Source organism: Knoellia sp. p5-6-4 (genome assembly GCF_029222705.1).
In the GTDB taxonomy this organism is placed as follows: domain Bacteria; phylum Actinomycetota; class Actinomycetes; order Actinomycetales; family Dermatophilaceae; genus Pedococcus_A.
Window position 1 is genome coordinate 2,087,397 of sequence record NZ_JARGZF010000001.1, and the last position, 55,643, is coordinate 2,143,039.

General features: G+C 72.6%; 53 protein-coding genes and 3 tRNA genes (2 of these 56 cut by a window edge). 19 read left to right on the top strand and 37 right to left on the bottom strand.

All coding sequences use genetic code 11. From position 1 onward, the window contains the following. The 3 genes from purM to P2F65_RS10130 all read left to right on the top strand — a co-directional run. Nucleotides 1–685, top strand: partial view of a phosphoribosylformylglycinamidine cyclo-ligase gene (gene purM / locus P2F65_RS10120; RefSeq protein ID WP_275806436.1) — the 3' portion only. Its footprint begins 431 nt before the window's first position; the window shows 685 of its 1,116 coding nt (coding positions 432–1,116); its start codon lies beyond the left edge, outside the window; it ends in the stop codon at nt 683–685. A 14-nt stretch (nt 686–699) separates the two neighbouring features. Further along, nucleotides 700–1,101 (top strand): hypothetical protein, encoded by a 402-nt coding sequence (locus P2F65_RS10125; protein WP_275806438.1) that lies wholly within the window; start codon nt 700–702, stop codon nt 1,099–1,101. Between the two features lie 104 nt (nt 1,102–1,205). Further along, complete coding sequence (locus tag P2F65_RS10130; RefSeq protein WP_275806440.1) at nt 1,206–1,571, top strand: hypothetical protein; 366 nt, start codon at nt 1,206–1,208, stop codon at nt 1,569–1,571. A gap of 179 nt (nt 1,572–1,750) precedes the next feature. Here P2F65_RS10130 and P2F65_RS10135 read toward each other — a convergent pair whose 3' ends face one another. Continuing rightward, nucleotides 1,751–1,948, bottom strand: coding sequence for a DUF3073 domain-containing protein (locus P2F65_RS10135; protein ID WP_275806442.1), 198 nt, complete (start codon nt 1,946–1,948; stop codon nt 1,751–1,753). A gap of 201 nt (nt 1,949–2,149) precedes the next feature. Continuing rightward, nucleotides 2,150–3,265 carry a Glu/Leu/Phe/Val dehydrogenase dimerization domain-containing protein gene (locus P2F65_RS10140; RefSeq protein ID WP_275806444.1) on the bottom strand — a complete coding sequence of 372 codons (1,116 nt, stop codon included), beginning with the start codon at nt 3,263–3,265 and terminating at the stop codon, nt 2,150–2,152. Nucleotides 3,266–3,458: 193 nt separating this feature from the next. Here P2F65_RS10140 and P2F65_RS10145 point away from each other — a divergent pair, with 193 nt between their 5' ends. After that, the gene (locus tag P2F65_RS10145; protein WP_091758593.1) at nt 3,459–3,647 is read left to right on the top strand and encodes a BldC family transcriptional regulator; all 189 of its coding nucleotides are present in this window, start codon (nt 3,459–3,461) and stop codon (nt 3,645–3,647) included. A gap of 113 nt (nt 3,648–3,760) precedes the next feature. Here the strand turns inward: P2F65_RS10145 and P2F65_RS10150 are convergent, their stop codons facing one another. The 3 genes from P2F65_RS10150 to P2F65_RS10160 form a co-directional block, all read right to left on the bottom strand. After that, entirely contained in the window at nt 3,761–4,435 is a 675-nt protein-coding gene (locus tag P2F65_RS10150; RefSeq protein WP_275806449.1) for a DUF6766 family protein, read from the bottom strand. Nucleotides 4,436–4,517: 82 nt separating this feature from the next. Beyond that, nucleotides 4,518–4,931: a hypothetical protein gene (locus P2F65_RS10155; RefSeq protein WP_275806451.1), complete on the bottom strand. Its 414-nt coding sequence runs from the start codon at nt 4,929–4,931 to the stop codon at nt 4,518–4,520. 48 nt (nt 4,932–4,979) lie between these two features. Next, nucleotides 4,980–6,662, bottom strand: a complete 1,683-nt coding sequence (locus tag P2F65_RS10160) for an AarF/UbiB family protein (protein WP_275806453.1) — start codon at nt 6,660–6,662, stop codon at nt 4,980–4,982. A gap of 483 nt (nt 6,663–7,145) precedes the next feature. Here P2F65_RS10160 and P2F65_RS10165 point away from each other — a divergent pair, with 483 nt between their 5' ends. Then, a complete protein-coding gene (locus P2F65_RS10165; protein ID WP_275806455.1) occupies nt 7,146–7,538 on the top strand; it encodes a hypothetical protein in 393 nt (130 codons plus the stop codon). A gap of 4 nt (nt 7,539–7,542) precedes the next feature. On the opposite strand, the gene P2F65_RS10170 is transcribed toward P2F65_RS10165, so the two are convergent. From P2F65_RS10170 to P2F65_RS10185, 4 genes are all read right to left on the bottom strand, one after another. Continuing rightward, nucleotides 7,543–8,112 (bottom strand): 1-acyl-sn-glycerol-3-phosphate acyltransferase, encoded by a 570-nt coding sequence (locus P2F65_RS10170; protein WP_275806457.1) that lies wholly within the window; start codon nt 8,110–8,112, stop codon nt 7,543–7,545. A gap of 90 nt (nt 8,113–8,202) precedes the next feature. Continuing rightward, nucleotides 8,203–8,631: an OsmC family protein gene (locus tag P2F65_RS10175; protein WP_275806458.1), complete on the bottom strand. Its 429-nt coding sequence runs from the start codon at nt 8,629–8,631 to the stop codon at nt 8,203–8,205. 156 nt (nt 8,632–8,787) lie between these two features. After that, on the bottom strand, nt 8,788–9,573 hold the full coding sequence (locus tag P2F65_RS10180) for a hypothetical protein (RefSeq protein ID WP_275806460.1): 786 nt from the start codon (nt 9,571–9,573) through the stop codon (nt 8,788–8,790). Next, on the bottom strand, nt 9,566–10,222 hold the full coding sequence (locus P2F65_RS10185; protein ID WP_275806462.1) for an RNA polymerase sigma factor: 657 nt from the start codon (nt 10,220–10,222) through the stop codon (nt 9,566–9,568). Before P2F65_RS10185 ends, P2F65_RS10180 begins: the two co-directional genes overlap by 8 nt. A 244-nt stretch (nt 10,223–10,466) precedes the next feature. Here P2F65_RS10185 and P2F65_RS10190 point away from each other — a divergent pair, with 244 nt between their 5' ends. Continuing rightward, nucleotides 10,467–11,432: a serine/threonine-protein kinase gene (locus tag P2F65_RS10190; protein WP_275806464.1), complete on the top strand. Its 966-nt coding sequence runs from the start codon at nt 10,467–10,469 to the stop codon at nt 11,430–11,432. Between the two features lie 36 nt (nt 11,433–11,468). Here P2F65_RS10190 and P2F65_RS10195 read toward each other — a convergent pair whose 3' ends face one another. Further along, nucleotides 11,469–11,807 carry a transcription initiation protein gene (locus P2F65_RS10195; RefSeq protein ID WP_275806466.1) on the bottom strand — a complete coding sequence of 113 codons (339 nt, stop codon included), beginning with the start codon at nt 11,805–11,807 and terminating at the stop codon, nt 11,469–11,471. Between the two features lie 123 nt (nt 11,808–11,930). Beyond that, nucleotides 11,931–12,007: transfer RNA gene (locus P2F65_RS10200), tRNA-Phe, on the bottom strand. A gap of 214 nt (nt 12,008–12,221) precedes the next feature. Here P2F65_RS10200 and P2F65_RS10205 point away from each other — a divergent pair. From P2F65_RS10205 to P2F65_RS10230, 6 genes are all read left to right on the top strand, one after another. Further along, on the top strand, nt 12,222–14,048 hold the full coding sequence (locus P2F65_RS10205) for a glycoside hydrolase family 15 protein (RefSeq protein WP_275806468.1): 1,827 nt from the start codon (nt 12,222–12,224) through the stop codon (nt 14,046–14,048). Next, a complete protein-coding gene (locus tag P2F65_RS10210) occupies nt 14,045–15,442 on the top strand; it encodes an FHA domain-containing protein (RefSeq protein WP_275806470.1) in 1,398 nt (465 codons plus the stop codon). The genes P2F65_RS10205 and P2F65_RS10210 overlap by 4 nt, the downstream gene beginning before the upstream one ends. Then, nucleotides 15,426–16,229, top strand: a complete 804-nt coding sequence (locus P2F65_RS10215; protein WP_275806472.1) for a protein kinase — start codon at nt 15,426–15,428, stop codon at nt 16,227–16,229. The genes P2F65_RS10210 and P2F65_RS10215 overlap by 17 nt, the downstream gene beginning before the upstream one ends. Then, nucleotides 16,226–19,843, top strand: coding sequence for an ABC transporter transmembrane domain-containing protein (locus P2F65_RS10220; RefSeq protein ID WP_275806474.1), 3,618 nt, complete (start codon nt 16,226–16,228; stop codon nt 19,841–19,843). Before P2F65_RS10215 ends, P2F65_RS10220 begins: the two co-directional genes overlap by 4 nt. Nucleotides 19,844–20,004: 161 nt before the next feature. After that, the gene (locus P2F65_RS10225) at nt 20,005–21,801 is read left to right on the top strand and encodes a trypsin-like peptidase domain-containing protein (RefSeq protein ID WP_275806476.1); all 1,797 of its coding nucleotides are present in this window, start codon (nt 20,005–20,007) and stop codon (nt 21,799–21,801) included. Between the two features lie 17 nt (nt 21,802–21,818). Then, the gene (locus tag P2F65_RS10230) at nt 21,819–23,822 is read left to right on the top strand and encodes a serine/threonine-protein kinase (RefSeq protein ID WP_275806478.1); all 2,004 of its coding nucleotides are present in this window, start codon (nt 21,819–21,821) and stop codon (nt 23,820–23,822) included. On the opposite strand, the gene P2F65_RS10235 is transcribed toward P2F65_RS10230, so the two are convergent. Genes P2F65_RS10235 through P2F65_RS10245 form a run of 3 tightly spaced genes read right to left on the bottom strand, consistent with a single transcriptional unit; the run spans nt 23,823 to nt 26,982 of the window. Further along, nucleotides 23,823–25,190: a phosphotransferase gene (locus P2F65_RS10235; RefSeq protein ID WP_275806480.1), complete on the bottom strand. Its 1,368-nt coding sequence runs from the start codon at nt 25,188–25,190 to the stop codon at nt 23,823–23,825. Then, a complete protein-coding gene (locus P2F65_RS10240; RefSeq protein ID WP_275806482.1) occupies nt 25,187–26,023 on the bottom strand; it encodes an ATP-grasp domain-containing protein in 837 nt (278 codons plus the stop codon). The genes P2F65_RS10235 and P2F65_RS10240 overlap by 4 nt, the downstream gene beginning before the upstream one ends. Beyond that, entirely contained in the window at nt 26,020–26,982 is a 963-nt protein-coding gene (locus tag P2F65_RS10245; protein WP_275806484.1) for a hypothetical protein, read from the bottom strand. Before P2F65_RS10245 ends, P2F65_RS10240 begins: the two co-directional genes overlap by 4 nt. 274 nt (nt 26,983–27,256) lie before the next feature. On the opposite strand from P2F65_RS10245, the gene P2F65_RS10250 reads away from it, so the two are divergent. After that, nucleotides 27,257–28,060, top strand: a complete 804-nt coding sequence (locus P2F65_RS10250; protein ID WP_275806486.1) for a glycerophosphodiester phosphodiesterase — start codon at nt 27,257–27,259, stop codon at nt 28,058–28,060. 50 nt (nt 28,061–28,110) lie between these two features. Continuing rightward, nucleotides 28,111–28,779, top strand: coding sequence for an FHA domain-containing protein (locus tag P2F65_RS10255; protein WP_275806488.1), 669 nt, complete (start codon nt 28,111–28,113; stop codon nt 28,777–28,779). A gap of 44 nt (nt 28,780–28,823) precedes the next feature. On the opposite strand, the gene P2F65_RS10260 is transcribed toward P2F65_RS10255, so the two are convergent. Genes P2F65_RS10260 through P2F65_RS10275 form a run of 4 tightly spaced genes read right to left on the bottom strand, consistent with a single transcriptional unit; the run spans nt 28,824 to nt 36,418 of the window. Continuing rightward, nucleotides 28,824–30,359 (bottom strand): methylmalonyl-CoA mutase family protein, encoded by a 1,536-nt coding sequence (locus tag P2F65_RS10260; RefSeq protein ID WP_275806490.1) that lies wholly within the window; start codon nt 30,357–30,359, stop codon nt 28,824–28,826. After that, on the bottom strand, nt 30,356–31,921 hold the full coding sequence (locus P2F65_RS10265; RefSeq protein WP_275806492.1) for an AMP-binding protein: 1,566 nt from the start codon (nt 31,919–31,921) through the stop codon (nt 30,356–30,358). The genes P2F65_RS10260 and P2F65_RS10265 overlap by 4 nt, the downstream gene beginning before the upstream one ends. A 5-nt stretch (nt 31,922–31,926) precedes the next feature. Next, a complete protein-coding gene (locus P2F65_RS10270) occupies nt 31,927–34,068 on the bottom strand; it encodes an acetate--CoA ligase family protein (protein ID WP_275806494.1) in 2,142 nt (713 codons plus the stop codon). After that, entirely contained in the window at nt 34,058–36,418 is a 2,361-nt protein-coding gene (locus tag P2F65_RS10275; protein ID WP_275806496.1) for a bifunctional salicylyl-CoA 5-hydroxylase/oxidoreductase, read from the bottom strand. Before P2F65_RS10275 ends, P2F65_RS10270 begins: the two co-directional genes overlap by 11 nt. A gap of 76 nt (nt 36,419–36,494) precedes the next feature. Here P2F65_RS10275 and P2F65_RS10280 point away from each other — a divergent pair, with 76 nt between their 5' ends. After that, nucleotides 36,495–37,298 (top strand): SDR family NAD(P)-dependent oxidoreductase, encoded by an 804-nt coding sequence (locus P2F65_RS10280; protein ID WP_275806498.1) that lies wholly within the window; start codon nt 36,495–36,497, stop codon nt 37,296–37,298. On the opposite strand, the gene P2F65_RS10285 is transcribed toward P2F65_RS10280, so the two are convergent. After that, nucleotides 37,285–37,710, bottom strand: a complete 426-nt coding sequence (locus P2F65_RS10285; RefSeq protein WP_275806500.1) for a thioesterase family protein — start codon at nt 37,708–37,710, stop codon at nt 37,285–37,287. The two genes, P2F65_RS10280 and P2F65_RS10285, sit on opposite strands and share 14 nt — an antisense overlap. Beyond that, a complete protein-coding gene (locus P2F65_RS10290; RefSeq protein ID WP_275806502.1) occupies nt 37,707–39,368 on the bottom strand; it encodes an AMP-binding protein in 1,662 nt (553 codons plus the stop codon). Before P2F65_RS10290 ends, P2F65_RS10285 begins: the two co-directional genes overlap by 4 nt. Before the next feature lie 147 nt (nt 39,369–39,515). On the opposite strand from P2F65_RS10290, the gene P2F65_RS10295 reads away from it, so the two are divergent. Next, complete coding sequence (locus tag P2F65_RS10295) at nt 39,516–40,370, top strand: PaaX family transcriptional regulator C-terminal domain-containing protein (RefSeq protein ID WP_275806504.1); 855 nt, start codon at nt 39,516–39,518, stop codon at nt 40,368–40,370. 233 nt (nt 40,371–40,603) lie between these two features. On the opposite strand, the gene P2F65_RS10300 is transcribed toward P2F65_RS10295, so the two are convergent. The 7 genes from P2F65_RS10300 to P2F65_RS10330 form a co-directional block, all read right to left on the bottom strand. Next, nucleotides 40,604–41,308: an ABC transporter ATP-binding protein gene (locus tag P2F65_RS10300; RefSeq protein ID WP_275806507.1), complete on the bottom strand. Its 705-nt coding sequence runs from the start codon at nt 41,306–41,308 to the stop codon at nt 40,604–40,606. Further along, complete coding sequence (locus P2F65_RS10305; protein WP_275806509.1) at nt 41,305–42,087, bottom strand: ABC transporter ATP-binding protein; 783 nt, start codon at nt 42,085–42,087, stop codon at nt 41,305–41,307. The genes P2F65_RS10300 and P2F65_RS10305 overlap by 4 nt, the downstream gene beginning before the upstream one ends. Continuing rightward, nucleotides 42,084–43,037, bottom strand: coding sequence for a branched-chain amino acid ABC transporter permease (locus tag P2F65_RS10310; protein ID WP_275806511.1), 954 nt, complete (start codon nt 43,035–43,037; stop codon nt 42,084–42,086). Before P2F65_RS10310 ends, P2F65_RS10305 begins: the two co-directional genes overlap by 4 nt. Next, nucleotides 43,034–43,912 (bottom strand): branched-chain amino acid ABC transporter permease, encoded by an 879-nt coding sequence (locus P2F65_RS10315; protein WP_275806513.1) that lies wholly within the window; start codon nt 43,910–43,912, stop codon nt 43,034–43,036. The genes P2F65_RS10310 and P2F65_RS10315 overlap by 4 nt, the downstream gene beginning before the upstream one ends. A gap of 68 nt (nt 43,913–43,980) precedes the next feature. Beyond that, nucleotides 43,981–45,162, bottom strand: a complete 1,182-nt coding sequence (locus P2F65_RS10320; protein ID WP_275806515.1) for an ABC transporter substrate-binding protein — start codon at nt 45,160–45,162, stop codon at nt 43,981–43,983. A 133-nt stretch (nt 45,163–45,295) separates the two neighbouring features. Further along, nucleotides 45,296–45,691, bottom strand: coding sequence for a RidA family protein (locus P2F65_RS10325; RefSeq protein WP_275806518.1), 396 nt, complete (start codon nt 45,689–45,691; stop codon nt 45,296–45,298). A gap of 112 nt (nt 45,692–45,803) precedes the next feature. Further along, nucleotides 45,804–46,571, bottom strand: a complete 768-nt coding sequence (locus P2F65_RS10330) for an SDR family NAD(P)-dependent oxidoreductase (protein ID WP_275806520.1) — start codon at nt 46,569–46,571, stop codon at nt 45,804–45,806. Nucleotides 46,572–46,619: 48 nt separating this feature from the next. Here P2F65_RS10330 and P2F65_RS10335 point away from each other — a divergent pair, with 48 nt between their 5' ends. From P2F65_RS10335 to P2F65_RS10345, 3 genes are all read left to right on the top strand, one after another. Beyond that, nucleotides 46,620–47,801, top strand: a complete 1,182-nt coding sequence (locus P2F65_RS10335) for a thiolase family protein (RefSeq protein WP_275806522.1) — start codon at nt 46,620–46,622, stop codon at nt 47,799–47,801. A gap of 51 nt (nt 47,802–47,852) precedes the next feature. Then, nucleotides 47,853–48,653 carry an enoyl-CoA hydratase-related protein gene (locus P2F65_RS10340; protein WP_275806524.1) on the top strand — a complete coding sequence of 267 codons (801 nt, stop codon included), beginning with the start codon at nt 47,853–47,855 and terminating at the stop codon, nt 48,651–48,653. Between the two features lie 194 nt (nt 48,654–48,847). Beyond that, nucleotides 48,848–49,771 carry an NADP-dependent oxidoreductase gene (locus tag P2F65_RS10345; protein ID WP_275806526.1) on the top strand — a complete coding sequence of 308 codons (924 nt, stop codon included), beginning with the start codon at nt 48,848–48,850 and terminating at the stop codon, nt 49,769–49,771. A 72-nt stretch (nt 49,772–49,843) separates the two neighbouring features. Here the strand turns inward: P2F65_RS10345 and P2F65_RS10350 are convergent, their stop codons facing one another. From P2F65_RS10350 to P2F65_RS10395, 10 genes are all read right to left on the bottom strand, one after another. Then, on the bottom strand, nt 49,844–50,524 hold the full coding sequence (locus tag P2F65_RS10350; RefSeq protein WP_275806528.1) for a DUF2231 domain-containing protein: 681 nt from the start codon (nt 50,522–50,524) through the stop codon (nt 49,844–49,846). Nucleotides 50,525–50,631: 107 nt separating this feature from the next. Beyond that, nucleotides 50,632–50,705: transfer RNA gene (locus P2F65_RS10355), tRNA-Asp, on the bottom strand. 22 nt (nt 50,706–50,727) lie between these two features. After that, nucleotides 50,728–50,800: transfer RNA gene (locus P2F65_RS10360), tRNA-Glu, on the bottom strand. 105 nt (nt 50,801–50,905) lie between these two features. After that, nucleotides 50,906–51,289 (bottom strand): GntR family transcriptional regulator, encoded by a 384-nt coding sequence (locus P2F65_RS10365; protein WP_275806530.1) that lies wholly within the window; start codon nt 51,287–51,289, stop codon nt 50,906–50,908. Then, on the bottom strand, nt 51,286–52,344 hold the full coding sequence (locus P2F65_RS10370; protein ID WP_275806533.1) for a PHP domain-containing protein: 1,059 nt from the start codon (nt 52,342–52,344) through the stop codon (nt 51,286–51,288). Before P2F65_RS10370 ends, P2F65_RS10365 begins: the two co-directional genes overlap by 4 nt. Nucleotides 52,345–52,354: 10 nt before the next feature. After that, the gene (locus P2F65_RS10375; RefSeq protein ID WP_275806536.1) at nt 52,355–53,218 is read right to left on the bottom strand and encodes an oxidoreductase; all 864 of its coding nucleotides are present in this window, start codon (nt 53,216–53,218) and stop codon (nt 52,355–52,357) included. Between the two features lie 56 nt (nt 53,219–53,274). Further along, the gene (locus P2F65_RS10380; RefSeq protein ID WP_275807381.1) at nt 53,275–53,814 is read right to left on the bottom strand and encodes an SRPBCC family protein; all 540 of its coding nucleotides are present in this window, start codon (nt 53,812–53,814) and stop codon (nt 53,275–53,277) included. Then, entirely contained in the window at nt 53,765–55,414 is a 1,650-nt protein-coding gene (locus P2F65_RS10385) for a cysteine desulfurase-like protein (RefSeq protein ID WP_345803686.1), read from the bottom strand. The genes P2F65_RS10380 and P2F65_RS10385 overlap by 50 nt, the downstream gene beginning before the upstream one ends. 12 nt (nt 55,415–55,426) lie before the next feature. Next, the gene (locus tag P2F65_RS10390) at nt 55,427–55,618 is read right to left on the bottom strand and encodes a hypothetical protein (RefSeq protein ID WP_275806539.1); all 192 of its coding nucleotides are present in this window, start codon (nt 55,616–55,618) and stop codon (nt 55,427–55,429) included. Continuing rightward, nucleotides 55,615–55,643, bottom strand: partial view of a pirin family protein gene (locus tag P2F65_RS10395; RefSeq protein ID WP_275806542.1) — the end only. The gene runs 970 nt beyond the window's last position; 29 of the gene's 999 nt are visible here — the last part of the coding sequence; its start codon lies beyond the right edge, outside the window; it ends in the stop codon at nt 55,615–55,617. The genes P2F65_RS10390 and P2F65_RS10395 overlap by 4 nt, the downstream gene beginning before the upstream one ends.

The window sequence follows — 55,643 nt, forward strand, 5'->3', positions numbered from 1 at the left end:
GCACCCGGGGTTGCTGGCCCCCGACGAGTACGACGTGGCCGGTGCCGCCACCGGGGTTGTCGAGTACGACGACGTGCTGGGCCCCCAGCGGGTCGTGCCCGGTGACGTGGTGCTGGCCCTGGGGTCTTCGGGGCTGCACTCCAACGGCTACTCGCTGGTGCGCCGCGTGGTCGAGGCCGCCGGATGGGCGCTCGACCGGGAGGTGCCCGAGTTCGGCCGCACCCTCGGTGAGGAGCTGCTGACCCCCACGCGGGTCTACTCCGCCGACCTGCTCCACCTCATCCGCACCGACGGCGTCGACCTGCACGCCCTCTCGCACGTCACCGGCGGCGGCCTGGCGGCCAACCTCGCCCGGGTGCTGCCCCGGGGTGTCTTCGCCCGGCTCGACCGCGCCACCTGGACGCCGCCACCTGTGTTCACCACGGTCGGTGAGCTCGGCAGGGTCCCCCGGGCCGACCTCGAACGCACCCTCAACATGGGCATCGGTTTCGTCGCCCTGCTGCCGCAGGCGCAGGCCGACCTGGCGATCCGCACCCTGGAGGGCCGCGGCATACCGGCGTGGGTGCTGGGCGAGGTCACCGCCCTCGAGGGGGCGCGGATCGCCGAAGGCGTCGAGGTCGTGCACGGTGCGAAGGGCGTCGAGGGCGGCGCGGCGCAGGTCGTCGGCGAGCACCCGCTCGCCTGAGGAAGGAAAGTCCTGTGGGGGAGGTGCTCCTGCCCAAGGTCCACATCGACTACCTCGTCACGGTGGCCCTTGCCTGGCCACGCCCGTGGGGGCCGTTCGACTTCGCGGGCCCCGAAGGCGTGAACCTCGTCGTCACGCCGGATACAGCGACCGCCGTGGGTGACCTCCTGTGGCGTGCCAACTACGAGTGGGCGGCGGACGGCGAGGACTACCCGGGGTACCGCTTCGAGGCTTCCGCCCTGCCCATCGAGCCCGTACGCGCGCTGCGGGCGCTGTCGGGGTACGAGGGCAACGTCTACGTCCATGCCGCCGAGGCGCGTCTGGGGGCACTCGGTTTCGTCGACTACCTCCGCAGCGTCGCCATCTCGCGTCTGCCGGGCTGGGACGACCTGCCGTGGATCATCGGCGACGACTGAGAAGGGCCTCAGGGCCAACCCTGCGAGCCAGGGTGGGGGCGGGCGCCCTGAGCTGAGTAGTCGGGCCCATGTGGCGGGCCCGACCTGCCGCCCACACTGGCGATGTGGAGACGACTGCTGCCGCCGAGCGGCGCCGACGCGCTGACGCGATGCTGTGGGCCGCTGGTGTCGCCTGGCTGGGGGCGCTGGCTGCCGTGCCCGCGGCCCTCGTGCTCGACATGGCGTTCGAGCTCATCCTGGCCTTCGGGTCGGTCTTCGTCCCCGATGCACGGGGCGCTGACCTGTCCGGGTGGGTGCTGACGGTGGCGCTCACGGCCATGGCCACCTGCCTGCTGACCGCACTCGGCTCCGCGTGGGTCCTGGTGAGCACGCCCGGCTCACACGCTCCACCGTGGCTGGTGGGCGGCCTGTCGGGCGTGCTCGGCTGGGCCGTCGGGATCGGCGTGGGCTGGCTCGTGCTCAGCGCCTGACGCATCGCACGACAACCGTGCCGCGAGCACACCGCCCGAGGGCGTCACACAGTGCTCGGCGCCCCGCGGTGGCCCTCCTCAACGAGCGCTGCGGCGCACTCGAGGTGCACCGCAGCGCTCGAAGAGCTGACACGGGCACGGGGCCCGCGCATGAGGTGACGATCAGTGGCGAGGCCAGGTCAACCCTGGCTGGACGCCCACTTCCCGTAGTCGTCGTAGTCGTCGGTCTCGTCGTACTCGTCGGAGGCCTGCTCCGGCTGCTTGTACGAACCGCCGTGTAGTTCTCGCTCAAGCGCGCTGAGATCGGTGTTCGGGGAGAAGTACTTCAGCTCCCGAGCGACCTTCGTCTGCTTGGCTTTGGCCCGGCCGCGCCCCATGGCGTGACCCCCTCATGCGTCTGCCGGGACGGCATCGCTCAGTCGGAGGGCCGTGGGCCCTTCGACTCCACGGAGCGGTCCCGGGAATCGTGTATTTGTCGTGGGGACAACGCTACATCAGCGACGCAAGTTTCGCGTCGCTGGTCCTGCCTGGCGGGCCGGCGTTTCTCGCCCTGTGGCCCACCAGGCAGGACGCACGTCTCAGCGGGCGGGCAGCCAGATGCCGCCGCGGCCTGCAGCGGCCATCCGCTCCTCGGCGACGTGGTCGGCGGCCGCGGCAGGGGTGATGCTGCGCTCGTCGGCGGTCCGCAGCACCTCGAGGGTGTGGTCGAAGATGGCGGTGGCGCCCTTCTTGGCCCGCTCGAAGTCGAAGCCGTGGAGCTCGTCGCTGACCTGGATGACCCCGCCGGCGTTGACGAGGAAGTCGGGGGCGTAGGTGATGCCGCGGGCGCGGAGCCGGTCTGCCGTGCCCCCCTCGCCCTCCTCGACGAGCTGGTTGTTGGCGCCGCCGCAGACCACGGTGGCGGTGAGCGCCTCCACCGTGGCGTCGTCGAGCGCGCCACCGAGGGCGCACGGGGCGTAGACGTCGATGTCGGCGCGGATGAGCGCGGCGGTGTCGGCCACGACCTCGACCTGGGGGTACTTCGCCTTGAGGTCGGCCAGGGCCCGCTCGTTGACGTCGGTCACGACGACGTGGGCGCCGTCCTCGATGAGGTGCCCGGTGAGCAGCCGGCCGACCTTGCCGACGCCGGCGATGCCGACAGTGCGACCCTTCAGGGTCGGCTCGCCCCACAGGTGCTGCGCGCAGGCGCGCTGCCCCTGGAAGACGCCGTATGCCGTGAGCACGGAGCTGTCGCCGGCGCCCCCGTTGGCCTCGGAGCGGCCCGTGGCCCACCGGGTGGTCTCGCTGACGACGTCCATGTCGGCCACGTAGGTGCCCACGTCGCAGGCGGTGACGTAGCGGCCGTTCAGGCTCTCGACGAAGCGGCCGTAGGCGCGCAGGAGCTCGGGGGTCTTGTCGGTGTGGGGGTCGCCGATGATGACGGCCTTGCCGCCGCCGAGCTCGAGCCCGGCCACCGCGTTCTTGTAGGCCATGCCCTTCGACAGTCGCAGCACGTCGTCGAGGGCGGCCTGCTCCGACGCGTACGGGTAGAACCGTGTCCCCCCGAGAGCCGGCCCGAGCGCGGTGCTGTAGATGCCGATGATGGCTCGCAGGCCGGTGGTCTTGTCGTGGCAGAAGACGACCTGCTCGTGCTGGGACAGCGCGGACCTGGCGGGGGAGGGCGAGGTGGGGGACGGCGACGAGGACACGGTCACGGTGGTGACTCCTAGGGCTCGGTGCTTGCGCAGTGGACGGGGCGCGGATCGCGCGCTGGTCACAGCGTATTCCCGACTCCGGGGCCTTCGTCGGACTAGTCCCTTTGGGCTATTAACGACCACCCGTATGGATTGTTCCGTATGTGCGGCGGTTGTCCGATTATTGAGGCCTGCTCAACCTTTAGGAGAAATCATGGTCGCTCGCCCCACTGAGGCCGAGAAGCTGCTCACCCCTGCCGAGGTGGCCTCGCTTTTCCGCGTCGACCCGAAGACGGTGACCCGCTGGGCCAAGGCCGGCAAGCTCAACTCGATCCGCACCCTGGGTGGACACCGCCGTTACCGCGAGGCCGAGGTCCGCGCCCTTCTGTCCGACGTCCTCTGACGTCCGACCGCCCGGGCTCGGCTGGCTGCTGAACGCAGGGGACCAGCGCCAGCCCCCCGGGCCGGGCGTGCCGCCAGAAGGCCTGCCGGCACGCCCTGAGGCACGAGGGCGTCTCAGCCCTCGCTGCCGGTCGACTCGTGCGGCTCGCCGACGGGCTTGGACTCCGGCGACCCGCGCTCGCGCAGGTAGATGCTCAGCACCACCATGCTGCCGACCGCGAGGAACTCGGACTGCCAGTTCTGCAGGGTCCGGTTCCAGAAGTCGGGTGCCAGCAGGTAGTCCCACCAGCCGAGCGGGTCGCTGCGCTGCTGGATCTGCTCGGCGTTGTGCGCCGCGTGGCCGGCGACGAGCTGCGCCACCCAGGAGAGCAGGAAGACCAGGCCCATCGTCAGGCCGAGGGAGTGCGAGAAGAGGGCGAGCCGCCAGCCCCGCACCTTCGCCCAGGCCGGTGAGTCCGCCTGGGCGTACTCGCCCACCTTCTGGTCCTTGTCGGACTCGCGGCCTCCCCTGTCCAGGGGCTTGGACTCCGTCGAGCCCTTCTGGAAGAGGAAGATCGTCAGCAGGATGAACAGCAGGAACTGCAGGTACTCGGACTGCCAGTTCTCGGCGACGTCGACGGTGAAGTGCGACGAGGTGACGTACTCGAGCAGGCTGACCGTCGGCAGGCCCGCATCGGAGGCCTGCTGGTTGTAGGACGCCTGGCCCGTGAAGGCCTGCCCCACCAGCGCGACCAGCAGGAGCGCGCCGAAGACGAGGCTGAGACCGTTGTCGCGCAGTCGCTGCCTCACCGTCCCGCCACTCCCATGGCGATGCAGTACGCCAGTCCGGCAGCGATGAAGAGCAGGTATGCCGTGAACATCGTTCGCATCGTCAGCTCCCCTTCACGTCGCAGTCGTAGGGACGGTCGCCGTTGGGGGTGCAGCCGGCGGCGGTGACGCGCCAGCCGTCGTCGAACCGGGCCAGGAAGACCGTGTCGCGCTCGAGGTAGGCCACCGCGTCCTTGCCGTAGACCTTCACCTCGCGCACCGACCCGGCGTCCTCCGGCAGTTCCTGCTGGGGAAGGGACTGCGGGCAGGGCCCGTGGTCGCCCTCGAGTTCCACGCGGGTCTGGGGGGCCAGGAGGTCGCAGGCGGCGGCCGGGTCGCTCATGACGGCCCGGGCGAAGCGCTGGGCGGTCTGCGCCGCCGGCTCGTCCTCGACGGACCCCTGGCCGGCGCACCCCGCCACGGCGAGGAGGGCGCACGCGGCCGGCCACGCGGCATACCGGCTCTTGGTCGTGCTCACGGCGGTGACCCTAGCGCCGGCCGGCCCGGCGGTCGCGTCGCCACCGCCTCACAGCCGCGGGTCGCGGGCCCGTCCCTCCTGGCGGGCGATCTTGCGGTCGGTCACGACGATCGAGACGACCAGCGCGGCGCCGCCGACGGCCGCCAGCAGGAAGAACACCATGGCGATCGAGGGGTAGCCCAGGATCGTCGAGTCGGTGGGGACCTGCATCATCAGCGCGGCGCCGACCACCAGGGCAGCGAGCACGATGCCGGTGGTGAGCCGGTTGGCCAGGCGCTGCATGACGTGGAGCAGGCGGGCCTCGTCGACGGCGTCGACCCGCACCGAGAAGGTGCCCTCGGCGAGGTTCTGCATGACCTTGTTGGCACGGCGCGGGAAGTTCGCGGTGAACTCCTTGGCGTCGATGGCCGCGGCCACGATCCCGCTGGGGGAGACCCGCAGCCCGGAGCCCATGATGTCGGCGACGCTGTTGCGGATGGCCTCGGCGGGGGCGAAGCCGGGGTCGAGGTGCTGCGTGACCTGGTCGAGGTTGAGCAGCGCCTTGCCGACCATCGCCATCTCGGCCGGAGGACGCAGGCCGTGGGTGCCCGACAGGCGGCTCAGCTCCACCAGGACCGCGCCGGCCTGCACCTCGCCACCCAGGGACACCGCCCGCGTGACGAGGGCTGAGACGTCCTCCCGGAACCGGCCGGCGTCGTAGCCGTCGAGGGGCGAGCCCATGGCCGCCAGGACGGTCGCGGCCTCCTCGCCGTCGGCGTCGCTGATGGCCAGCAGCAGCTTGACGAGGCTGTCCTGGACGCGGGGCGGGACGGTGGCCACCATGCCGAGGTCGATGAGCGCCAGCCGGCCGTCGGGGGTGAGCAGCACGTTGCCCGGGTGCGGGTCGGCGTGGAGGAACCCGTCGACGAGGATCATGTGCAGGTAGGCGTGGAACAGGTCGCGCACGAGCGGCTCGCCGTCGACGTCGAGCAGGCCGAGCGGGCCCACGTCGGTGACCTTGCGGCCGGGTACGAACTCCATCGTGAGCACCCGGCTGCTGCTGTAGTCGGCGACCGGCTCCGGCACGAGGAGGTGCTGGTGGTCACGGGTCAGCGCGCGCAGGCGCCTCAGGTTCGCGGCCTCGCGCTGGTAGTCGAGCTCCCCGGCGATCGAGCGCCGGAACTGCGCGAGCAGGTGGCCGAAGCCGTAGCGGCGCCCCACGTCCGTGTGGCCGTCGGCGAACTCGGCCAGCTTCGCGAGGGCCTGCATGTCGTCGCGCACGGTCTCGCGGATGCCGGGGCGCTGGACCTTGACCACCACCTCGCGTCCGCTGCGCAGCGTGGCGCGGTGCACCTGGCCCAGCGACGCGGCGGCCAGGGGCTTCTCGTCGAACTCGGCGAAGGCGTTGCCGATCGAGACGCCGAGCTCCTCCTCGACGATGGCCCTGACGTCCTCGAAGGGGAAGGGCTCGACGCGGTCCTGGAGGCGGGTGAGGGCCTCGGTGTAGGCGGGCGGGAGCAGGTCCACCCTGGTCGAGAGCAGCTGGCCGAGCTTGATGTAGGTGGGCCCCATGCGCTCGAGGTCGTCGGCGAGCTCCTCGGCGAGGTCCGAGCTTGCGGCCGGACGCTCCTCCTCGACGAGGAACTCGTCGAAGCCTGCGCCGGAGACCACGTCGGAGCGGCCGTGACGCACGAGGAGGCGGGCCAGGGCGGCATACCGCCCGGCGAGGGCCGGGTTGAGCGGCAGAGTCATGGACGCATCATGGCGTGTCGCGGCCGCGGGCCGGGGACTCGGTCATGTCTGGTCGACGGAATCGTCAAGAAACCTCCAAAAGACTGGCCCTCGGGCGATGGCGCGAGGATCGTCGGTGGTGCAGCCGCTGGGGCGGCGAGGCGGGGGTGGGCCTGGACGAGCAGGCGCTCTCTCGCGTCGCTCGTCCAGGCCCTGCGATTCACAGCTGTCGCGGGGCGGCGCCCACCCCCACCCAACGCCGCCCCGCGACGCCCTCCCCATGGGCGGGTCGCGACTCCGTTCGGCGGGGGGGCCGCTCACCCGTACGGCTGAGCAGCAGCAAAGGGACCGTCACTTCGCAGTCAAGAGAAGGTAAAGAACCGCTCAAGGGTCCGTTTGCCTCCGTTGAATGCCTACGTGCGACAGTCCCCCGGAGCCCGGATGGGGCACAGGGCTGGAGCACCTCCCGCCGCAGGGCGGCGAATGACGAGACAGGGGAGTTCGATGAACCGACTCGGGGCCTACGTCCGGGCTGAGATGGCGTGGCGGAACTGGACGTTGACCGACCTCACCAGGGGCACCGGCCTCGACGAGAGCGACCTCATGCCGGTGCTCAGCAAGGACTGGCTCGCCGACTGGCCGAGCTCCCAGGTCATCGACGCCCTCGCCCGCGCGTTGCACGTGCCCGCGCGTGAGCTCGTGCTGCGTGCCGCCGAGGCGTGCGGCCTGTCCGTCGAGGAGGAGGCCGCCGGCGCTGGTCTGGCGGACGCCACCAACGAGGAGCTGATGCGCGAGCTGCGGCGGCGGCTCGCCCTCGGCGCCAGCGCGGGCAACTACCTCTCCACCGCGTCGAGCCCCTGGCTCTCGCTCGTGGCCCCGCGCACCGAGGTCGGCTGACCGCTCAGCGCTCGGCCCGAAGTTCCTCCCGGAGCTGCGGTTCCGTGCGCAGCTCGGGGTGGATGCCGTGCTTGTCGCGGTAGAACTCGCGGATCCTGTCCATGTCGGCCACGACGTCGGACGTCGCGGTGATGGTCGGGCCGAACCCGAGCGTGCGCGTCGGTCCGTCAATGAAGCCGAGGGCGATCGGCAGCCTGGCGGCCCGGGCCAGCCGCCAGAACCCTGACTTCCAGTACTCGCCCTTCTGGCGGGTTCCCTCGGCGGCGATCACGAGCAGGAACGGCTCCCCGCTGCGGGCCTCGCGCACCAGCTCGCGCACGACGCTGCTGGGGTTGGCCCGGTCGAGGGGCACGCCGCCGAGCCGGTGCAGCAACCACCCCAACGGCCCTCGGAACAGCTCCTTCTTGATGAGCACCCGGGGCGTCACCCCGCCGCGCCACATGACGAGCAGCATCATGACGAAGTCCCAGTTGGAGGTGTGCGGGGCGCCCACCAGGACGCCGGTCCGTGGCACCTCGCCGACGGGCGTCCAGCGGGCAGCGCGCAGCACCAGCGAGGCGAGGCGACTTCTCATCCAGAGACTCCTGGGGCATCGGGGTGGTCGCTGCTGTCCACGCGGAAACAGCGACCGCCCGGACCTGGACAGGGTGCCTGTGGTCCGTGCCTACTCGGCGAGCTGCGCCTCGAGCGTGATCGGCACGGCCTTCAAGGCCTGGCTGACGGGGCAGCCGACCTTGGCACCCTCGGCGGCCTCCTGGAACTGCTCGGCCGTCAGGCCGGGCACGGCCCCGGTCACCTTCAGGACGATGCCCGTGATGCCGGTGCCGGGCTGGAAGGTCACCTCGGCGGTGGTGTCGAGCGAGGTGGGCGGGTTGCCCGCCTTGGCGAGGGCGCCCGAGAGCGCCATGTTGAAGCACGACGAGTGCGCAGCGGCGATGAGCTCCTCGGGACTGGTGCGCCCGTTCGGGTCCTCGGCCCGCGAGGCCCACGTCACGTCGAAGGCGCCCACCCCCGAGGACTCCATCGTGACCTTGCCGGCGCCCTCCATGAGGGAACCCTCCCAGTGGGCTGACGCGGTGCGGGTGGTTGCCATCCTGTGCTCCTTCAGCTCGACCAGACGTATGCCGCGGGCGGCCTCCCCAGCCTTGCCCCGCCGCAGCGGGTTGGCAACCCGGGGGACGCCACCGGGCCCCCGTCCGCAGGTGGACGGGGGCCCGGTGGGGCCGCAGCGGCCGGTGGCCGCATGGCGTCAGCGGCGTCCCTTGCCCTTGCCGCCCTTGTCGCCGCCGCGCGAGCCGGCGTCGTCACCCGCGTCGTCACCGGACTCGTCGTCCGACTCCTCGGCGTCCTCCTCGTCGTTGTCGCCGGCCTTCTCGCCGGCCCGGTGGTCGACCTCGCCGCCGCCGCGCACGTCGGCGTGCTCGTCGTCCGCCCCACGTCCGTCGTGGTGGTTGGCGTAGGCCCGCGGGTTCGGCGTCTTCGTGGACTCCTCCGACTCCTCCGACTCCTCGGACTCCTCGGACTCCTCGCTGTCCTCGGTCTCCGTGGGCTCGGCGGTCTCGGTGGGCTCCTCGGTCTCCGTGGGCTCGGAGGTCTCGGTGGGCTCCTCGGTCTCCGTGGGCTCCGCCGTCGTGGTCTCGGTGGCCTCGGTGGTCGTGCTCGTGGTCTCGCTCGGGTCGGCCTGGACGACGGCGGGGGCTGTCGGACTGCCGGTCGCGGCCATCGCTGCGGCGCCAACGGTGGCCAGGGCGAGGGCGGTGCCGGCCGCTGCGGCGGCCCGGCGGACCCGGGAGGCCTTGAGGTGGATCACCTTCATGAGGGAGTTCCTTGTCTGCTGGTGGTGGGGGGATGAGTCGGTCGTCTCAGGACCTGCGATGAAGGCCGCCAGGGCGGCGCTGGGTGCGGGTGGGTCGGCCCGGAGCAGGCTGCCCACCTCTCGCAGGGCCTCGGCTGCCGGGTCGTGGTGGTGCAGCCCGAACAGCAGCTCGGGCTGCAGGGTCGACCCGGTTCCGGGCGCCTCGCGGTTCTCAGACATGACGTGGCTTCCATCGCACGGGCACCCGCTCGGGATACGGGTGGCTCGCACCTTCTTCCGCGGGGCGCAGGTCCTGCGGCCCAGGACCGGTGCGCTCCTGTTCGACGCCCCGGCGCAGCCGTGCCAGGCCGCGGTGCTGGAGCGACTTCACCGTGCCGACGTCCCTGCCGAGCACCTCGGCGGTCTGCTGGAGCGAGAGGTCGCCGAGCACCCGCAGCGAGACGACCTGGCGCTGGTCGGGCGTGAGCAGGTCCAGCAGGGCGAGGGCCCGCCCGGTACCCAGCCGGTCCTCGGCGCAGTCCTCCGCCGACGCGCTGGTCCGGGCGTCGAGGTCCGGTTCGTACGACAGGTGCGGGCCACGGCACACCCGTCGCCGCACCCAGTCGACGTAGCGGCGGTGCGCGATGCGGAACAGCAGGCCCCGGAACTGCTCGGCGCCGCCGGTCACGGTGCCCACCGCGCGGAAGGCGGCGAGGAACACCTCGCTCGTGAGGTCGTCGGCGTCGTGGACGGCGTGGGCCCGGAAGTAGGCGGCGACGGCGGGCGAGAGGGCGGTCCAGAGTCGGCCGAAGGCCTCGCCGTCGCCCCGCGCGGCGGCCTGGACGAGGGCGTCGAGCCCGTCGCCGGCCGCGCTGTCAGCGCCATGCATCCGAAAAGGCCCTCCTCCCTGACCCTCACGACGGGGCAACGCCGAGGGTGGCAGGAATGGATTCGTTCGGGGTCGTTCTTGACTGTTTGCTGACGTTTGGAGCCCGGAATCCGCCGGCTGCCGCAGGAAACGGGTGCTGCGCGGACAGAGCGTCCGGCTGGCGCGCGGAGCCTTGCTTTACGCCGTAAACTCCCCCCGGGGCTTTCTGGCGTCACCCGATGCCGCGCCCGAAATGAGGGGCATCGTGGAAAGACTGCACGCCGGGTTCTTGCTCGGCCGCCGGTACCGCTTGGCCGAGCGCGTGGCGTCGGGGGGCATGGCCGACGTGTGGGCGGCGACCGACGAGGTGCTGCGCCGCCAGGTCGCCGTCAAGGTCATGCGCCCGGACCCCGGTCACGAGGAGCTGTTCGCGATCCGGTTCCGCGACGAGGCCGTCAACTCGGCCCGCCTGCTCCACGCGAACATCGCCACCATCTTCGACTACGGCGAGGAGGGCCACCTGGCCTTCCTCGTCATGGAGCTGGTGCAGGGCAGGCCCCTGTCGGCGGTCCTTCGCGACCGCGGTGCCCTGCCGCATGCGGAGGTCCGTTCCATCATGGGACAGGCGGCCCTGGCACTCGGTGTCGCCCACGAGGCCCAGGTGGTGCACCGCGACGTCAAGCCGCCCAACATCCTGATCCGCCCGGACGGCCTCGTGAAGCTGACCGACTTCGGTATCGCCCGAGCCTTGGACGCATCGGGACACACCCGGGCCGGGGAGATGCTCGGGACGCCGAACTACATCAGCCCGGAGCAGGCCATGGGTGAGCCGGCCACCGGCGCCAGCGACCTGTACGCCCTCGGGGTGGTGGCACACGAGATGCTCTGCGGCCGCCGACCCTTCGACCGCGGGACGCCCATCGCCACGGCGCTGAGCCACATCCGCGAGACCCCACCGGCCCTACCGGACGACGTCCCCGAGGACATCGCCCTCGTGGTGGAGGACTGCCTCGCCAAGGACCCCGGCCAGCGGCCGCCCAACGCGCGGGCCGTGGCGCTCCGCCTCGGCCTCGGTGACCACGAGATCATGGGCCTCGGCCTGGGGTTGGCGTGGTACGTCAACGAGGCGGCGCCGGCGGTCTCTCCGGCGACCCCTGCAGGGGGCCAGGCTGACGCGGCGGCCACCGCAGCCATGGCGGTCACGGCAGCCCTGGAGGCGCCCACCCCCTAGCCGCAGAGGTTCGGGCGCCGCGCCCGTGTGGGTGTCCTAGCTCTGCGGGTCGTACTGGAACTCCCGCAGCTCCTGCGCGCAGCGGCACGCGACGGCCATCTTCCGAGCCCATTCCTCGGCTGCCGCGCGGTCAGGGAGTTCGAGGATGGTGAACCCGCCCTTGATGTCGACGCCGGGGTAGGTGTCAGTGCTGACCGTCCCGTCGGCGGCGACCAGCACTGGACTCACCTCTTCCTTGATTCCGCCGCCGAACACGTAGACGCCGGCGGCCTTGGCCTCCTCGATGACGGCGCGGGCTTGGGCGGCGACGACCGGGAACTCCTCGGGCGTCAGCACCATCGCGTCGCTGGGGAAGGAGATGAGGTATTTGGTCATGTCTGGATCGTGCCCAGTTGCCGGGCTTCGAGGCAATGGATTAGCGGACACTGCCGGCGGGCACGCGGACGTGCCGGGAACACGAAACCGCAGGTCGTCCCCTGAACGACCTGCGGTTTCATGTGGTGGCCAGGGGCGGGGTCGAACCGCCGACCTTCCGATTTTCAGTCGGACGCTCGTACCAACTGAGCTACCTGGCCGTGACATGCACTCGCGACGGGCCTTGCCGGGGATCCGGGTCGGTCTGTCGCGACGGAAGGATCATAGCCCATCGGGGGGATGCCGCCGCACCCGTGCCGGCCCGCCGGTTGGGGACGCGGTCGCCCTGCGGAACATGGCCGTTCTCGGCGCTCGCATCCGGCGTTACCATCGCGGCAGTAGCGGGTTCGGGGTCGCAGGCGAAGGCGGCGCGGCATGGCTGCACGTGGGCGAGGCGCTGAGACGGCGGCCAGCCACGCCCCGATCGAGGACCACGGGATCATCGGCGACCTGCACACCGCGGCCCTGGTGTCGGTGACGGGTGACATCGACTGGCTGTGCCTGCCGCGCTTCGACTCGCCGTCGGTGTTCGCCGCGCTCCTGGACGGGGAGCGCGGTGGCCGGTTCAGCGTCCGGTGCCCCGGCGCGAGCCGCACCAAGCAGATGTACCTGCCGGACTCCAACATCCTGCTGACCCGGTTCCTCGGCGAGAGCTCGGTCGGCGAGGTGGTCGACTTCATGGTGCCGCGGGAGCGCGGCGGCCGAGGCCCCCTGCAGCTGGTGCGCATCGTGCGTGCCGTGCGGGGGCAGGTGCCGGTCGACATCCGCTGCGCCCCGGCCTTCGACTACGGCCGAGCCCGGACCGACGTCGACATCGTCGAGGGCTCGGGAGCGTTCTTCTCGTCGTCGGCCGGGCAGCTGGTGCTGCGGTCCACCGTGCCGCTGGAGGCCGAGGAGGGTGCCGCGGTGGGGCGACCGGTCCTGGCCGAGGGCGAGGCGCTGGCGCTCTCGCTGTCGCGCCAGGGCTCGACCCGGCCGCTCGACGTCGCCGAGGCCGAACAGCTCCTCAGCACCACCCTGGCCTACTGGCAGCAGTGGCTGCGACGCTCCCGGTATCGCGGCCGCTACCGGGAGATGGTGGAGCGCTCGGCCCTGGCCCTGAAGCTCCTGGTGCACCAGCCGACGGGCGCCCTCGTCGCCGCCCCGACGACCTCCCTGCCCGAGTCGGTCGGTGGCACCCGCAACTGGGACTACCGGTTCACGTGGGTCCGCGACGCCGCCTTCACGGTCTACGCCCTCATGCGGCTGGGTTTCTCGGAGGAGGCGGCAGCCTTCATGGACTGGCTGGAGGCCCGGTGCACGCAGGCGCCGGCGGGTCAGGGCCTGCAGATCCTCTACTGCCTCGACGGCAGCCCGGTGCCGGCCGAGCACTCCCTCGACCATCTGCGGGGGTACCGCGACTCGCGGCCCGTGCGCGTCGGCAACGGGGCGGCCGACCAGCTCCAGCTCGACATCTACGGCGAGCTGATGGACTCGGTCTACCTCTACGACCGCCACGCCGAACCGATCTCCTACCAGCTGTGGGAGGCGCTGGGGCGCCAGCTCGACTGGCTCGAGGAGCACTGGGAGAAGGCGGACCACGGCGTCTGGGAGGTCCGCGGGCCCATGCAGCGGTTCACGTACTCCACCGTCATGACGTGGGTGGCCTTCGAGCGAGGAGCCCGCATCGCCCAGCAGCGGGGCCTGCCGGCCCCGCTCGACCGGTGGCGCAGGACCGCTGACCGCGCCTACCTGCACGTGCAGCAGGGTGGCTGGAACGCCGAGCTCCGGGCCTATGTGCAGTACCCCGGCAGCTCCACCCTGGACGCGGCCGCCCTCGTGATGCCACTCGTGAAGTTCACGGGGCCGAGGGACCCCCGCTTCGTCAGCACGCTCGAGCGGATCGAGCGCGAGCTCGTCACCGACAGCCTGGTGCACCGGTACCGCACCGACGGGTCCGACGGCTTCACCGAGTCGGAGGGCACCTTCAACCTGTGCTCCTTCTGGTACGTCGAGGCGCTCACCCGGGCCGGTCGCGTCGAGCAGGCGCGCCACACGTTCGAGAAGATGCTCACCTACGCCAACCACGTGGGGCTCTACGCCGAGGAGATCGGCCCCTCCGGGGAGGCCCTCGGCAACTTCCCGCAGGCATTCACCCACCTCGCGCTCATCAGTGCGGCGGTCAACCTCGACCTGGCGCTCGACGCGGGGCTGCGGCCATGAGCTGGGGCCGGCTCGAGGTGCACGGGGGCAGCGGCCTGGTGCACCGGGGGCGCGACGTGCTGCTCGTGGTGCCCGAGGTCACCGTGCAGACCGCGCCGGCCACGGGCCGGCTTCTCGCCCTGTGCGTGCAGGTGCCCGACCCGACGGGGCGGCGGAGGGTCCGTGGGGTCGCCCGTCTCCTCACCGAGGCCGAGCCGGAGGACCTGCCCGGCTTCGCCCTGGCGCTCGAGACCGGCGACCACCTGACCGTGCTGGTGCACGGCGAGGCAACCGTGAAGGTCACCGGCCCGCAGGGGTTCTCGTTCGGGGCCGAGCGGTCGCTCGCCTGGGTCGAGCGCGTCGTGCCGCTCGACTTCGAGTCCCTCGCCGTCCACGGCGCCCGGGGCCCGACGCGCGACCTGCCGCCCGGCCTCCCCCTGGACCTGCTCGCGGGCACGGTGCCCGGTGGCGCGGCGACGCTGCACCGCACTGCCGGCGCCGCCGGCAGTGCCGATGGCGGCGCAGCGGGAACCGTGGAGTCGGCGAGCGGGGCCGACACCGCGAGCGCGGCGGTCGCTCGCGAAGCCGGGCGGGACGCCCAGGAGGCCGCTCGCGTGCTGGAGCGGCCGGCATACCTGCGTGCGCCGGGCACGAGGGTGCCCGCACCAGCCCCGGCGGACCACCCGACGCCACCGCCGGAGGACTCGCAGGGCCGAACCGTCCTCCGCCAGACGGTGCAGGTCAGGAGGGTGCGGCTCTCCGGGCCCGACCGCGTGCGGCCGTCGGTCCGACGCGGCCCGCTGCCGATCGCGGCCGCCGCGGACGAGGCACCGACCGTCGCGGTGGAGACCCCCGTGCTCGTGGAAGGGGTGCTCTGCGCCTCCGGCCACCTCAACGAGCCGCAGGCCGCGTCGTGCGGGCAGTGTGGGGGCCCGATCGAAGTCGGCAGCCCGCGGGTGACGCGGCCACGGCCCGCGCTGGGCGTCCTGGTCTCGGACGAGGGCGCCGTCTACACCGTGAACACCGACTACGTGATCGGACGGGAGCCGGAGCAGGTCCCGGACGTCAGGGCCGGCCGGGCCAGGCCGCTCGTGCTGCGCGACGCGGAGCACAGCACGTCGCGGGTGCATGCCCGACTGCACCTGTCCGGCTGGGACGTCCTCGTCGCCGACAGCGGCTCGGCCAACGGCACCCAGGTCAGCCGGAGCGGGTCGGCGGGGCCGTGGGAGTCGGTGTACCGGGAGCCGGGGACGCCGCTGCACCCCGGGGACCGGGTGCGGCTGGGCAAGCGGCAGCTGCTGTTCGACCGCGTCCAGCTCGCGCCCGCCAGGGTGCCCGCGCCGTCCGCAGGCCAGGCCGCCGGGCAGGCCGCCGGGCAGGGCGCCGGAGGGGGCTCCGGTGGACCGCGTCGGTGACTACGTCCTGTTGCGGGAGGTCGGCTCGGGCGTGCACGGCCGGGTCTTCCTGGCCCGGCCCCCGACCAGGTTGGGTCTCGACGACGGGCAGGTGGCGCTCAAGGTCCTGTCCGTCCCGGGGAGCGACAGCGGGTTCGCGGCGGTGGCCGAGGAGCTGAGCGCGTACGCTGACGTGGGCTCGCCCGGCCTGCTCGAGGTCCACGAGCTGGCCATGGACGCCGGGAGCGTCTTCTACGCCATGCGGTACGAACCGCAGGGCTCGCTCGCCGCCGCGCCCACCAGGCCGCGCGCAGAGCTGCGGCTCGCCGTGGCGCAGGCCGCGCGCGCTGCCCACGCCCTGCACGAGGCGGGCATCGTCCACCGGGCCGTGAAACCCGCCAACATCCTGCTGGGCCGAGCAGGTGCGGTGCTGGCCGAGCCCGCGCTGGCGCACCTGCTCTCGCGGGGCCAGCCGCTGACCGGCCTCGGGACCCGGGGGGACCAGCGCGACCTCGAGCTCCTCGACCCGCGGCTGATGCAGGGGGGCGAGCCCGGGCGGGCGAGCGACATCTGGTCCCTGGGGGTCACGCTGCACGTCGTGCTCACAGGGGGCGGCCTGTACCCGGCGCTGATGTCGGCCGACCCCATGGTCGCGGTGCGCATGTACCTGCGCAGCCAGCCCGAGCCGGATGCGGACCTCTCCGACGGCGAGCGCGCCGTCGTGGTCAGGGCGCTGCAGCCCCACCCGGCGGACCGCTACGAGACGGCGGCGGAGATGGCCGCCGACATCGAACGGTTGGCCGCATGAGGGCGAGCACGAAGCGGCGGGGCGACGCCAGGCGCACGCTGGCGATGTTCCGCCAGTACTCCGGCGGACGCAGGGCAGGGTTCCTGCCCTCCGTCCTGCTCATGGCGGTCGAGGCAGGTACGGCAATCCTCGTGCCGGTCGTCATCGGGGCCTTCTTCACCTACCTCGAGAAGGGCACCCTGTGGAGGCCCTTGAACCTGGAGGTGCCGAAGGACATCGCCATCCCCGTCTTCGCGGGGTCCCTCATCGCCTTCACGGCACTGAACAGCCTCTCGGACGCCGCCTCCGAGATCAGGCTCGCCGAGGCCGGGCGCACCCTGGGCTACCACCTGCGCCGGGCCCTCTTCTCGCACCTGCAGAAGCTGTCGCTCGCCTTCCACCTGCGCCGGAGCACGGGTGACGTCCTCACCCGCATCACCGGCGACGTGCAGGCGGTGGAGGAGTTCGTCACCGACTCGTTCAAGGACCTCGTGGGCAGCGTGATGCTGCTCGCCGGCACCTTGGCCTACCTCTTCTACCAGTCGCCGCGAATCGCCCTGCTGGCCATGGTGATCGTGCCGCTGCTCTCCAGCGTCTCCGCCTTCTTCGCCCGTCGCATCAAGGCCTCGTCGAAGGAGATGCGCGCCCGTGAGGGCGACCTGGCCACGACGGCCCAGGAGATGCTCACCACCATCAGCGTGGTCCAGACCTACGGCCGGGCCGGTCACGAGCAGGAGAAGTTCGACCGGGAGAGCCGCTCGGCGATGGGCGCCATCTTGCGGACGGCCCGGCTCGAGGCGCTGTTCGGGCTCACCGTGAGCGTGCTGGAGGCGACGATCATCGCCCTCCTCGTGCTCGTCGGTGGAGGCCTGGTCGAGTCGGACCGGCTGCCGGCCGGGGTGCTCGTCGCCTTCGTCATGCTGATCCAGAACATGTTCAAGCCCACCCGCCGGATCATCAAGCAGTGGAACAGGGTCGCCAAGGTCTATGCGAGCGTCGAGCGGATCGACGAGCTGCTCGCCCGGGAGCCGGGGGTCCAGGACGCGCCGGACGCCCGGGAGGCGCCACCCCTGTCAGGTGCGATCGAGTTCCGCGACGTCAGCTTCGCCTATCAGCAGCAGGGCGCCGGCGACCTCGACGGCGAGCCGCAGCGCCTCACGCTGCAGTCGGTCAGCTTCACCCTCGAAGCCGGCGAGGTCGTGGCACTGGTGGGGCACAGCGGCGCAGGCAAGAGCACGATCGCGCAGCTGGTGCCCCGGCTGTACGACCCCCAGTCCGGAGCGGTGCTCATCGACGGGCACGACATCCGCACGTTCACCGTCGACTCGCTGCGCGCCCAGATCAGCATGGTGCTGCAGGAGACGATCCTGTTGCGCGGCACCGTGTCCGAGAACATCGCGTACGGGCGGGAGGGCGCCACGCGTGAGGAGGTGGAGCGCGCCGCGCGTCGCGCGCACGCCCACGACTTCATCACCGCTTTGCCCCAGGGCTACGACACCGTGCTCGGCGAACGGGCAGCCACCCTCTCCGGCGGCCAGCGGCAGCGGCTGGCGATCGCGAGGGCCTTCATCCGGGACACCCCGATCCTCGTCCTCGACGAGCCCACGACCGGCCTCGACGCGGTGGCCTCCGCGTCGGTCGCCAGCGCCCTGCAGTCGCTCCTGGAGGGCCGTTCCGCAGTGATCGTCTCGCACGACCTCAACCTGATCCGCAACGTCGACCGGGTGCTGATCCTCTCGGGTGGGCGGATCCTCGAGGAGGGCACCCCGGCCGACCTGCTCGAGCGCGGCGGTCTGTATGCCGAGCTGTACGCCAGCCAGTTCGGCGAGGCCGTGGCGGAGGCGGTCGGGGCCGGCGGGGAGCCTGAGCCCGCCCAGAACCAGTACCTGCGCTCCGCCCTCCAGCCCGCAGGTCCCCGTGCGGAGGAAGCGCTCGAGCCCGACCTGGTCCTGGAGCGGGCGTCGGCCCCGCGCGGCACGGGCCTGGAGGCCTGGCCCGCGGGTGACAGCGCCGCTGACGGCGAGGTCGAGGCGGACACGACGTTCGAGACCGTGCTCCACGACGCCATCCCGCTGCCGGCGTCCGCGCAGGAGTTCCGCCGGCTCCGCGGCTGGGTCGCGGCAGGCGCGGGCCCGGGGCCCGCCCGCGCAGACCTCGATGCCGGCCGGTCTCCCGAGCTCGCCCGCGCCCTTCCCGGGCTGGGTGACGCACTCGCCCCGACGGCCGTGGCCGACCACCTCCAGCGCATGCTCGATCCCGAGTGGGACCTCGAGGCCTGCCACGTCGACAAGGTACTCATCGCCGTCGAGGAGGGCACCAGGCTCCGGTACCGCCTGCACCTGCGGGACCGGCACAGCGGGGAGGTCGCCGAGCACTTCGTCGCCGGCCGCCTCTTCCCGGACACCGACCGGGCAGAGCGGTATGCCGCGGGGCTGGCCGCCGTCGCCCGCCCTGGAACGGGTGAGCCGGTGTTCGCCGCACCGGTGCACACCGTCGAGGGCCTGCACCTGGTGCTGCACGCCTTCCCGCTGGACCCCAACCTGCCGGGGCTGGCCGAGGCGGTCGACCCGGCGCGGATGGGTGCACTGCTCGAGCCGGTGCTGCCGAGCGCGCTGCGCGGGCTCGAGCTCGAGGCCTGCCGGCCGGAGGTCGTGAAGTACGCCGTGGGCGACCACGCCGTCGTGCGGTACGAGCTGCTGTGGCGGGTCTCGCCCAGCCGTCGGACCGTGCGCCAGGTCGTCTACGGGAAGGTCTTCCCCGACGACCGTGGCGAGCACCTCGAGTCGACCCTGGCCTTCCTGCTCGAGCGACTCCGGGGCGGGGCCGCCTCCCCGGCGACCTTCCTGCTTCCGCGTTTCCTGACCTACCTGCCCCAGCTCCGGCTGGTCGTCACGGAGGCGCTTCCAGGCACGCCCCAGGTGCAGGACCTGGTCCGTGCTTGGGTGGCCGGCGGGGGCCGGAGCGAGGAAGGCGCCGTGCGGGGCCAGGTGACCGCCGAGGGGGCGCTGGGCACCTGTGCCGGGATCGCCGCCAGCCTGCACCTGCCGGTCCGGGACTCCCTCGTGCTCCCGGGGTCGGCGCTCCCCGGCGGGCGGGTGCGCACGCTGGGGTCCGAGGTCGAGCGGGTGCGGGCCTGCGTCGAGTCGCTCAGCCGCTACACACCGGACCTGGCGGCCGCCCTGCGCGACCGGTTGGACTCCGTGGCGCACGCGGCGGAGCGCGAGCCCCTGCCGCTGCTCGTCGCCCACGGCGACTTCACCCCCAAGGAGGTCCTCCTCGACGGGCCCATCAGCGCAGTCTTCGACCTGGACAGCGCGACCGCGGCGGAACCGGCCCTCGACCTTGGCCACTTCGCCGCCCACCTCGCGCTCGTGGTCGCCCGGGCGTCCGCCGGCACCGCCCAGCCCCAGCCCGCCCGCGGCGCGGTGCTGCAGCGCCTGTTCCTCAGCGAGTACCTGCGCCTGCGCCCGGACCTCGACCCGGACGCGGTGCTGGACAGGGTCGCGGCCTACCGGGTGCTCGCGCTGCTCGAGGTCGCCGTGCGCAGCTGGCACCAGCTGAAACCGGAGCGGCTGGCGGTGGCGATGTCGCTGCTCGAGAGGTCGCAGGGGGTCCGTCATCGGACGTACACCTAGGGGTCGAAGGTGCACGCCCTGCAACCGTTGACACGCTCGACTCGGCGGTTCTTCCATGGAGGGTGGACGGGGTGGCGCCTGAGCAGGCCCCGCCACTTGGCCGTGCGGAGCGAGCAATGTCTGTTCACCGGAGAAGTCGCAGTCTTCCGCTAGCCGCAGCCGTGACGTTGGCGGTCCTCGTGGGCAGCGCCTCGGCCGGCCTGGCGCACACCCACCCGACCCCGATCGAGCGTGCAGCGCCAGCCGTGGTGTTCGTGGAGGCGCGCGCCAAGGTCGAGGTGGCCCTGATCGAGCACCGCACGAGCCCCGATGCGGCGGGTGTCCACATCGGCGTCGCCCAGACCACGTGGAACCCGGTGCTCGCCACGGCCAGCGGCTTCGTGGTGGACCCCAACGGCGCCATCGTCACGACCGGGGCCGTCGTCAAGCCTGACCTGGAGCGGGCCAAGGTCTACGCGGTCAACCAGGCGTTCTCCAAGCACTACGGCCAACAGTCGCTGGCGGCCGACCCCTTCGCGCGCCACGACATCGGGCCGGCCAGCGACCGCAACCAGCAGCGGCTCCAGGGGTGCTACCCGCCGCACCGGATCAACGACGCGGGCGGCTGCATCGTCAAGGCCACCCTCGACATGGTCGTCTACCCCTACGTGAGCTCGCAGCAGCGGTACGGGAACCTGCGCGCCGAGGTGCTGAGCGGGAGCAAGGACGTCGCCGTCCTGCGGGTGCGCGGGGCCAACGGCTGGCCGACCGTGCGGGTGGCCCAGTCCGCAGCCGGTGCGAGCGCCCTCGGTGTGCTCGGCTTCACCGGGGTGCCGAGCGCGAAGTACCCCCTGCGGGAGGTCAACCAGCACCTGGCCAAGCCCGGGGCCGCGGAGCTGAAGACCGAGGAGCTGACGGCTGACGACGTCAAGGATGCCGCGACCCTCAAGCAGGCCCTGGGCGAGGGCCTCGCAGGAGGGCCGGTGGTGGCCGAGAGCGGCCAGGTGGTGGGCCTGATGACCGGGCCGCCCCGGGCCGGCGCCGCCGCCCCGGACCTCGTCGGGGTCAGTGCGATCCTCCCCGTGCTGAAGGCGGCAGGGGTGTCCCCGCACGCCGCCGGTACGGTGGACACGACGTACGAGAAGGCGATGCACTTCTTCAAGAACAGCGAGTACTCGCGGGCCATCCCCTTCTTCAGGGAGACCCTCGAGGCGTTCCCCGGGCACTACGGCGCTCGTGCCAACCTCGCGATCTCCGAGCAGTACCTGAAGGTCGGCGGTGGGCAGGGCGCTTCGGGGTCCGGCACCGTGGCGGACGACCCCGCGGCGGCGGCCACCTTCCCCTGGCTGCTGGTCGCAGGTGTCGCGCTCGCCACCCTCGTCCTCGCCGTGGTCGCGCTGCTGCTGGCACGCCGTCGCCGTTCCCGGGCCAGCAGGAACGAAGCGGCTGCGGCCGCACCGACCGCCTCCCGTGATCCGGTGGCTGTGGGTGTCGCGCACGCCCCGTCCTCACGGGGCTCGTCAGCGGCCACCTCGTCGCGGGCCGGGCCCGCCCCCGCGGCGCCTTCGCGCGCGGGTGCCGCGCCGGCCAGATCCGGTTCCGCCGCAGCCCGGCCGGCCACGCCGGGCCCGAGAACCGGTGGCGGACGCGAGCCGTCGGTGCACCCGGGAGCCGGCCCCGCGACGGGTCAGCGTCGGGCCGATGCCGCCGCGTCCCACCCCGACCACCAGGGTGTGCCCGCGGCGGCCGCCCGCTCCGGCCCTGCCCAGCCGAGCCGACCCGTCGACAGGGGGCCGCAGGCTTCCGTGGCGCCGAGGCCGCCCCAGGTGTCGGCAGCCGCCGCGGGGACACCGGCCCCGACCGGCCAGGCGTCCGCCTCCCCGAGCACCGTCAGCGGCCAGCGGTTCTGCACCTCCTGCGGCGGCCGCCTGGCGTCCCAGCACCAGTTCTGCGGGTGGTGTGGTGAGCCGGTCAGCTGACCAGGAGAGGGGGCACCGTGGCGGAGATCGATCCCGGCACTGAGATCGCCGGCTACCGCATCGAGTCCGTGATCGGCCGCGGTGGCATGGCGGTCGTGTACCGGGCCGAGGACACCCGGCTCGGTCGCAAGGTCGCCCTGAAGCTGCTCACGCCGGCGCTCGCCGAGAACGAGCAGTTCCAGCAGCGGTTCATCCGGGAGTCCCGCCTGGCCGCCTCGCTGGACCACCCCAACATCGTGCCGATCTACGAGGCGGGCGAGTCCGACGGCCACCTGTTCATCGCCATGCGGTACGTGCCGGGCAGTGACCTCAAGGCCCTGCTCAACCGGGAGGGCGCGCTGCCCTCGGCACGGATCCTGCGCCTGTTCGTCCAGATCGGTGACGCGCTCGACGCCGCCCACGTGCTCGGCCTGGTCCACCGCGACGTCAAGCCGGGGAACATCCTCATCACCTCGGTCGCCGAGCGCTCCGGACACGCCCACCCCGACCACGTCTACCTCACCGACTTCGGGCTGACCAAGCGGACCACCTCGTTGTCGGGCTCGCTGACCGGCACCGGGCACTTCCTCGGCACGGTCGACTACGTCTCCCCGGAGCAGATCCAGGGGGCGCCCGTGGGACCGAGCACGGACATCTACGCGCTGGGCTGCGTGCTCTACGAGTGCCTCACCGGACGGCTGCCGTTCAGCCGCGACGACGACGCGGCGGTGCTGTGGGCCCACCTGGTGGAGATGCCGCCACCGGTGTCAGCGGTTCGCCCCGAGCTGCCTGCGGCGGTCGACGAGGTCGTCGCGAAGGCGGTGGCCAAGGCCCCGGAGGACCGGTACGACTCCTGTCGGGACCTCGTCCGCGACCTCGAGTACGCCCTGGGCCCCAGCATGGACCTGCCTGCGGCGAGCCACGCCGGGGGCCGACAGGGCGCCCGGCACGGCCGCTCGGTCTACCCGCTCGAGGACCGACCTGGCGCCGGCGACCCGACGGGCACCGGCCCGGAGGCGGCAGCGGCGCCCCTGCCCGGTGCACAGTCCGCCCAGGCCCCGGAGGAGTCCGGCGAGACGGTGCGGTGGGTGTCCCACCCGTCGCTGCCCCCCGGGGCCATCGCGCCGCCCCGGTGGGGCGGGGGTGAGCCCACCGAAGGTGAGGGGGACGAGGACGTGCTGGCAGCGGCATACGGGGTGGCCGGCGAGCGGGCCGGGGAGGACCAGGCTGAGGAAGCCGCCGGGTACCCGCCCGAGGAGTACGAAGCCGCGGGGTACGAGGACCAGGCTGACGAGGGCGAGGAGTACGGGCCCGAGGACCAGGAGTACGGCGCCGAGGGCTACGAGGGCGAACCGGGCGGGGACCGGCAGGAGGCAGAGGACGCCGAGGCCGGTCCGGCGGCGCCACCGGCCGGTGGAGGTCGGCGGCGGAAGCTGGTCGTGGTGGGGGTGGCGCTGGCGGTCGTGGCGCTGCTGGCCGTGGGAGCGTTCCTGTGGCTCGGCAGGGAGGAGTCCCTCGTCCGCTTCGCCAACCGCGACGCCATCATCCCGTTCAGCCTGAACCGCCCCGAGAGCTGGACGGCCCGCGCCGGCGCGGCCGCCGACGTCGTGCTGTCGCCGAGGCCGGACGAGGCCGGCGACGCCTTCCTCGAGACGACCGACCGGTGGGCTGCTCCCCGCGAGCTCCTCGCGACCTCACCGGGGGACGCGACGGGCGTGTACGCCTACACCCAGGCCTCGGGGTCGGACACCTCGATCGACGGGCTGAAGAACACCATCCAGGCGCTGCTCGGACAGGACGTCAAGGTCGACTTCGCGGCCACGCACCGCCAGCTGCGCGTGGGGGGACAGGACGGGCACGAGTTCGAGGGGGTCGTCTCCGATCCGCAGGCGACGGGCACCCGGCTGTCCGCGCGGTTCGACGTCGTCCTGCCCGAGACCGGTGGGCTGGTGCTGCTGACCTTCTTCACCGCACCCGACGACTTCGACTCCCGCAGCGACCTCTTCACCACGATCCGCGACAGCGTCACCTTCGACGGCTGATCAGTGTCCGGCGGCGGCGACGCACCGGCGCATCTCGTCGAGCAGGGCCCGCACCTCACCCGGGCGCGGGCTGTGCAGACGGTTCGCGCGACGCGCGGCGACCTTCAGGAGCAGGGCCGCCTCGTAGAGGTGGGAGCGGCGCTCGATGCCGGCGCGAACCCCCGCCGTGACCCCGCGGTCGGCGAGGTGGGCGTCGTACGCCCGGAGGAAGGTGGCTGCCGCCTCCTCGAACCACCGGCGGGTGCCCTCCCGGTGGTACCAGAGGCTCGGCGGCCTCAGGTAGGCCAGGAAGTAGCCCACGTCCAAGGCGGCGTCGGCGTGGCAGAACTGGTCGAAGTCAACGACGAAGACCGCGCCCTCGCGGAACAGCAGCTGGCTCGGCTTGTAGGACCCGTGGGAGGGGACGAGCTGCTCGCACGGCTCCTGCTCCAGGGCCTCGCCCAGGGCGTGGGCCACGAGCGCTGCCTGTTCGGCGGTCTCGGGCACGTGGCGACCCAGCGTCGCGGCTCGCTTGGCGGCCTTGCCGGCCTCCTGGCCGCCGGTGCGGGCGGGCGCGGGTGGCAGGGACGTCGAGCTCGTGTGCAGCTCGGCGAGCGCGCGGGCGGCGCGCTCGAGGGCCTCCACCGGCTGGTGCCGGCCGAACCGGATGACCTCCGTGCCCGCGAGGGTGGGGGTGCTGCTCCGGGCGTCGCCGAGGTCCTCGGCCAGCACGAGGGGCAGGGGCTCGGCGACGCCGAGCGGTCGTGGCGCCCAGGGCTGCTCGCCCTGCAGGTCCCACAGCCGCACCATCAGCTCGTGGGCCTCCCTGGCCTGCTCCACGTCACCGTAGAGCTTGCCGACCACTGACGTCTGTGCCCTCCCTTCACCGGTGCCGTCGAAGTGGAGGTCGTAGCGGATGACGCACCGGTCTCCTGGCTTGTAGCGCAGCGCGGACGCCTCGACCGAGCGCAGGCTGCCGGGGCAGGCCGCCTCCAGCGCTCGCCACAGGGCCCCGCCCTCGGTCGGGGTCATGGCCAGCGCCAGGTGGTGCAGCTTGCCGTCGTGCGGGAACCGCTCGATGGTCACCCCGAGCGCCGGCACCTCGTAAAGGTCGGCGCCCCCGCCCTCCACGCCCGCCCAGCGGCCCGCGCCGAGGTCCACGGTCCCGGTCGGCACGGCGGCCATCGCGGTCTCGTCGACCGACACGGTGTACATCTCCCGCCCCCGTCCGGGCGAGCCGTAGACGGCCACCATCCCTCGCTGCGGCTTGCGCCTCAGGTAGGTCAGCGGGGGCCGGGCGGCAGGGCCGTCGAAGGCGCGCAGGGCGTCGTCGAGCACGGCGGCCAGTCCCGTGGGGCTCGGCCAGGTGGTCGGGTCGAGGGTGGTCATCGGGTCACCAGTCCTTCGGTGGTGTGGGTCTCCAGCAGGCGGAGCAGGGAGAGCGCCGGGTCGTGGGCGCCGCGGAAGCCGGGAAAGGCGTTGACGTCGATGACCACGGGGCCCCCCGCGGTGATCAACAGGTCGACGCCGAAGAGGCTCAGCCCGAGGGCCGCTCCGGCGGCCATGGCGACCCGCCTCCACTCGTCCGGGATCTCGTCGGCGGCCAGGGCGACGTCGGAGCTCTTGTCGCACACCTCCAGGGCGCCCGGCCGCCGCGCGGCCGAAAGGTCGTCGCCGATGACCCAGACCTTGATGTCGAAGCCGTCGTTCTCGACGAACTGCTGGGCGATGACGGGCTCGTCGCCCCACTCGGGCACGAGCTCGAGCAGGCCGCGCAGGTCGTGCACCAGCGTCACCAGGTCGCCGCGCGAGCTGGTGCGGCTCTTGACCACCAGCGGCCAGGGCAGGAACTGCCGGGTCAGGGCGTCCCTGGCCATCAGGGACAGGGTGGGGAACGACCAGGTCCGAGGGGCTGGCACCTCGGCCAGGTCCAGCATCGTCGCCATGGCCCAGCGGTCGAGGGCGGCGGAGGTGGCTCCCGGGCTGTTGAGCACGACCGCCCCGGACCACTGCGCGCTGTAGCCGATGGCCCGCGCCTGGGGCGAGCGGGACTTCAGGAGGTAGACGTCGGCGGGGCCGTCCGAGGGCCAGGGGTCCCGGCGCTGGTCGGCGGCTGTGCCGGCCGGGTTCCACACGCTCACGTCGTGGTGCTCGGCAAGGGTGTCCATGACCGATGCCAGCACCGGGTTCGGGCGGGCGTCGGCGAGCAGGCAGATCTTCATGCCGAGACCTCCAGGGCGAGGGCGGAGCGGGTGGTGGGAAGGGAGGCGGAGGCGGTGGCGGCGGCAGCCGCGCGGTGCGCGAGCCGCAGCACGGTCCGGGCCAGGCGGCGCGCGACGTCGGGGACCCCGCCGAAGCTGGGGAAGTCGTTGACGTCGAGCACGACCCAGCCCCGGGGGGTCTCGACCACGTCGACCCCGAAGATGTCGAGGCCGAAGACGCGGCCGACGGCCGTGGCGATGGAGCGCAGCTCCGGCGTCACCGGGATGAGCTGCTCGAGCACGTCCTCGCCCGGGTGCAGCGGTGAGCGCTTCACAGCGGCGAAGACCTCGTCACCGGTGCTGTAGAGCTTCACGTCGTAGCCGGGGTTGGGCAGGTACGGCTGCGCCAGCAGGAAGCCGGTGTCGTCGAGGTCGAGGCGCTCGAGCTCCTCGGGGCTGTCCACCCGGTGGATCTGCTCGCAGGAGCTGCCGTTGTTGGGCTTGACGACCAGCGGGTACTGCTCGCGCGGCACCTGGGCCAGCACGCTGGCGCGCGAGGCGAAGAACGTGGTGGGGAACGGGATCCCGGCCGCCTGGGCTCGGCTCGCGGCGACAGCCTTGTCGCGTGCCAGCCGGATCGCCCGGTAGTCGTTCACGGTGGCCAGTCCTGCAGCGCCCACAGATTCGAGGATGCTGAGGCCGGGACCGGAGGACACCGTCTTCAGGACGTACGCGTCGTACGACTTCCCGACGAGGGCGGAGATGTCGGTGAGGGTCGAGTGCGGACGGAGGATGTCCACCTCGTGGCCCCACGCGCTGAGCGCGTCGGCGACCACCGCCGGCATGCGGTCGTTCTCGTACTTCTCCTCGACGATGAAGCACAGCCGGGTCGGGCGGGTGAGCGCCGGACCTGCAACGGTCTGCATCACCGTGGAGATCGAGCTCCGCGTCCTCGTGCCGTGCCTGCCGGGACCTGACATGCGACTCACCTGTTCCTCGTTCCGCCGCCGGCGACCTGCCGACTGGTTCGAGAGTGCTCCGGCGCAGGGGCCCGAGGTAGGCACCCCAGGGCTGGCCCGGGTGCGCCGAGGGTGTGTCCCTTCGACACCTTGGTGGCCCCCGCCACCAAGGGGGGTGGTCGGCGCCACCTGCGAGGGGGGCAGCCCACCCCTGCGGTGGCTACCGGCGCAGGGTGCGGTCCGGGAACGTCGGTGGGACGAGGCCGCAGCCTCCCGCCACAGAAGGGTCCCTGCCATGAGCACACGCACCACGGTCACGCTGTCCGTGCCGCGCCAACGGCGGGTCCTCGTGCTCGGCCACCGCGGGTCCGCAGGTCCGCAGCGCGCCGAGAACTCCGTGAAGGCCGTTGAGACCTCGCTGTCCCGCGGCGCCGACGGTGTCGAGGTCGACGTGCGGTTGAGCGCCGACGGCGTGCTCGTCTGCACGCACGACTCCGTGCTGCAGACTGGTGGCGGCGACCGCCTGCAGGTGGCGGCGCACACCTGGGGCGAGCTGCACCGGGCCGCGTCCAGGGCCGGTGACCGGCTGGCCAACCTCGAGCAGGTGCTCGCTGCCGCCGGGCGGTGTGGCCCCTGCCAGGTGGTGGTGGAGGCCAAGCCCGCCGCCGACCACGCCTCGGCCCGCTCGACGGTGCGGGCGGTGCAGGCTGCGCTCGCAGAGGCTCCGGAGGGCATCGGCGTCACCGTCTCGTCCTTCGACTGGCGACTGCTCGCCATGCTTCGCGGCTCGGACGACACGGTGCGCACCGCTGTGCTGGGGGGTTCCCGCGCCCCCGCCCTCACGGCCCTGCGCCACGCGCTCGACGCCGGACACCAGGAGGTGCACCTGAGCCTGGCCGCGATCCGGCTGGCCCCCGACGTCGTGCGGCTCGCCCGCCGGCTCGGTGTCGCGGTGACGGCCTGGACCGTGAACGGCCGCGAGGACCTGCACTGGGCCGCGGCGCGGGGGGTCGACGCCGTCATCACCGACGACGTCGCCCTGGCCCGCAGCGCTCTGCGTGCCGCGGACAGCGCCCCGCTCGAAGTGGTCGCATCGTGACCCGGGGCATGGACCACGCCGTATCGTGGGGGGATGGAGCGTGGTCGGTGATGACCGGTCCGGAACCACGCGCCGTGCCCGGAGACGGCGCGGCGCCCGCCGATGCGTGGGCGCGGGGCTCCTCCCTCTTCTACCGCGACGGCGAGGGCTCGCTGCACGTGGTCGCGCTGGAGTCCCTGACGACGGTCACGATCGGGAGGGGCTCAGGGTGCGACCTGCGGCTCCCGTGGGACGAGAGGGTCTCCCGCCTGCACGCCCAGCTCGACCGGGTCGGGACGAGCTGGACGGTCGTCGACGACGGTCTGTCGCGCAACGGCACCTTCCTCAACGGCGAGCGGGTCAGCGGCCGCCGGCGCCTGCACGACGGCGACACCCTGGTGCTGGGTGAGACGTCGATCAGCTTCCGGGACGTGCGGGGCGGGACCTCGCAGCTGACCACGGTTCAGGACGAGGTGATGACGGTGTCGTCGCTGTCGCCGACGCAGCGCCAGATCCTCGTCGCGCTCTGCCGCCCCTACAAGCAGGAGACCCCGTACGCGACCCCCGCCTCCAACCTGCAGATCGCCGCCGAGGTGTTCCTCAGCGTCGACGCCGTCAAGACCCACCTGCGCACGCTGTTCCAGAAGTTCCACATCGAGGACCTGCCGCAGAACCAGAAGCGGGCCAAGCTCGTCGAACGGGCGTTCGCACTCGGGCTGGTGTCGCGCCGCGACCTGTAGGCCGCTCGTCCCGGGGTTCGTCCCTGCGCTCGTTCGTGCCCGTCTCAGAAGGCGGAGCTCGGCACCCAGGGCCCGTGGGCCTCACGCAGCACGTCGACGATCTCGCCGATGGTGGCATACGCCTTGACCGCCTCGACGGTGGCGGGCATGATCGAGCGGCCCTCGGCCACGTCCGCGCGCAGCCTCCCGAGGGCCTCCTCGACCGCGGCGCCGTCGCGACGCGCCCGCACCTCCTGCACCGCCTTCACCTGCTCGGCCTCCGACGCCGGATCGATGCGGAACACCTCGAGGGGCTCGGCCTGCGCCGGGAAGCGGTTCACGCCGACGACCACCCGCTCGCCGGACTCGACCGCGAGGGTGTGCCGGTATGCCGCGTCGCTGAGCTCGCGGGCGAACTCGCCGGACTCGATGCACGCCAGCGCGCCGCCGCGCTCCTCGATGTGCTCGAGGAGCCGCCAGATCGAGGACTCGAGCTCGTCGGTGAGCTGCTCCACGGCATACGAACCCGCCAGGGGGTCCACGGTGGTGGTGAGGCCGGTCTCGAAGGCGACCACCTGCTGGGTGCGCAGCGCCAGCGTGGCGGCCGACTCGGTGGGCACGCCGAGCGCCTCGTCGTAGGCGGAGACGTGCATCGTCTGCACGCCGGCCAGGGCGGCTGCGGTCGCCTCCACCGAGGCGCGCACGACGTTGTTGAGCGGCTGCTGCGCCGTGAGCGACGAGCCGGCGGTAAAGGCGAAGATCCGCAGCTGGTGGCTGCGCGGGTCCCGGGCGCCGTAGTGGTCGCGCATCAGCCGGGCCCACACGCGACGGGCCGCGCGGAACTTGGCGACCTCCTGAAGCACGTCGGTGGTGATCGCGAGGAAGGTGAACAGCGTCGGCGCCACCGCGTCGACGGACACCCCGCGGCGCACGCACTCGTCGAGGTAGGCGCGCGCGTTGGCAAAGGTGAACGCGATCTCCTGCGTGGCCGAGGCCCCCGACTCGCGGATGTGGTAACCGCTCATGGCCAGGGGCGTCCAGTTGGGGACGTGCTCGGCGCAGTACTCGATGCAGTCGACGGCGAGGCGCAGCGACGGCTCGGGCGGGAAGATCTGCGTGCCGCGGGCGATGAACTCCTTGAGCACGTCGTTCTGGATGAACAGCCCGAACTCGTTGGGGGAGACCTCGCGCTTCTCGGCCAGGGCGATGAAGAGCGCCGCCCAGACGTAGCCGATCGAGTTAGCGGTGGTGCGGACCTGGCTGATCTTCTCGAGGGGGATGCCGTCCATGAGGACCTCGATGTCGGCGAGGCTGTCGATGGCCACGCCCACCCGTCCCACCTCGCCGGCCGCGCGCGGGTCGTCGCTGTCGATGCCCATCTGGGTCGGCAGGTCCATCGCCACCGAGAACCCCGTGACGCCGGCATCCAGCAGGCGGCGGAACCTCTCGTTGGACTCGCGGGGAGTGCCGAAGCCGGCGTACTGCCCCATGATCCACGGCTTGGGCTCGGCGGAAACCCCTCGGGTGTAGGGGAACTCGCCCGGGTGCTCGGCGTCCTCCGGGGCGTAGTCGGCGCGCAGGCGCGGGTCCTCGCCCTTCATCGCGCCGCCTCCACGATGCTGTGGCCGCCCGCCGCGCTCTCCGCGTCGAGCTGCTCGCGCAGCACCTTCTTGGCGATCTTGCCGGTGGAGTTGAGCGGGAACTCGCGCACCACCCGCACCTCCTTGGGCTTCTTGTAGGACGCCATCCGCTCGCGGCAGTGCGCCATCACCGTGTCGGGGTCGACGGTCGCGCCCGGCCGAGCGGTCACGAGCGCGACGACCCGCTGCCCCCAGTCCTGGTCGGCCACGCCGACGACCGCGACCTCGGCCACGGACGGCACCTCGGCGATGACCTCCTCGACCTCGCGGGGGTAGATGTTGTAGCCGCCGCTGATGATCATGTCGCCCTTGCGGTCGACGAGCCACAGGTGGCCGTCGGCGCTCATCCGGCCGAGGTCCCCGGTGTGGAGCCAGCCGTCGACGACCGACTTCGACAGGTCGGTGCGCTGCTCGGCGTTCCAGTAGCCGGCCATGACGTGGTCGCCGCGGGTGACGACCTCGCCGGTCTCGCCGGGTGGAACCTCGCGGCCGTCCTCGTCGACGACGGCGATCTCGACACCGAGGGCGGGGCGGCCGGCGGAGGTCAGCAGCTCGGTCTCACCGGCGAGCCCGCGCGCGTGGTCGGCGGCGTCGAGCACTGTCACGGGCGGGATCGCCTCGACGAGGCCGTAGTACTGCACCAGGTGGGGGGTGAGCCGCTCGTGGGCCTGCCGCATCTGCTCCGGCGGCATCGGCGCGCCGGCATACCCGAGCATCTTCAGGCCACGCAGGGCGTCGCGGTCCGCGCCGGAGGCGAGCAGCCGCGCCACCATGGTGGGCACGAGCGCCGTGTGCGTGGCGCCGCGCTCGCGGACCGCGGCGACGAACTCCTCCGGGTCCCAGGCCGGCTGGATGACCTGCCGGGCTCCCGCCACGAGGAAGGGGAGGACGAAGAGTCCAGACGTGTGCGTGATCGGGCCGGCGTGCACGTAGCAGTCGTCGACGCCGGGCGGCCCCCCCAGCACGTCGTGGGTCATGTTGACCACCGAGGCCATCCAGTTGCGGTGGGTGCGCTGGGCGCCCTTGGGGTGTCCGGTGGTGCCGGACGAGTAGTGCAGACCGCACAGGGCGTCCGGCTCCCGGGCGGGGATGCGGCCCGACGGCGCCTCGGCGATGAGCTTCTCGAGCGACAGCCCAGGGCCGTCTCCGGTGCACACGACGACGTCGATGTCGTCGCGAAGGGCCTCGGTCTGCTCCTCGAAGGCCGGGTCGTAGACGAGGCCGCGGGCCCCGGAGTCGGCGGCGATGCGCTCCCAGTCGCTGGGGTGCAGGCGGTGGTTGAGGGCGGCGCGGACCAGCCCGGCCGCGCGGATGGCCAGGTCGGTCTCGAGGTAGGCCGTGGAGTTGCGTTGCAGGTCGAGCACCCGGTCGCCGGGGCGCAGCCCCTGCGCGAGAAGGCCGCCCGCGATGCGGGTGACCCGGTCGCCGAGCTCGGCGAAGGTGCGGTCGGCGTCCGGACCCTCCACCGCGACCCGGTCGCCGAAGCGCTGCGCCGCGCGCGTGACGAGTGTGCCGATGTCCATGTCTGTCAGGCCTCCTGGCGTGCGGTCGGGCCGCTTGGGGCGATGTAGGCGGCGTCGAGCACGCGCACGCCGCGACCGGCTGCGAGCACCGTCACGGGGTTGAGGTCGAGCTCGACGCCGGCGGGCCATGCTGCGACCAGGTCGCTGACCCGCAGCACGGCCTCGACCAGGGCCTCACGGTCGGCCGGAGCGGCGCCGCGCACCCCTGAGAGCAGGGCACCGAGCCGGGTCTCGTCGACCATCGCCTCGACGTCGTCCCTGTCGACCGGCAGCACGCGCAGTGCCACGTCGTGGAGCACCTCGGTGAGCACGCCGCCCACGCCCACGGCCAGCACCGGACCCAGCGGTGAGGGCGAGACACCCACGAGGGCCTCGACGCCGCCGGGCACGAGCTCCTCGACGAGCACCTCTCCGCCGAGCGCCGCCACCTTCTCCCAGGCCGCGCCCGCGTCCTGCGCGGTCACGCCGACGATGACGCCTCCGGCGTCGCTCTTGTGCAGCAGGCCGGGCACGACGGCCTTGAGCACCGCGTGGCCGCCGACCTCTGCGACGGCTTCGCGGGCATCCTCCGCCGAGGTGGCTACCCGGCCGCCCGGCACGGGGATGCCTGCGGCTGCCAGCAGCTCCTTCATCTCCTGCTCGCTGGCACCGGCGCTCGGCACGGCCTCGGCGGCAGACCCGGCAGACCCGGCAGACCCGCCGGACAGGCGAGCTGGTGCAGGCGCGGCCGGGCGCTCGGCCGAGAACTGGACCAGGGCCGCCGCCGCGCGGACTGCCCGGGCGGGCGTGGGGTAGCAGGGGATCCCGGCCGCGCGCATCTGCGCGCCGGCGTCCGGGGCCAGGTGGTCGGCGCCCGTGCGGACCGCGACCACCGGTATGCCGGACCGCTCGGCCACGCGCGCCAGGCTCGTCACGACGTCGTCGACGTCCTTGCCGGTCAGGACGCAGAAGCACGCGACGATGAGGTCGACGCCCGGGTCGTCGGCGATGACGTCGAGGGTGCGGTCGAAGAGGCTGGCGTTGCTCATCACCGAGGCGGTGACGTCGACCGGGTTGGCGGTGGAGCCGAACGCCGGGACGATCTCGTCGAGCACGCGCCGTGTCTGCGGTGACAGCTCAGCCATCTGCAGACCATGGGCCTCGATGGCGTCGGCGGCGAGGATGCCGGAGCCGCCGGACGTCGTGACCACCGCGACGCGTCGACCCTTGGGGCGCTGCCGGGCCGTCATGGCGTCACCCACGTCGAGCAGCTCGTCGACGTCGTCCACACGCACGATGCCGAGCTGTCGCAGGGCGGCGTCGACGACCCGGTCACCGGCCGCGAGGGCACCGGTGTGCGAGGCGGCCGCGCGGGCGCCCGCGTCGGAACGCCCCGCCTTGAGCACCGCGACAGGGGTGCCGGTGGCCGCGACGGCCCGCAGGCCCTCGAAGTCCGCGACCGTCTCGAGGTAGGCGAGCAGGCCCCGGCAGCCCGGCTCGACGGTCAGGGCCCGCATGACCTCGACCGCCGAGACGTCGGCTTCGTTGCCCGTGTTGACGACCCAGCCGAGGCCGAGCCCTCGCTCGAAGGCCAGCGAGACGGCGCCGTAGCCGAGGGCACCGCTCTGGCTCACGAAGCCGATGTCGCCGGGCACGAGCTCGGTGTGCTCCCCGGAGAACAGCGGCGAGAAGGAGGTGACCTGACCCGTGGCGACCCCCACGCTGCCGATGCAGTTGGGCCCCACCAGGCGCACCCCGCCGTCGCGCGCTGCGCGCACCACCTCGTCCTGCAGGGCCGCTCCCTGCTCGCCGGTCTCGGCGAAGCCGCTCGTGCAGATCACCGCGACCGGAACACCGGCGGCCGCGCAGTCCTGCACGGCCGCGAGCACCCGCGACGCGGCCACCATGACCATGGCGAGGTCGACCGGGCCCTGCTCCTCGACGCACTCGCGCAGCGAGGCGTACGACCGCAGCCCGGCCACAGGAGTGCCGTCCGGGCGCACCGGGAGGATGCGACCGGCATACCCATAGCGCTGGAGGAACTCGACCGGCAGCCGGCCCAGGGAGCCGGTCTTGTCGCTGGCGCCGATGACGGCGACGCTGCGGGCGGACCACAGGGCGGCGAGGGGGTCACGGCCCGTGGCGGGGGCGCCGAGCTCAGGCGTCATGCGGGCGCCACCTGGCGTGCCGGGTGCCGGTCGCGCCCTCGCGGACCAGCTGCAGGCGCGGCTTGGGACCGTCGGTGCGGCCGGCCTGCGGCTTGCGGCGGCCGGCGCGCCAGGGCATCGGCCACTGTGCGCCCGGGCCGTCGTAGTCCTGCTCGACCGCGGCGTGGAGGGTCCAGCTCGGGTCGTAGAGGTGGGCGCGGCCCACGGCACACAGGTCGGCCCTGCCCGCCAGCACGATCGAGTTGACGTCGTCCCACGACGAGATGATGCCGACCGCGATCGTGGGGATGCCGACCCGGTTGCGGATCGCGTCGGCGAAGGGGGTCTGGTACGACCGGCCGAACGCGGGCGCCTCGTCGGGCGTGACCTGGCCGGTGGAGACGTCGATGGCCGCGGCGCCGGCGTCCTTGAACGCCTGAGCGATCTGCACGGCGTCGTCGACCTCGATGCCGCCCTCGACCCAGTCGGTGGCGGAGATACGGGCCGTCATGGGTCGCTCGGCCGGCCAGGCCGCGCGCATCGCCCGGAAGACCTCGAGCGGGTAGCGGAGCCGGTTCTCGAGGCTGCCGCCGTACTCGTCGTCGCGCTGGTTGGTCAGCGGCGAGATGAACGACGACAGCAGGTAGCCGTGGGCGCAGTGCAGCTCGAGGAGGTCGAAGCCGGCGTCGGCCCCCCGACGCGCGGCGTCGACGAACTGCGCCTTGACCTCGGCCATGTCGGCGTGGGTCATCTCCCGGGGCACCTGGTTGACGCCCGGCTGGTAGGCCAGCGGCGAGCAGGAGATGACCTCCCAGTTGCCCTCCTCAAGGGGCTGGTCCATGCCCTCCCACATGAGCTTGGTCGATCCCTTGCGGCCCGAGTGGCCGAGCTGCAGGCCGAGCTTGGCGGGGGTGTCGCGGTGCACGAAGTCGACGATGCGCGCCCAGGCCTGCTCCTGCGCGTCGTCCCAGATGCCCGTGCAGCCCGGGGTGATCCGTCCCTGCTCCGAGACGCAGACCATCTCGGTCATGACCAGGCCCGCGCCGCCGAGCGCCTTGCCGCCGAGGTGGGCGAAGTGGAAGTCCGTGGGCATGCCGTCGCCCTTCGCGACGTACATGTCCATGGGGGAGACGACGACCCGGTTGGCGATCTCGAGGTCGCCGAGCCGGAACGGCTGGAACATCGGGGGCGCGCCGGGCCGGCCGCCCTCGACCTGCCCGGCGAACCAGTCGTCGATGCCGGCGACGAACTCGGGGTCGCGCACCTTGAGGTTGTCGTGGGTGACCCGGCGGCTGCGCGTCATGATGTTGAACGCGAACTGGGCCGGCTCCTGGTGGGTGTACTGCCCGAGGTTCTCGAACCACTCGAGGCTGGCCTGGGCGGCGCGCTGGGTGGACTGGACCACCGGCTTGCGCTCCGCCTCGTAGGCGGTGAGCGCCTCGTCGAGGGTGTCGTGCTCGTGCAGGCACGCGGCGAGCGCGAGGGCGTCCTCCATCGCGAGCTTGGTGCCCGACCCGATGGAGAAGTGCGCGGTGTGGGCGGCGTCGCCGAGGATGACGACGTTGTCGTGCCGCCAGCTCTCGTTGCGGATCGTGGTGAAGGAGATCCAGCGCGAGTTGTTGGCCATCACGTCGTGGCCGTCGAGGATGTCGGCGCAGAGGTCCTTGACCTTCTCGATCGACTTCTCGTCGGAGTCGCCGGGGCGCCACTCGCGGTCGGCGAAGGCGTCGAACCCCGCTGCGCGCCAGACGTCCTCGTGCATCTCGAGGATGAACGTCGAGCCCTGGTCGTCGAAGGGGTAGCCGTGCACCTGCATGACGCCGTGCGGGGTGTCGAGGATGTGGAACGTGAAGGCGTCGAACACCTTCGAGGTGCCGAGCCACATGTACTTGCACTTCCGCACGTCGAGCGTGGGGCGGAAGGTCTCCTCGTAGCGACGTCGGACCGCCGAGTTCAGGCCGTCGGAGGCGAGCACCAGGTCGTGGGTGCGCGCGAGCTCCTCGACGTCGGGCGCCTCGGTGAGGAAGTGCATCGTCACCCCGAGGTCGCGGCAGCGCTCCTGGAGGATCTCGAGCAGCCGCTTGCGGCTCATCGCGGCGAACCCGTGCCCGCCGCTGGTGAAGACCTCGCCGCGGTAGTGGACGTCGATGTCGTCCCAGCGGGCGAACTCGCGCTGCATCGCGGCGTAGACCGCCGGGTCGGCGTGCTCGATGCCGCCGAGGGTCTCGTCGGAGAACACCACGCCGAAGCCGAACGTGTCGTCGGGCGCGTTGCGCTCCCAGACGGTGATCTCGTGGTGCGGGCCGAGCTGCTTGGCGAGGGCGGAGAAGTACAGGCCCCCCGGGCCGCCGCCGATCACAGCGATCTTCACAGGCACTCCTGTTGTCCAGTGGTCGACCGCCAGAGTATGTTGCGCTGGAAACGATCGTCAACAGAACGGTATGAAGATGAGCCAGCGCCAGGACCGTTTCGCCGACCGTTTTGCTGGGAGGGTCGCCGTCGTCACGGGCGGCTCCGGCGGCATCGGCCGGGCGGTCTGCGAGGGCTTCGCCGCGCAGGGGGCCGCGGTGGCCGTGGTCGACCTCGACCAGGCCGCCTGCGACGCGACCGCCGCCGCCCTGTCGACCGGCACCTCCGGAGCCGGGGGCGCCGGCGCCAAGGGGTATGCCGTGGACGTGCGCGACCAGCGCGCCGTCGCCGACGTCATGGCGCAGGTCCGCGACGACCTCGGTGGTCTCGACGTGCTGGTGACCCTGGCCGGCGGGTCGCTGGGCACGCCCAGGGCGGTGGAGGACATCGCCCCCGAGGACGTCGACCTGGTCGTCGACGTCAACGTCAAGGGCACCTTCTACTGCGCCCAGGCAGCCGTCGCTCAGATGGGCGGGGGCGGCGCGGTCGTCACCGTCTCCTCGATCGGTGGCCGCCAGCCCTCGCCGGTGACGGGGGTGCCGTATGCCGCGTCGAAGGCCGCCGTGCTCGGCCTCACCCGCCGGCTGGCCCGCGAGGTCGGCCCGCGCGGGATCCGGGTCAACGCCGTGGCACCCGGACTGTTCCTCACCGGCAGGCTGCAGAAGATGTACGACGAGATGCCCGCCGCAGAGCGCGACGAGGTGCTCAGCGCCATTCCCCTCAGCCGGTTCCCCGAGCTGCGCGAGATCGTCGACCCCACGCTCTTCCTGGCCTCCGACGAGGCGTCCTACATCACCGGCGTCGTGCTCGACGTCAACGGCGGGCGGTTCATGCCCCTCTGACGGCGGCTGGCGCCTCGCCGCGCAGGATGGCAGCCACGTCGTCCGGCCACGGCTGGGCGCCCTCGCCGGCCGGGTCGGACCGCACGCACACGAGGCGTCCGCGGGCAGCGGGCGTCTCGCCGCGGCATACCTCGAAGTCGTAGGTGAGCGAGGTGCGCCCGACCTCCGCGATGCGCAGCTCCACCACCACCTGGTCGCGGAACCACAGGCGCTCGAGGTAGTCGACCTCGTAGTGCACGCGCGGCACGTGGCCGAACAGCTCGGGCAGGCCGAGGGCGAGGTGCAGCTCGGACTCGGCGGCCTCGACCCAGCGGATGACACTGGAGTGGTGGTAGTGGCCGGCGGCGTCGGTGTCCGGCCACTCCACCGTCCGCTCGACGCGGATCGACGGCTGGGTCGCGGGCGGCGTCACAGTGCCGGCTCGCCGGCCTTCTGGTGCTCGAGCTGGCGCAGCTTGAACCGCTGCAGCTTGCCCGAGGAGGTGCGAGGCAGGGTGTCGACGAACTCGATGACGCGCGGGTACTTGTAGGGCGCGATCACCGACTTCACGTGGTCCTGCAGCTCCTTGGCGCGGGCGGCCCGCGAGGCCTCGTCGGGGAGCGTCTCCAGCCCTCCTGCAGGCACCACGAAGGCCTTGACGACGTGGCCGCGCGCCTCGTCGGGGGAGGCGACCACCGCGCACTCCATGACGTCGTCGCGCGACATCAGCGCCTCCTCGACCTCGGGCGCCGAGATGTTGTAGCCGGAGGAGATGATCATGTCGTCGCTGCGGGCCTGGTACCAGAAGTAGCCGTCCTCGTCGCGGACGAAGGTGTCGCCGGTGACGTTCCAGCCGTCCTGGACGTAGACGAGCTGGCGGTCGTCGGCGAGGTAGCGGCAGCCCGTCGGGCCCTGCACTGCCAGGCGACCGGGCTCGCCGTCGGGCGCCTCGTTGCCGTCGAGGTCGACGACCTTCGCGACGTAGCCGGGCACCGGCTTGCCGGTGGCGCCGGGGCGGATCTCGTCGTCTGCGGCGGAGATGAAGATGTGCAGCATCTCGGTGGAGCCGATGCCGTCGATGAGTCTGACGCCCGTGGCCTCGCGGAATGCCTCCCAGGTGGCGCGGGGGAGGTGCTCGCCGGCCGAGACGGCGCGGCGCAGGGAGGCCAGCCGGCTCGCGTTGCCGCTGGCGATCATGGCCTTGTATGCCGTGGGGGCGGTGAAGCAGACCGTCACCCCGTGCTGCTCGATCAGCTCGGCGAGCTGGTCGGGGGTGGCACGCTCGACCAGCAGGGTGGCAGCGCCGACCCGCATCGGGAAGACGACCAGCCCGCCGAGGCCGAAGGTGAACGCGATCGGTGGGGTTCCGGTGAAGACGTCGTCGGCCTCAGGGCGGAGCACGTAGTGGGAGAAGGTGTCGGCGTTGGCGAGCACGTCGCGGTGGAAGTGCATGGTCGCCTTGGGGCGGCCGGTGGTGCCCGAGGTGAACGCCAGCATGGAGACGTCGTCGGCAGCGGTGTCGACGTTGGTGAAGTCGCTCGGCTTGTCCGAGGCGAGGGCGTCGAGCTCGCCGCCGTCACCGGTGGCGCCGTAGGTCACGGTGCGCAGGTCGGGGGTGTGGGCTGCCTCGAGGTCATCGGTGAAGCGGCTGTCGCAGAGGGCGAGCTGGAACTGCCCGATCGAGCCGATGGTGGAGAGCTCACCGGCTCGCAGCATCGGCATGGTGGGGACGACCACCCCGCCGGCCTTGAGCACCCCGAACCAGCTGGCGACCAGGCCCGGGTTGTTGGGGCCGCGCAGCAGCACGCGGTTGCCCGGCACCAGGCCGAGGTCCTCGACGAGGACGTGGGCGATGCGGTTGGCCCGCTCGAGCAGGTCGCCGTAGGTCCAGCGCGTCCCGTCCGGGGCGAGGAGGCAGGGGCGGTCGGGGCCGAGCCGCTCGACCATGGCGTCGAGCAGCTCGACGGCGCAGTTGAGGCGCTCGGGGTACTGCACCTCCGGCACGTCGAAGCGCAGCACCGGCCACTGCTCCTGCGGCGGCAGGTTGTCGCGGCAGAACGTGTCGACGTGGGCGGACGGGCTGAGTCGCATCCAGGGCCTCTCACTGTCGAGCGCGCGACGTCCTTGTCGGCGCTTCCTCCGGTGCACAAGTATGTTCTAGGAGTGACGACAGTCAAGAGTGCTGCATAAATCGCCGGCGGGCCTCCCTGCCTCCGTGCGGGCGGGTAGTGTCCTGCCGTGCCCGACTCCGACCTCGCCGAGGACCTCACCACGGCGCCCGCCGAGACGCGTCCACGGGCGCTCATCGTGACGATCTACGGCCTGTATGCGCGCGAGATGGGCGGCTGGCTGAGCATCAGCGCACTCATCCGGCTGCTCGACCGCCTCGGTGTCGACGAGCCGGCGGTGCGCTCGTCGATCTCGCGGCTCAAGCGCCGCGGCATCCTCGAGGCCGAGCGGGTCGACGGCAGGGCGGGTTACGCGCTGTCGTCACGGGCGCGCGAGATCCTCGACGAGGGGGACCGGCGCATCTTCGACCGCGCCCGCGCCAGCCTGCGTGACGGCTGGGTGCTGGCGGTGTTCAGCGTGCCGGAGTCGGAGCGGCAGAAGCGCCACATGCTGCGCTCGCGGCTGACCTGGCTGGGCTTCGGCACCGTCGGCCCCGGCGTGTGGGTGGCCCCCGGGCACCTCGAGGCCGAGACGCGTGACGTGCTGGAGCGACAGGGGCTGGCCGACTACGTCGACCTGTTCCGCGCCGACTACCTCGGGTTCGGCGGTGTGGAGGACGAGGTGGCCAAGTGGTGGGACCTCGAGAGCCTCGACGCGCTCTACCGGGAGTTCCTCGACGTGTTCGAGCCGGTGCTGGCCGGGTGGAGGGCGAGGCGCAACCGCGACGACGAGGGCGAGGCGTTCGCCGACTACGTGCGGGTGCTCACCGCCTGGCGGCGGCTGCCCTACCTCGACCCGGGCCTGGCGCCCGAGCTGCTGCCGCGCCAGTGGTCGGGCGCGACGGCCGCCGACCTGTTCTTCGCGCTGCAGCGCCGTCTCGAGACGCCCGCGCACCGCTTCGTCGAGGCCGTCCGCACGTCCTGACCTTCCCGGTTCGGGGTATTGCCGCGCGCTACAGCGCTCGCGATGACCCAGAACGGCGGGAGCGCGACCGCGTTCTGGCGCAGGAGGTCGTCGGTCACGGTGCGAGGTGTGCCGGTCGGCACCACTTCCCGGGGAACCCTGCGGATCACCGGTGCAGGTCATCGCCCTCGACCGGACCCGGGCCGCTGCCGTGAGGGATCGACACCTGGACCGGGTCCCGGTGAGGGGTCGGGCTAGACGCCGAGGAGGCTGCGCGCCCGAGCCGGGTCGGACCGGAAGTCCTCGAGGGTCGTGTCGAGCCGCACCGAGCCCTTCTCGAGCACGACGACCCGGTCGGCCACGGAGAAGGCAAGCCGCAGGTCCTGCTCGACCAGCACCACCGACATGCCGGTCCGGCAGAGCTCGTGCACGACCTCACCCACCTGGTGCACGACCGCCGGTGCGAGACCGTCGGAGGGCTCGTCGAGGAGCATCAGTCGCGGGTTGATGAGCAGGGCCCGGGCGATGGCCAGCATCTGCTGCTCGCCACCCGAGAGCTGGTCGCCGCGGTTGCCGAGGCGCTCCCCGAGCCGGGGGAGCAGGTCGAGGACCCGCGCGCGGTCCCAGTCGCCCTTCCGGCCCGCCTTCTCGGCCACCGCCAGGTGCTCGGCCACGGTGAGCGGCGCGAAGACCCGGCGGCCCTGCGGCACGAACCCCACGCCGAGCCGGGCGATCGCGTCGGGACGCTTGGCTGCCATCTCGTGCCCGTCGATGACCACCGACCCGCGGGACGCGCGCACCAGCCCCATCACCGTGTTGACCAGGGTCGACTTGCCCACGCCGTTGCGGCCGAGCAGTGCGACCACCTGGCCGTGGGCGACGTCGAGGTCGACACCGGCGAGCACCCGGCTGCCGTCGTAGCCGGACTCGAGGCCGCGGACCTGCAGCATGGCGGTCATCGTGCCTCCTGGGGGAACAGGTCGCTGGTGTCCTCGGCGCCGAGGTAGGCCCGCTGGACCTCCTCGCTCGCCCTCACCTCGGCAGGCGATCCGGTGAGGAGGTGCTGCCCGAGGTGCATGACGGTGACGGTCTCGGCGAGGCCGAAGACGAGGTCGAGGTCGTGCTCGACGAGCATCACGGTGATGTCGCGCGGCAGGTCGAGCACCATCTGCTTGAACCGCGCGGTCTCCGCCGCCGACATGCCTGCGGCGGGTTCGTCGAGCAGCAGCACCGACGGCTCTGCCCCGAGCGCCACGGCCACCTCCAGCTGGCGGCGCTCGCCGTGCGACAGCGAACCGGCCGGGGCGCTGCTGCGGTCGTCGAGCCCGATGGAGGAGAGCAGCTCGTGCGACCGGTCGAGCACGGCCGATCGTCGTCGCAGCGGCCGCAGCATCGACCTGTGCGCGCCCTGCTGCCGCTGCACCGCCATCGCGACGTTCTCGAGGGCGGTGCACGTGAGGAAGAGGGAGGAGTGCTGGAAGGTGCGCACCAGGCCGGCCATGGCTCGCCGGTGCTCCGACATCGACGTGACGTCCTCGCCGTGAAGCACCACGTGACCCCCGGTGGCGGGCAGGGTGCCGGCGATGAGCGCGAAGAGCGTCGACTTGCCCGCGCCGTTGGGCCCGATCACGGCGTGGCGGGTGCCGCTCTGCACCGCCAGGCTCACGCCCTCGACGGCTCGCAGGCTGCCGTAGTGCTTCGTGATCCCGTCGAGCTCGAGGGCCGCCGCGGTGCTCATGCCGCCACCTCCTGCTCCCGCGCCGGTCGCTTGAACTGCCGCACCCCGCCGGAGATGCCGCGCGGCAGCAGGTAGACCGCGACGACGAAGAGCGCGCCGAGCAGCAGCGGTCCGTGGCCGTCGAGGTTGCCGCCGATGTAGTCGCGCGCGATGATCACGACCGCCGCGCCGAGGCAGGCGCCCCACATGGAGCCGACCCCGCCGACGATCACGGCCAGCAGCGCCAGCGCGGCCACCTCGAAGCCGAGGTCGCCCGGCGCGACGAAGCGCTGCGCGGAGGCCCACAGCGATCCGGCTGCGCCGGCGACGCCGCCCGCGATGACGTAGGCCGTCAGGGCGTGACCGGTCGAGTGGTAGCCGACCGCCTTGAGTCGCGCCTCGTTGTCGCGCAGGCCCCGCAGCGTGAGCCCGAACGGGGAGCGCAGCAGCAGCGCGATCGCGCCGTAGAGCAGCAGGAACACCGCGAGCACGTAGTAGAAGACCAGGCCCTCGTTCACCGTCGGAGCCAGGCCCGGCGCCGCGACCAGGGGAGGTATGCCGGACAGGCCGTCGGTGCCGTGCGTCACCGAGTCGAGCCGGCCGGCGGCGCTGTAGGCGATCTCACCGATCGCGAGCGTGATCATGAGGAACGGCACGCCCCGGGCGCGCACGGCAACGGGGCCGGTCAGCAGCGCTGCGGCCGCACCCGCCAGCACGGCCACGACGACCTGGACCGGCCCGAGGTCGGTGAGGTGGATCGCCGTCAACGCACCGGCATACGCGCCCACGCCGAAGTAGGCCGACTGGCCCAGGGTCGGCAGGCCGGTCACCCCCGTCAGGAGGTTGACGCTCATGGCCAGCACCGCGAAGACGAGGATCTTCGACACGGTCGCCACGGCATACGGCCCCATCACCCACGGCACGGTGAGGAGCGCGAGCACCACCGCGACGTAACCGATCCGCGCCCTCATGACCGGCCCACCAGGGAGGCAAGCCCCTGCGGGCGCCAGGCGAGCACGACGAGCATGGCGCCGAAGAGCAGGAACGGCGCGTAGGTCGGGAGCAGTGCGACGCCGAGGGTCTGCACCTGCCCGATGACCAGCGCCCCGAGCAGCGCGCCCTTCACCGAGCCGAGTCCGCCGATGACGATCACGACCAGGGACAGGACGAGCACGTTCTCGTCGACCCCTGGACCCGGTGCCAGGATCGGTGCGCCCAAGGTGCCTCCGAGGGCGGCGAGTGCGGCCCCGAAGGCGAAGACGCCGAAGAGCACGAGCCGGGTGTCGATGCCCATCGTCCGCACCATGTCGCGGTCGGCGACCGTGGCCCGCACCAGCGCGCCGAGCGAGGACCGCTCGAAGGCGAGGTAGACCGCCGTGGCCAGCAGCCCGGCGACGGCGATGAAGACGAGCCGGTAGACGGGGTAGCGGTGGCCGAGGATCGTGGCCGAGCCGGCGAGGGCGTCCGGCGGCTGGGTGGGGACGACCTCGGCGCCGAAGATCATCACCATCACCTCGGCGGCGATGAGCGAGACGCCGAGGGTGAGCGCCGCCTGGTCGAGGTGCCCACGGGTCGACAGCGGCGCCGTCATTGCCGCGAGCAGCGCGCCGCCGAGCACCCCCGCCGTGACGCCGACGGCGATGGCGAGCGCGAAGCCCATCCAGCTGCCGTCGGAGAGCGCGTAGGCCGCGAACGCCCCCACGAGGTAGAGCGACCCGTGCGCGAGGTTGAGGACGTCCATCATCCCGAAGACGAGGGAGAGGCCCACGGCGAGCGTGAACAGCAGCAAGCCGTAGGCCACTCCGTCGACCATGCTGACGAGGTTGGTGTCGAACCAGTCGAGCACAGGTCCAGCCCTTGTCTGTTGGTGCGGATGTCTGGTGGTGCGGTTGTCTGTTGCTCGGGGGACCGGCCTCAGCCGAGCTCGCCGAGCTCCTCGATGACGACGTTGGCGAGCTTGCCGTCCTGCTCCTTGACCTCGCGCAGGTACCACATCTGCTTCGGGGTGCCGTTGTCGTTGAACGACCAGGTGCCGCGCGGGCTCTCGATGTCACCGAGCTGGCCGATCGCGTCGTTGATCGACTTCGAGTCGGTCTTGCCGGCCTTCTCGATGGCCATGTCGATGACGCGGGCGGCGTCGTAGGAGGCCATCGCGTAGGTCGTCGGCTGCTTGCCGGTGGCGGCGACGTAGGCCTCGACGAACTTCTTGTTGACCTCGTTGTCGAGGTCGGCCGAGTAGTTCATCGCCGTCTTCGTGCCGAGGGCGGCCTTGCCCTGGGCGGTCAGGACGCCGCCCTCGGTGAGGAAGCCGGCCGAGTAGTGGGTGACCTTGCCGGCGAGGCCGAACTGGTCGTACTGCTTCACGAAGTCCACGGCCGCGCCACCGGCGTAGAAGGTGAAGACGGACTTCGCGCCGGACTTCTGGAGGTTGGCCAGGAACGGCTGGAAGTTCTTGGTGCCGGGGAACGGCGTGTAGACCTCGTCGGCGACCTTGCCGCCGGCGGGCTCGAAGGTCTCCTTGAAGCCACCGGTCTCGTCCTTGCCGGCCTGGTAGTCGGCGGCGAGCAGGTAGACCGGGCCCTTCTCCTGCTTGGCGACATAGGCGCCGAGCGCCTTGCCGGGCTCGTCGTTGACGTAGGAGGTGCGCCAGACGAACTTCTTGCCGGTCAGGGTGGTCGGCGACGCGTTGGAGCCGACGAGCGGGATCTGGGAGGTCTCGAAGAGGTCGACGATGCCGTTCATGGTCGCCGAGCTGACGACGCCGGTGACGACCGTGGCCTTGTCCTGCTTGACGAGCTTGTCGGCGGCGGCCTTGCCGCTGTCGGCGGTCTCGCCCTCGTCGGCCGTGACGACCTGCACCTCCTTGCCGCCGAGCTTGTTGCCCTTCTCCTTGACGTAGACCTCGAAGCCGGCCTTCATGTCGTCGCCGAGCGACTTGTAGACGCCGGACTGCGGCACCAGCAGGCCGATCTTCACCGGGCCGGCGGACTCCTCCGACGACGAGGTTCCGAGCGTCCCGCCACCGCAGGCGGCAACACCGAGCGTGGAGCCGAGCGCGAGTGCGAGCGTGAGTCGAGTGGTGCGTCGCGGCGTCATGGCCATCCCTCCCTTGGGCGCGGCCGTCGGCCGCTCAGTGGCCCCAGACCATATGGCGTCTTTGTGTCGTTCGTCTAGAGAACGACACAACGAAATGCGAACAGTCCGTGGTGCCGTGCGGGAGGGAGGGTGGTCAGGGGAGGACCGCGAAGCCCTGCACCTCGACGAGCGCCTCGGCGTCCCAGAGGCGCGAGACGCCGATGCCGGCCATTGCCGGGTAGTCGCGACCCACCAGGCGCTTCCACACCTGCCCGATCTCGGCGGCGTGGGCGCGGTAGCCGTCCATGTCGACGATGTAGACGGTCAGGCTGGCGAGGTGCCCCGGCTCGCCGCCCGCTGCTCGCAGCGCCGCCAGGAGGTTGCCCAGCGCCTGCTCGAACTGCTCCACGACCCCCTCGCCCACGATGGCGCCCGAGGCGTCGAGGGCCGTCTGCCCGGCGAGGAAGACGGTGCGGCCCTCGCCCACGACCGCGTGGCTGAAGCCGCTCGGGCGACCGAGCTCCGGGGGGTTGACGCGCTGCAGGGCCATCGTGGGTCCTCTCGTGGGTGGGTGTCCGTCGGTTGCCGACGGTATGCCGTGCGGCGGACGTGGCGGGCGTCGCAGGCGTCGCGGGCGTCGCGGGCGACCCCCGCGCTGCCGCTCAGGACTGCAGTGCGCCGCCGTCGACGTTGATGCCCTGGCCGGTGATGCCGCCGTTGCGGACGCAGGCCATCACCGCCTCCGCGACCTCCTCGGGCGTGATGAGCCGGCCGATCGGCTGCTTGGCCTCGAGGATCGCCCGCGCCTCCTGCGTGCTGCGGCCGGTCTTGGCGACGATGCCCTCGACGGTCGCGTCCGTCATCGGGGTGTCGACGTAACCGGGGCAGACCGCGTTGACGGTGACGCCGGTGCGGGCCAGCTCGGCCGCGGCCGAGCGCACGAGGCCGAGCACGCCGTGCTTGCTCGCGGTGTAGGCCGAGATGTAGGGCTCGCCCATCTTCGAGGCCACGGAGGCGAGCACGACGACCCGTCCCCTGCCCCGTTCGACCATCGAGGGGACCGCCCGGCGCAGGCAGCGGAACGGTGCCGTGAGGTTGACGTCGAGCATGCGCTGCCACTGCTCGTCGGTGGTCTTCGCCACCGGGGCCGAGACACCGGCCCCCGCGTTGGCCACCAGCACCTCGACCGGCCCCCACGCGGCCTCGACCGCGGCATACAGCGCCTCGACGGCGGCGCCGTCGGTGATGTCGCACGGGTGCACCAGGGTGGGGCCCCCGCAGGCCGCGGCCGTGGCCTCGAGCTCGTCCCGGCTGCGGGAGGTGAGCGCCACCCGGTGTCCTGCCTCGCTGAGCGCCACCGCCACCGCGCGGCCGATGCCGCGTCCGGCCCCGGTGACCAGGGCGACCGGCATGCTCTCAGGGGTGCTCACGGGCGCGACCTTGCCATTTGTCTGTTACGACCGTCAAGATTGCGACATATGAGCGAGCTACGCGAGGCCCACGTCATCGATGCCGTCCGCACCCCGTTCGGTCGCAACCGAGGCGGGCTGTCGCACATCCGCACCGACGACCTCGCCGCCCTGCCCATCGCCGAGCTTGTGGCGCGGCACCCGGGCCTCGACCCCGCCGAGGTCGAGGACGTCTACTACGGCAACACCAACGGCGCGGGCGAGGAGAACCGCAACGTCGCCCGGATGGCCGCCCTCCTCGCCGGACTGCCGGTGAGCGTCCCGGGCGTCACCGTCAACCGGCTGTGCGCCTCTGGCGGCGAGGCCGTGGTGCAGGCCTCCCGCGCGGTCGCGACCGGAGACGCCGACCTCGTCATCGCCGGCGGCGTGGAGGGCATGAGCCGTGCGCCCTACGTGCTGCCCAAGCCCGACGAGGGACTGCCGCGCTCGATGCAGCTGCACCAGACCACCGTGGGGTGGCGCATGACCAACCCGAAGTTCCCCGCTCACTGGACCGACTCCCTCGGCGCCTGCGCCGAGCGGGTCGCCGCCGAGCTCGGCATCGGCCGCGAGGAGCAGGACGCCTGGGCGGTGCGCTCCCACCAGCGGGTCGCCGCGGCCTACGACGCCGGCAAGCACGACGGCTTCGTCATGGAGGTCGAGGGGGTCAAGCGCGACGAGTCGCTGCGGCCGGAGTCGACCATGGAGTCGCTGGCCGCCCTCAAGCCTGCCTTCACCCGCGACGGCACCGTGACCGCCGCCAACTCGAGCCCGATCAACGACGGCGCCCTCGCGGCGCTCGTCGGCACCGCCGCGGTGGCCGAGCGCCTCGGCGTGCAACCGCTCGGCCGCATCGTCGCCTCGCGCACCGTGGCGGTCGAGCCCGACCGGTTCAGCGTCGCCCCCGTGCCGGCCATCGAGCAGGCCCTGCAGCGCGCCGGGCGCCGCATCGAGGACGTCGACCTCTGGGAGATCAACGAGGCCTTCGCCGCGATGGTGCTCTCGACGCTGCACCACCTGCCGCAGGTCGACCGCGAGATCGTCAACGTCAACGGCGGGGCCATCGCCATCGGCCACCCCCTCGGCGCCTCGGCGCCCCGCGTGCTCGTCGACCTGTGCCGCGAGCTGCGCCGTCGCGGCGGCGGTGTCGGCGTGGCGGCCGCGTGCATCGGCGTCGGCCTCGGCCAGGCCGTCGTCGTCCAGGTCGACTGACCCGTCACCCGAACCACCCGACCCACCCACCCATCGACCAAGGAGCCGTGCATGATCCGCCCGGAGGACTACACCGACCTCACGTATGCCGTGGAGGAGGACGCGTTCGCGGTCATCACGATCAACCGGCCCGACCGGATGAACTCCTTCCGCGGACGCACCGTCGACGAGCTCATCTCGGCGTTCAAGCACGCGTGGGCCGACAAGCAGGTGGCAGCCGTGATCCTCACCGGCGCCGGTGAGAAGGCGTTCTGCGCAGGCGGTGACGTCAAGGAGCGGGCCGAGACGGGCAGCTACGGTGAGACCGAGTGGGGGATGTTCGACATCCAGGGCCTGCACCGGATCATGCGTGAGATCCCCAAGCCGGTCATCGCCGCGGTCAACGGCGTCGCGGTCGGCGGCGGGCACGTGCTGCACGTCATCTGCGACCTGTCGATCGCCTCGGAGACCGCCCGCTTCGGCCAGGCCGGCCCGCGGGTCGGGTCGTTCGACGCGGGATTCGGCTCCACCTACCTCGCCCGGGTGGTGGGGGAGAAGCGGGCCCGCCAGATCTGGTTCCTGCTGGACCTCTACGACGCCCACACCGCCGAGCGCTGGAACCTCGTCAACGACGTGGTGCCGCCGGAACAGCTGATGGACAAGGCCCGGGAGTACGCCCGGAAGATCGCGTCGTACTCCCCGACGGCCCTGCGCTTCCTGAAGCACTCGTTCAATGCCGACACCGACCACATCAACGGCATCGGCAACGTCGCCTTCGACGGCCTCGACTTCTTCGTGAAGTCGGAGGAGGGCATGGAGGGGGCGACCGCCTTCGCGGAGAAGCGCAAGCCCGACTTCTCCCCCTACCGCTGACCACTGCAGCAACCTCTGCTAGCAGCGGTTGCTGCCGGGGGCCCAGGTTGCTCCATGCCCCTGCGGCAGCAACTTCTGCTGAGTGGGGCGGCGCGGCCAGCGGCCCGGTCAGCGGTGCGCCGGCGGCGTGGGCAGGGTGTGCGCCGGTGTGCGGCCGCGGAATAGTGAGCCCGCCGGCGCAGGTTGGCCCCACCATGCGTGCCATCTCCTACGACCACTACGGCGACCCCGACAACCTGACCCTCTCCGACCTCCCCGAGCCGAGGGTCGGCCCGGCGGAGGTGCTCATCCGCGTGCGCAGCGCCGCGGTCAACCCCGTCGACTGGAAGGTCGCGGCGGGCGGGCTCGACGCGCTGATGAACGTCACCTTTCCCGTCATCCCGGGTTGGGACGTCTCCGGCGTCGTCGAGCGGGTCGGCCTCGACACCCCGGAGTTCAAGCCGGGCGACGAGGTCATCGCCTACGCCCGCAAGGACTGGGTGCACGGCGGCACCTTCGCCGAGCTCGTGACCGTGCCGGTGCGCGCGGTCGCCCGCAAGCCCAAGGCCCTCGACTGGCACCAGGCCGCGGGCCTGCCGCTGGCCGGGCTGTCCGCCTACCAGCTGCTCAGCCGCCTCGGCCTGTCCCGCGACGACACCGTGCTGGTCCACGCGGCCGCGGGCGGGGTGGGGTCGCTCGCGGTCCAGATCGCCAACGCCACCGGCGCCCGCGTCATCGGCACCGCCTCCGAGGCCAACCACGAGATGCTCCGCGAGCTCGGCGCCGAGCCGGTGGCCTACGGCGACGGCCTCGCCGAGCGGGTGCGCGAGCTGGCCCCCGACGGTGTCGACGTCGTCGTCGACTTCGTGGGGGGTGTGCTGGACGCCACCCTCGCCGTGCTCAGGGAGGACGGTCGGCACGGGTCGATCGTCGAGGCCGAGGTGGCGGAGAAGGGGGGCCTCTACGCCTGGGTGCGCCCCAACGCCGCTGACCTCCAGGCGCTCGCGGACCTCGCCGACAGGGGCCTGCTCACCGTGCCGGTTGCGCAGGTGTTCCCGCTCGAGGAAGCAGCCGAGGCCTTCCGGCTCAGCCAGGGCGGTCACGTCCGGGGCAAGATCGCCATCGAGGTGAGCCACTAGCAGCGGGTATGCCGCGTGCGCGCCATGCGCACGCGGCATACCGGCCCTGCCCGGTCGCCTTCGGAGGCGCGCTCAGTCGGTGACCGGGTCGTCGCTGCGCGACGCGGCGCCCGGCGCGGGCGCTGGCGCCGGGCGCGACAGGACGGGTCCCACCCCGTCGAGCTCGAAGGCGGTGTCGCGGGTGCCCACCTTGCGTGCCGTCGCCAGGTGGCCGCCGAGGTAGGCGGAGGCGGTGGCGACGCCCATGCCGGCCAGCGCGGTCACCATGCCGGTCCGGTGCCGGTCGCGGGAGCGGGCGGCGTACGAGGTGCTGAGCAGCGCGAGGGCGGCCGTGTTGAGCAGGGCGTGGGCCACGCCGACCCGGCGCTCCGGGTTTGCCGTCTCGTGCCACTCCGCGAAACCGGTGGCGGCGGTGGGCACCGCCGTGAGCAGCCCAAGGCCGAGCAGCCGGCGCGCCGCCTCGCGGGAGTCCTCGCCCCCGATCAGGTCCAGCACGACCGTGGAGGTCCACAGCCCGACGGGCAGGTCGGTCATCGGCGGGTGGACGGCGTGACCCGTGCCCCTGCCCTGCAGCAGCTCGCGCAGCGGCCGGGCGCCCGTCACCGGCCAGCTCACTCGCGCCAGGACGTGGGCAAGGGTGTCGGCGGCGCGCCAGCCCTCGACCGCGTGGACGAGCCGCACGAGCGGCGAGCCACCCGATGGGGTGGGCGAGGCGACGTCGGGCAGATGGGCGGGGCCGGGCTGGGAGGTCATGCCTCCATGTACCCACGGCTGCGCGGGTGATGCACGGCGGGCGGGGGCCGAGGGGATGGGACAACGCGAGAGGCGCCGCTCTCTCGAGCGGCGCCTCTCATGCGAAGCGACCCCGACGGGACTCGAACCCGCGACCTCCGCCGTGACAGGGCGGCGCGCTAACCAACTGCGCTACGGGGCCTTGGTGTAGGCCTTTTCTTGCGTATCCCCAACGGGATTCGAACCCGTGCTACCGCCGTGAAAGGGCGGGGTCCTAGGCCGCTAGACGATGGGGACCGGCTCTCGCCGAACCCCCGCGCCCAGCCAGCAGGGCTCGGATCCGTCGAGGACTCGGAAAGCATACGGGTCGGACGGCCATACGCCAAAACCGGCACGTCGGGGCTAGCTGCGGAGCATCCGGAAGGCCTCGCGCAGCACGGCGACGACCTCTTCCTCGGGCACCTGCGCGAGCGTCGCGCGCTCGGCGAAGGCGGCCGCGGCCCGGCGCAGGGCCACCTCGTCGCGCTGCGCGCCGGCGGCCACCACGGTGCCGGCCCGGCTGGCGGTGATGACGAGCCCGTCCGCCTCGAGCTCGCGGTAGGCGCGGGCCACCGTGTTGACGGCGACCCCGAGATCGGTGGCCAGGCTGCGCACCGTGGGCAGGCGTTCGCCCTCGGCCAGGGCACCGGAGTCGATCAGGCCGGCGAGCTGGCTGCGGATCTGCTCGAAGGGTGCGGCGGAAGAGTCCGGCTCCACCGTGATGGGCGGCAGGGGCGGTGGGGTCATGGCCGTCTCCTCCGAGCCCACTCGACGAGGCGGTCGGCGTCCCAGGTGTTGACGACCCGCTCCGCCGGCACGCCGAGCCGCTCGGCCCGTGCGCACCCCAGCGCCTTGAAGTCGAGCTGGCCCGGCGCGTGGGCGTCGGAGTCGATCGAGAAGAGGCAGCCGAGCTCGAGGGCCAGCGTGAGGAGCTCGTCGGGCGGGTCGCAGCGCTCGGGGCGGCTGTTGATCTCGACCGCGACATCGTGCTCCGCGCAGGCCTCGAAGACGGCGTGGGCGTCGAACTCCGACTGCGGTCGCTGCCCGCGCGATCCGGTGACCAGCCGGCCGGTGACGTGGCCGAGCACGTTGACGCGCGGGTTCTGCACGGCGGCGACCATGCGACGGGTCATCGGTGCGGCGTTCATGCGCAGCTTGGAGTGCACGCTGGCGACCACGAGGTCGAGCCGGTCGAGCATGTCCTCGCTCTGGTCGAGGCTGCCGTCGTCGAGGATGTCGACCTCGATGCCCTTGAGCAGCCGGAACTGCCCGCCCAGCGAGGCGTTGATTTGCTCGACGACACCCAGCTGCCGCGTGAGCCGCTCGGCCGAGAGGCCGTTGGCCACCTTCAGGCGCGGCGAGTGGTCGGTCAGCACGAGGTAGTCGTGGCCGAGCTCGACCCCGGTCAGCACCATCTCGTCGATCGGGCTGCCGCCATCGGACCAGTCCGAGTGCAGGTGGCAGTCGCCCCTCAGCGCCGCCCGGAGGCCGTCACCGCCATCGGCCAGCGAGTCAGGTGCCTTGTCCTGCAACGCTTTCAGGTATGCCGGAAGGTCTCCTCCCAGCGCCTCCTCGATCACCCCGGCGGTGGACTTCCCGATGCCGTTGAGCTCCTGGAGGGTGCCTGCGTCCGCGCGGGACGCGAGCTCGTCCGGGTCCGTGGCCCGCACCACGCCCACGGCCCGCCGGAACGCCTCGACGCGGTAGGTGCCGGCGCGCTCGCGCTCGAGGAGGAAGGCGATGCGCCGCAGGGCGTCGACGGGCTCGACGGGGGCGTCGAGCGGGGTGATGCCAGTGACCACGGGCGGCGCCTCAGTGCCTGAACTGCTGCTTGACGATGGCGTCCCACACCCGGTCGCCGCCGAGCTGGCGAGCGGCGACCATCGCGCGGGCCGCGGGGGTGAGCAGGTAGCGGCTTCGCGGCCGCTCCGCCTCGACCGCCTTGAGGATGGTGCGGGCGACGCTCTCCGGTCCGGTGCCCACGACCGGGTTGGAGTAGCTCCCGGAGGTGTTCGCGGCGTTGCTCGCCAGCAGGCCTGCATACGGTGAATCCGCTTGAGCGCCAGCGCTGCTCGCGACGGAGGCGTGGACGTTGTCCTCGAACCCGGTGCGGGTGATGCCGGGCTCGATGAGCACCACGTCGATGCCGAACGGGCGGACCTCGTTGCGCAGGGCGTCGCTGATGGCCTCCACCGCGTACTTCGTCGCGTGGTAGTAGCCGCCCACCGGAAAGGTCATCCGGCCGCCCATCGACCCGATGTTGACGATGCGGCCGCGGCGGGCGCGACGCATGCCGGGCAGCACGAGCTGGGTCATCCGGGCGAGGCCGAAGACGTTGGTCTCGAACATGGTGCGCACCTTGGCGAGGTCCGCCTCCTCGATGGTGCCGTACTCGCCGTAGCCGGCGTTGTTGACGAGGGTGCCCACCCGGCCGTGCTCGGCTTCGACGTGGCGCACGGCCTCCGTCATCGACTCCTCGGAGGTGACGTCGAGCGCCATCACGCGGGCCCCGGCGGATTCCAGGTCCTCCAGCGTCTCGAGGCGGCGGGCCGTGGCGTAGACCGTGTGGCCGGCCTTCACGAGGAGGTCGGCGGCGGCGCGGCCGATGCCGGAGGAGCAGCCGGTGATCAGGACGGGGTCGAGCGAGGTCTCGGGCATGGCGTCAGTCTCGCGCATGCCGACTCCGGTCGCGCGCGTCGCGGCCGGCGTCCTCGGGGTGGGACGGCTGAGACCTACGCCGCGCGCGGGTAGCCCGACCCGGCGGAGGCGGCGGCTTCCGCGCGCTGCTTGATGCCCAGCAGCATGCGCCGCTCCATGATCGCGTGAGGCACCTCGATGGTCAGGGCGTAGACCAACGACGGCAGCCCTGCGTCGACGTGGGCGCGGGCGACGAGCCGGCTGCGTCCCTCCCCGGCCGGCTCGACGACGTAGGCACCCCAGTCCTTGACGACCAGCGCATGCCCGGGGTCGACCGCCTCGACCTCGGTGCCGAAGTCCGGCGTCATGCCGATGGGGTCGCCGGGCTGGACGTCCTGCCACTCGGGATGGACGCGGTCGGCGCTGTGGATCTGGCAGCCGGCGAGGTTCTCCAGCCAGTCGTAGCTGTAGAAGCCGCCACGCTCCTGGCCGATCTGTGCCACCCACGGCCATACCTTCTCGGGCGGGGCATCGACCGTCACCGCGCGGGTGATGCGCAGCGCGGGCTCGGGCCCTGCCGGGTCGTCACCGGGGTAGGTGCGCGCGCGCTCGGAAGCTGTCGACCCCCAGGTCATCAGCCAGGGGCGCACCACGGACAGGTAGAGCGGCGTCAGCACCAGCGCTGCGCCGGTGGCAGCCCAGGCGGCCCGCCGGGCGAGCGGTGCCTCGAGCCTGGACGGCCAGCGGCGCAGGGCTGCCACGGGCGCGACGGCGCTCGCGGCGGCAAGGGCCAGCGGGCCACCCGACGTGACCGCCATGGCCCGGGCGATGCGCAAGCCCTTCCTCAGGTCGGGCCGCCCGCGTGCGGCACGAGTGCGTGCTGGGTCTGCTGCGTTGCGGTTGTCCTGCATGGCTTCCTCCTCCTGCCTCCTCCCAGACTGCGGGCGGGACGGTCGGCGGGGGTCGGGTCGAAGGTCCCCTGCTGGGCGAACCGCTCGCGCCGGCGCGGCACCGCAGGCGAGGGGTCAGCCGCCGACGATGTCGGTGAGGGCGTGGAGCAGCCGGTCGGCGTCGCTGTCGTCGTTGTAGGGAGCCAGTCCGATCCGCAGGGCACCGCTGTCGCCGAGCCCGAGCACGCGGGGAGGCCTCGATGGCGTAGAAGCACGCGGCCGGGGCGTTGATGTTCCGCTCGGCCAGGGCCACCCGCACGGCTTGGGAGTCGTGGCCCTCGAAGCGCACCAGCAGCGTGGGAGTGCGACGGGTCGCGCGCGAGTAGAGCACGGCCCCCGGCAGGGCGGCGATGCCCTGCTCGATCCGCGCGCGCAGGCGGTCCTCGTGCTCCTCCAGACCCTGCATCGCGCTGAGCACCCGGTTGCGCCGGTCGCCGGCCCGGCCGAGCGGCGAGAGGGCGGCGATGAAGTCCACGGCCGCGGTGGTGCCGGCGAGCAGCTCGTAGGGCAGGGTGCCGAGCTCGAACCGCTCGGGGACGGCGTTCGACGACGGCAGCAGCTTGTCGGGGTGCAGGGTCTCGAGCAGCTCGGGGCTGGCCGCCAGCACGCCGCAGTGCGGGCCCATGAACTTGTAGGGCGAGCACGCGAACAGGTCGGCCCCCAGGGCTCGGACGTCGACCCCGACGTGCGGCGTGTAGTGCACGCCGTCGACGTAGAGCAGGGCTCGCGTGCCGTGCACGAGGTCGGCAATGGCCGGCAGGTCGGGTCGGGTGCCGATGAGGTTCGAGGCGGCCGTGACCGCCACGAGACGGGTGCGCTCCGACAGCAGGTCCCCGACCGCCTCGGGCGCGAGCTCCCCGGTGGCCGGGTCGAAGTCGGCCCAGCGCACGACCGCGCCGACCCGCTCGGCCGCCTGCACCCAGGGCCGGATGTTGGCGTCGTGGTCGAGGCGGGTGACGACCACCTCGTCGCCCTCTGCCCAGGTCTGCGACAGGGTGCGGGCCATGTCGTAGGTCAGGGCGGTCATGCTGCGCCCGAAGATGATGCCGCGCGGGTCGGCTCCCAGCAGGTCTCCCATGGCGCGGCGGGCGTCCTGCACGACCTGCTCGGCGCGGCGCTCGGCGCGCGTGACGGTGCCGCGGTTGGCGATGGCGGACGTCAGGGTCTCGACCACCGCGGCGGCGACGACGTCGGGCACCTGGGACCCACCGGGGCCGTCGAAGTGGGCGGCGCCCTCGGCGAGGGCCGGGAAGCGGGCACGGAGCGCGGCGACGTCGAGGCTCATGTCCTGATCCTGTCAGGCGGCCAGCAGGGCGGCGATGACCGCCGCCGCCCAGGCCGGCACGCGTCCACGCAGTGCCACGGCAAGGGCGGCGCCCTCGAGCAGCACGCCCACGACGTATGCCGCGGCCACGGGCAGCAGGACGCCCACGGCGACGAGCGCGGATCCGGTGGCGGCAGGGGCCAGGGCTGCTCGCGAACCCCTCATGCGGTGGGCGGCGGCGGGTTCTGGC

Bases quoted from the DNA above. Each gene is read 5' to 3' on its own strand.
- P2F65_RS10340 (WP_275806524.1), top strand. From the start codon at position 47,853: ATGATCCGCCCGGAGGACTACACCGACCTCACGTATGCCGTGGAGGAG.
- P2F65_RS10255 (WP_275806488.1), top strand. From the start codon at position 28,111: ATGACCGGTCCGGAACCACGCGCCGTGCCCGGAGACGGCGCGGCGCCC.
- P2F65_RS10260 (WP_275806490.1), bottom strand. From the start codon at position 30,359: ATGAAGGGCGAGGACCCGCGCCTGCGCGCCGACTACGCCCCGGAGGAC.
- P2F65_RS10300 (WP_275806507.1), bottom strand. From the start codon at position 41,308: ATGACCGCCATGCTGCAGGTCCGCGGCCTCGAGTCCGGCTACGACGGC.
- P2F65_RS10305 (WP_275806509.1), bottom strand. From the start codon at position 42,087: ATGAGCACCGCGGCGGCCCTCGAGCTCGACGGGATCACGAAGCACTAC.
- P2F65_RS10185 (WP_275806462.1), bottom strand. From the start codon at position 10,222: ATGCATGGCGCTGACAGCGCGGCCGGCGACGGGCTCGACGCCCTCGTC.
- P2F65_RS10310 (WP_275806511.1), bottom strand. From the start codon at position 43,037: ATGAGGGCGCGGATCGGTTACGTCGCGGTGGTGCTCGCGCTCCTCACC.
- P2F65_RS10235 (WP_275806480.1), bottom strand. From the start codon at position 25,190: ATGACCACCCTCGACCCGACCACCTGGCCGAGCCCCACGGGACTGGCC.
- P2F65_RS10380 (WP_275807381.1), bottom strand. From the start codon at position 53,814: ATGACCTGGGGGTCGACAGCTTCCGAGCGCGCGCGCACCTACCCCGGT.
- P2F65_RS10180 (WP_275806460.1), bottom strand. From the start codon at position 9,573: ATGTCTGAGAACCGCGAGGCGCCCGGAACCGGGTCGACCCTGCAGCCC.
- P2F65_RS10265 (WP_275806492.1), bottom strand. From the start codon at position 31,921: ATGGACATCGGCACACTCGTCACGCGCGCGGCGCAGCGCTTCGGCGAC.
- P2F65_RS10240 (WP_275806482.1), bottom strand. From the start codon at position 26,023: ATGAAGATCTGCCTGCTCGCCGACGCCCGCCCGAACCCGGTGCTGGCA.
- P2F65_RS10220 (WP_275806474.1), top strand. From the start codon at position 16,226: ATGAGGGCGAGCACGAAGCGGCGGGGCGACGCCAGGCGCACGCTGGCG.
- P2F65_RS10290 (WP_275806502.1), bottom strand. From the start codon at position 39,368: ATGCGACTCAGCCCGTCCGCCCACGTCGACACGTTCTGCCGCGACAAC.
- P2F65_RS10175 (WP_275806458.1), bottom strand. From the start codon at position 8,631: ATGGCAACCACCCGCACCGCGTCAGCCCACTGGGAGGGTTCCCTCATG.
- P2F65_RS10270 (WP_275806494.1), bottom strand. From the start codon at position 34,068: ATGACGCCTGAGCTCGGCGCCCCCGCCACGGGCCGTGACCCCCTCGCC.
- P2F65_RS10365 (WP_275806530.1), bottom strand. From the start codon at position 51,289: ATGACCCCACCGCCCCTGCCGCCCATCACGGTGGAGCCGGACTCTTCC.
- P2F65_RS10385 (WP_345803686.1), bottom strand. From the start codon at position 55,414: ATGAGCCTCGACGTCGCCGCGCTCCGTGCCCGCTTCCCGGCCCTCGCC.
- P2F65_RS10335 (WP_275806522.1), top strand. From the start codon at position 46,620: ATGAGCGAGCTACGCGAGGCCCACGTCATCGATGCCGTCCGCACCCCG.
- P2F65_RS10325 (WP_275806518.1), bottom strand. From the start codon at position 45,691: ATGGCCCTGCAGCGCGTCAACCCCCCGGAGCTCGGTCGCCCGAGCGGC.
- P2F65_RS10205 (WP_275806468.1), top strand. From the start codon at position 12,222: ATGGCTGCACGTGGGCGAGGCGCTGAGACGGCGGCCAGCCACGCCCCG.
- P2F65_RS10280 (WP_275806498.1), top strand. From the start codon at position 36,495: ATGAGCCAGCGCCAGGACCGTTTCGCCGACCGTTTTGCTGGGAGGGTC.
- P2F65_RS10250 (WP_275806486.1), top strand. From the start codon at position 27,257: ATGAGCACACGCACCACGGTCACGCTGTCCGTGCCGCGCCAACGGCGG.
- P2F65_RS10320 (WP_275806515.1), bottom strand. From the start codon at position 45,162: ATGACGCCGCGACGCACCACTCGACTCACGCTCGCACTCGCGCTCGGC.
- P2F65_RS10145 (WP_091758593.1), top strand. From the start codon at position 3,459: ATGGTCGCTCGCCCCACTGAGGCCGAGAAGCTGCTCACCCCTGCCGAG.
- P2F65_RS10350 (WP_275806528.1), bottom strand. From the start codon at position 50,524: ATGACCTCCCAGCCCGGCCCCGCCCATCTGCCCGACGTCGCCTCGCCC.
- P2F65_RS10375 (WP_275806536.1), bottom strand. From the start codon at position 53,218: ATGCGCGAGACTGACGCCATGCCCGAGACCTCGCTCGACCCCGTCCTG.
- P2F65_RS10160 (WP_275806453.1), bottom strand. From the start codon at position 6,662: ATGACTCTGCCGCTCAACCCGGCCCTCGCCGGGCGGTATGCCGCCCTG.
- P2F65_RS10210 (WP_275806470.1), top strand. From the start codon at position 14,045: ATGAGCTGGGGCCGGCTCGAGGTGCACGGGGGCAGCGGCCTGGTGCAC.
- P2F65_RS10135 (WP_275806442.1), bottom strand. From the start codon at position 1,948: ATGGGGCGCGGCCGGGCCAAAGCCAAGCAGACGAAGGTCGCTCGGGAG.
- P2F65_RS10345 (WP_275806526.1), top strand. From the start codon at position 48,848: ATGCGTGCCATCTCCTACGACCACTACGGCGACCCCGACAACCTGACC.
- P2F65_RS10390 (WP_275806539.1), bottom strand. From the start codon at position 55,618: ATGAGGGGTTCGCGAGCAGCCCTGGCCCCTGCCGCCACCGGATCCGCG.
- P2F65_RS10245 (WP_275806484.1), bottom strand. From the start codon at position 26,982: ATGTCAGGTCCCGGCAGGCACGGCACGAGGACGCGGAGCTCGATCTCC.
- P2F65_RS10170 (WP_275806457.1), bottom strand. From the start codon at position 8,112: ATGAGAAGTCGCCTCGCCTCGCTGGTGCTGCGCGCTGCCCGCTGGACG.
- P2F65_RS10195 (WP_275806466.1), bottom strand. From the start codon at position 11,807: ATGACCAAATACCTCATCTCCTTCCCCAGCGACGCGATGGTGCTGACG.
- P2F65_RS10165 (WP_275806455.1), top strand. From the start codon at position 7,146: ATGAACCGACTCGGGGCCTACGTCCGGGCTGAGATGGCGTGGCGGAAC.